Source organism: Paenibacillus marchantiophytorum (genome assembly GCF_014640555.1).
Taxonomy (GTDB): domain Bacteria; phylum Bacillota; class Bacilli; order Paenibacillales; family NBRC-103111; genus Paenibacillus_E; species Paenibacillus_E marchantiophytorum.
In genome coordinates this window covers 1-41,308 of the sequence record NZ_BMHE01000057.1, presented here as the reverse complement: position 1 = coordinate 41,308, position 41,308 = coordinate 1, and the positions used below count along the sequence as shown (strand labels likewise).

The window sequence follows — 41,308 nt, the reverse complement described above, 5'->3', positions numbered from 1 at the left end:
AACATGTCTGTAACTCGACCTTAGGGGTTTTTTTGTGTTTTGTCCAGATAAATACATCATTTAATTACATATTTAGGAATATATTCTAACGAAATATTCATGTTAGGTTTTTTGCAAAGCTTCTGCACTTTTTGCTAGAATAGCGCACTGTAGTTCCCTCTTGCTCGAGGCAGTTGGAGTAAGGCCGGCATGTCTTAGACAAAGCCGCCGTTAATGCGGATCGTTTGGCCTGTTACCCACTGTGATTCCTGACCAGCCAGGAACATAACTACGCTTGCCATATCCTCCGGCTCGCCCAAACGACCGAAAGCGTTCATGCTTTTAATGCCATTGATCTGCTCCTCCGTTTTCCCGACGGTGAACAGTTCTGTGTTCACGGGACCAGGCGCAACCGCGTTGATGGTAATTCCGGAAGGGCCGAACTCTTTGGCCAATTGACGGGTAAATTGTTCAACAGCTCCCTTGGTGCCTGCATAGACGCTATAAGTCGGGAACATCGCTCCGGCAACGGAAGTTGAGAAATTAATAATGCGACCATTTCTATTCATATGCTTGAAAGCCTGCTGGCAAGCGAAGTAGGTGCCTTTGACATTGATGGCAAACTGCTTATCGAAATCTGCTTCCGTCATGGCCGCGATGGGTTTGGTGATCATAATGCCGGCATTATTTACGAGAATATCGATCTGTCCATAAGCCTTCAGTGTTTCTTGGAACAGACGCTCAATCTCTGCGATTTGACTGATATCGGCTTGAACGGCTAAAGCTTCCCCACCGTTCCTCTTGATGCCTGCAACCACTTCTTCGGCAATAGCGGCATTGCTGGCATAATTGATAATAACTTTGGCTCCTTGCCCCGCCAACTTCTCCGCAATTTCGCGGCCGATTCCTCGGGATGCTCCTGTTACTAAGGCAACTTTTCCAATTAAAATATTGTTCATCATTCAGTTCCTCCTACTTGAGGCCAGTAAGGATTAATTGCCAAACATTTTCAAACTCTTGTTCACTCGTTGCTGATGACCATTCCCTAGCATGCGCTGGATGGTGGAATCGAGAAGTTGCAAGGAATACAGCCTTCGCTGTCACGTCAGTTGCCTCAGTATGAAACTCAGCAGCTTTGACTCCCGCTTCGATAATTTGGGCAAGCTGACTAATCAAATAATTCACATGGTGTTGAATAATCTCAACGGATTCTAAGGTTACATTGGCATACATGCTGAACATTTCCGGGTCCTCTTTGCGAAATGTTCGTTTAATGCTTATCAGGGTAACGAACCACAAGTGCAAACGCTCTTGGGCACTACCTTGTGTCTGATCCGCAATCAACTGCAAAGAATCCGATATATGAAGCAACCATCGCTCGGTAACTGCCTCTCGCAAGGCTGCTTTGCTTGGGAAGTGCCGGTACAGGGTACCGTGACTGACTTGAAGAACTTTGGCAACATCAACAACAGACGTCTTCTCTGGGCCATAGCGTCTTAACACTTGTGCTGCGGCGTCTAAAATCGCTTCTTTCGTTAAGGGTTGATCATTAGCCATGGTGGTTGAGGAACATGGACAGCTTCCTCATCTTTCCCCCCTCTCTAGTAGTTTTACTATATCATACCACTCATTGTGACAATAAACAAAAAATATTTTTTGTCATTCGTATAGCGCTCAAATCCCCGCTAACCCTCATAATATTCCTTGACAGGAATATTCCTAATAAAGTATATTCAAATCAAGAAGAATAGCTGCACCCCAATTGGAGGAATAATGCAATGACTGAAAACCGATCAACCAACCATACGTTCACTGCAATCGAAGGTCGAGAGCTCACTGTCAAACGTGTGTTATCCGCGCCACGCGAACTGGTTTTTCAAACTTGGATCGATCCGCAGCATTTGTCGAATTGGTGGGGGCCGCAAGGCTTTACCATCACGATACAAGCCATTGATGTGAAGCCAGGCGGGGTGTGGCGCTATATCATGCATGGGCCTGACGGAATCGACTACGACAACAAAATAACTTACATCGAAGTAATCAGCTCGGAGCGTCTCGTTTATTCGCATGGCGACTTTGAGGAAGACGAACAATTCCGAGTGACGGTTACCTTTGCGGAGCAAGGAAATACAACGGAGCTGACTATGAGTTCGCTCTTCAAATCCGCTGAGGAACTGGAGATGGTTGTGAAGCAATACGGCGCAGTTGAGGGTGCTAAACAAACGCTTGATCGTCTGGAAGAAGAATTGGCCAAGTTGTCGCATTAAATGAATTTAAACCAACCAAACTAATTGAAGAGGTGCTTATTATGGGATTCCAAGCTAAACAAATGTTCGTTAATTTACCGGTCAAAGATTTGAAGCAAACCATCGCTTTTTTCACCAAAATCGGATTCGAATTCAATAAGCAATTCACGGACGATAACGCAACCTGCATGATTATTGGCGAAAATATTTATGCCATGCTGCTTGTCGAGCCATACTTCCAAACATTCATCACCAAAGAAATCGTCGATACGAGCAAGCAAGCTGAAGCTATTATAGCCCTTTCCGTAGCTAGCAAAGCTGAAGTTGATGAGGTCGTGAATGCCGCCCTCGCAGCTGGCGGATTCCCTTCCAAGGAACCGCAAGACCACGGCTTCATGTACTCCAGGAGTTTCCAGGACATTGATGGACATCTATGGGAAGTTTTCTATATGGACGAAAGCGCCATTCAACAGGGCTAATCAGCTCAAATCTAAGCATTTTGATCAAATAAGGGGTTATGAAGTTCATAAGGGCTTCCCTCAAGGTCTCTTGACCTTGGGGGAAGCCCTTATGAACTTTCATCCAAGCTCCGCTGTCCTCCAGCCACTAGCAAACCGATGAGATAGGGACCGATAATCCCGCCATTATTTTCAAATATATGTAACAAAAACTAAATTAAAGCTGTCTAATATAAAGGCTATCCTGACGAGAGAATAAGCAAAAGATATTCGGAGAATAATGGAGGAGCGAAATAATTGAGGTATCTGATTTTCATTTTATTATCCATCACTCTTCTAACAAGTTGTTCGAATGATGAAGAATATCCCTTCGCAATTGCATCGCATGATGTCATATTCGCTCGAACTAATGAAATAGTGCCATCCCAACAAATTGGAAAAGAGATCGGAAAAATAAAGAAACCGCGGCAGTCTAGAACTTTAAATTCAAGTCCTTAAAGCCAGCTGCAAAAATAGGACCCTGTACAGACATCAACCAAGTCTTGTACGGGGTCATTTGTCTTCCCTTCGAAGCTACTACTGCTCCGAACGCCATTCCGATGGAATTAATCGGGACTAACAATCCGCTTGCTGCGCACCCAGTTTCCCCTCAATAATCTCGATATTATTAACTACTATCCCCTGAATGTGCATATCTATAGCTTTCTATCATATTTTATAACGTACTACCTACATCTTATTTGCTGAAAAGGGTGATGGCTTGGAACGTATTCCACAACCAATTAGAAGCGATGGTGCCGGTTGGGTCGATAAAGGCCCCCGCGATGTGATGAGAGACCTTGAGAATCCCAATATGTTTGTTCCTCCGGCTACAGATGCAGGATTAATTCCCAATCTTAAATTCTCTTTCTCAGACTCGCATATGCAATTGAACCAGGGCGGCTGGTCGCGCGAGATCACCGTTCGAGAACTGCCAATCGCCACCACACTTGCTGGTGTGAATATGAGCTTAACCCCTGGCGGTGTGCGTGAATTGCATTGGCATCAGCAAGCAGAATGGGCCTATATGATACTGGGCAGCGCAAGAATTACCTCCGTTGACCAACACGGCCGTAATTTTATTGCAGACATAGGTCCTGGCGATCTATGGTATTTCCCTCCCGGACTGCCCCATTCCATCCAAGGACTCGAAGAAGGCTGTGAATTCCTGCTCGTTTTTGATGATGGCCACTTCTCAGACCTCAATACACTATCGATTTCAGATTGGTTTGCCCATACGCCTCCAGATGTCCTATCCGCTAATTTTGGCGCACCGATAGGCGCCTTTGACCATATCCCTTCGGATCAGGTTTATATTTATCAAGATGTCGTCCCAGGTCCCATAGAAAGTCAGCAAGTTTCTTCTCCTTATGGTACCATCCCACAGAGTTTCTCTCATAAACTGCTGGCGCAGCCACCACTCAAAACACCCGGCGGAAGTGTGCGTATTGTGGACTCCACCAATTTCCCTATTTCCCAAACAGTCGCAGCCGCTCTCGTCGAAATCGAACCTGGCGCTATGCGTGAGCTGCACTGGCATCCCAACCAAGATGAATGGCAATATTACCTTACCGGGCAAGGGCGCATGACGGTTTTTGGCGGGAACGGGGCAGCCCGAACATTCGACTACAGAGCCGGAGATGTCGGTTATGTGCCATTTGCCTTTGGTCATTACATCCAAAATACCGGGACGGGGTCGCTATGGTTTCTGGAGATGTTCAAAAGCAATCGTTTTGAAGATGTCTCGCTGAATCAATGGATGGCCCTCACACCCGCCAGCTTGGTAAAAAGCAACTTGCATGTCGGCCCTGAACTACTTGATACGCTGCGCAAAACAGAATGGCCTGTTGTGAAATACCCCGGATTTTCGTATTACCCCAACCCTATTTCCCCTTCCAAATATTGATACATTTAGGTTCGTATTAGGTTTTGGAAAGAAGATGTCCAACTAGACACTCCTAAACTGTACGACAACAGTTTTGATATCATGTTCCTTCGCGTCTTAAAAGAAATTAGCATGGTGTTGTACACCGTCAATATGAATATGTCCTACCGCTCGGAATTGATGGATATCTACGAGGGACTAAACGTGGTTAGGTAAAAAACGTACCGAAGCCTCGGTTTGCCCAGCTACATCAAGGGTTTGTTCAAAGATCTAAGCTGCGAAAGTTGAGTTAATAATCCGTCCATTTAATTGAATGAGTAAAGTAAGTTGAATTTAAAAAGTCTCTTATTAATTAAATTCTTTAATATCTAATAATGAAACTTTTGATGGAACTGTCCGTATACTTCACCATGCTAAAAAATTTATGAGGTGAGATAGATGGACATTCAACAAGAAAGAATTTGTATAAAATGTGGTAACCAAATGATTAAATGTTATGTTGCTGATGGATTTAAGGGTTTATTGGTTAAAAATCCTGAAGGAGATGGTTTGTTTAGTAACAAAAAAAACACAAATATAAATCCTTTTATATGCACAAATTGTGGCTTTGCAGAATGGTATGCAGAAGATCCAGAAAAATTAAAGTAAGCATATCCTTGAACTTAACAGGGAACGATAGCTTGATCCGTAATCCAGCCAAAAGCAGACCGAGGATCCTAAGGTTCCAAATGTCTGCTTTGGGGGAACAAGTACCGTGCGTAGAAAGCATTCAACCTATCGTTCCTCCCCCTGGTCCCGATCCTTCTGTTGGTTAGCAGCGGATGAGGATCGACTTCATCATCAGACGGTCAGTGGTTCCGGGTTGGCGGCACAGGCCAAGCCGCTGATGTCTTGTAGAGCATTCTGAACGCTTTTAAAAGCAGCCTTTATCTCTTTGGCCAACTGTCTTTGCGATATTTGAATAGAGCCCCTCTGCTCCTTCACATAGTGCAAGATGAGTACGCTTTGAGTATTTCTTTTTACCCTGATATTCAGCTGCTTTTTAAAGGAACCTGAACAATAAAGCTAGAGAAAATGTCGTTTTGTTTCGAACCCCTAAACCATATGGAACACCTTTAAGAAGTCTTTTTATTGCTGGATTATCCATCACCCCGAAAAAGACGATTTTACTCCCAGTTCCACTTGCAGCTGATTCTTGTTTCATCACTTTATCTAAAGTATTTGGTTCCGTCTCAAAGGTCTCGTTAACCCATTCTTTCAATTCGGCTATTGTGAATCTATAAACATTTTGATAAATAACATTATACGCTGTCGGCATTCTCCAGCAACGTTCCGGACTAGTAGCAGCTGCATTGAGGGATCTAAATACTTGTTTAAATGCACGGCTTATAAGTCCGTAGTCATCCAATTGTTTCGGTGTAGCTTTCACTCTTTCTATCATCCAGTGCAAATGCGAACCTTTAGGTGACTTTATTACTAGAGTTGGGTATGGCAGATGAAATATCCGACAAAGTTGATGGATATCAACTAGCGTTGCATCGGGATTATCAATCTCTATGCTTACAGCATTTAGCCAGCGCAAATACTGATGCGAAGGATATTTATTTTTACACGCACGAAGGTATTAAAATCATGATTAAAAATGGTTGGCTGGAAGAACCTCCACAAATGGAAGATAGACATCAACTCATTCATCACTAGTTGAGAGGAGAGGGTGAGGACGAAAAAGGAAAAAACAAGAGGCTGCTCGTAAGGTAATAACCTTGCGAATAGCCTCTTCATTAAAGCTTCTAGCCTTCAATCAAGCGAGACGATCTTTCACCTTGGGCTTCATAGCCTGTTATCTGCTCTCTAACTATGGTGACTGTGCCTCCTTTGTTCGTCAGGGTCGTTTTCACGTCCCCGATTTTGCAATCTTCACAGATCCAATTGTTAGCTGACTTCCTAAACCCATCTGCCTTCCCACACTGCTCGCAAGTGATCATTCATCCTCAGCTCTCTTTCTGATAAGCTGCTTTAACTATAGTCCTTCTAGCTGTTGCCTTCTGTGAGAAATATCACAGTACTGCGAAGCGTAATTATGTCATCGGTATCGTCAAAGTCACAGTCGTTCCTTCTCCCACTCTGGTGTCAATTGTTATGTGACCGCCTGCACTCATAGCTCTCTCTTCCATGCTAAACAAGCCTACCCCTTTGGCCAGGCTGTTTCTGGTGAAGCCCTTGCCTCTGTCAGCTATTCGAACGACAACATAAGCGTCAACTTCATGAACGGAAACATGGGCCTCTGAGACATCCGCATATTTGGCAATATTGGTAAGCGCCTCTTGAATCACCCGATAGATCGTGGTTTCCTCAAGCGCGCCCAGTCGTCTTCGCAAGCTGCTGTCCAGCTTTACTTTGATTCCATAGTGATCCGCGTAATTTTCAATATACGTACGAATGGCCGGTACAACACCTAGATCATCCAAGACCGAAGGTCGGATCTGCCAAGCTAAACTCCGCACTTCTTCAATAATACCGGAGACATTGTGCCTAAGGAGCGTTATTTCCGGGTTCGCTGTCTCCCCTTCTCCGATTAACCGATCCATCTGGATCAGCAAAGAGTAGAGGCTCTGACCGATGCCATCATGCAGTTCACGGGAGAACTTGCGACGTTCTTCCTCCTGAATTTGCATAACCTGCGACATCATCTTCTTGAGCTCTTCTTCCACTCTTTTTAACTCCGTAACCTCATTGCGAATGGCGAGATATTGATAAGATTTCCCTTGCTCATCCACGAATGGAACGATGGTTGTATCTACCCAATAATAGCTTCCGTCCTTCGCTTTATTTTTGATCTCGCCGTGCCATACTTGCCCGGAGGAAATCGTTTGCCACAGATGAGACATAAAGGCTTGCGGGTGATAGCCCGAATTAATAATCCGATGATCCTGCCCCATCAGTTCACTGCGGGGATACTTGGAAATTTCACAAAATTTATCATTCACATAGAGAATGATTCCTTTAGGGTCAGTAACCGCTACAATGGACGATTCGTCGAGCGCAAATTTAACATTGGACAATTGTTTAAGCGACTGTCTTAGATCCTGTTGAAAGACGGCGTCAGCGATATGTTCGTCAAGACGATTCAATAATTCGACGACATGTTCGCCAATAACATCCGGAAACTCCTTATCCAACGTCTCACTCAAAGTTCAACAGTCCTTTCTTCACAGCGAATTTCACCAATTCCGGTCTCGTCTTGAGCCCCAGCTTCTCCATCACATTGCTTTTATGCGACTCCACGGTTTTGACGCTGATGATCAATTGTTCGCCAATCTCTTTATTTGAGAAGCCTTTGGCAATTAGGCCCAATACTTCCTTTTCACGCTCCGAAAGGGATTCAAACGTATCTTTATTCTCACCGTGCTTCAATCGTTCTATATATTCATTCATGAGTCTCTTCGTTGCTGTTGGATATAAATAGGCGTTGCCCGCTGCAACAGAACGGATTGCTGTTAACAGTTCCTCATGCGGGGCGCTTTTCAGAATGTATCCGGAGGCGCCGACATGAATGGCTCTGAATAAGTATTCGTCATCATCATGCATGGTCAAGATCAGAATGGCTAAATCAGGCATCAAACGCCTTAGCTCCGTTGTCGCGGTAAGCCCATCCATGCCAGCGGGCATATTAAGATCCATTAAAACGACATCCGGTTTCAGCAGCAGCGCTGCCTGAATTCCTTCTGCGCCATCAGCAGCTTCCCCGACGACTTCGATATTGTGCTTGCCATGGAGCAGCATCATTAAACCTGATCTCACTACGGCATGATCATCCACGACCAGAATCTTCAACGTCCCATCCTCCTTGTAACCGGCTTATAAGACCAGCCTTACTCTATGCTCTAATCATAACAAATATAGAGAACTCCCGTCAGGAATTTCATGTGGCCGTTTCATTGAGGATGTCCTCTATGTAAGAAGCCACGGTGTGAATCCTCCCTTGGACTGCTTGTATTTCACCAGGTTCAAATCTGCTTTGTTCCCGTTTCCCTATATAGAGCAAACCCAACATCCGATGACTTGAACTGGTCACTACCGGGAAGGCTGCAGCAGACAGCAGGCGTTCAGCAAGCATAACGGGACATTGAAGTCTTTCTTGATGAAGGCGAGGATTCGCATCATCCAGCTTAACCCATCGACCCAAGCGCAGAACAGCAGCGGCTAGTCCAAGGCCTACTTTTTTGATCACCATTTGTTGATACCGATCATTCCTGTTGCCCACTGCATACTTCCAGTAGCTGCGCCCTGTGTCATCAGGAAGAGGCGCCAACGCGATGAAATCGCTTGACGTCAAGCTTCGCAAAAGCTCTAGTTCTACTCCTATATTTACCTCTCTAATCGCCACACAGGGCACCTCCGTTTCAACGAAGCCAATCGAAATTTCCTTACCTACCATTGTAAACGTATTGCTGCTTCTTGTAAGTCAGGGAAAACCCTGATTCCCGCATCAGGAAATGAAGCAGCTATCCCTTGGCTTTCGCTAGGGTACTACCAGGAAAGCAAGGGTTAGCTGTGATTTTCCTCACAACCACAATAAGGAGTTTCCCCCCCAAAAGATCAGTAAAACTCCCGATAACCAAACAGCAGTAAAATCGGTATGATGGAGATAACAAGAAACGTTGAGGAGTTGGTCCCCATGGCCTTGAATAAAGGGATTATGAATTTTTTCTCAGAAGAAAATTTCGAGAGACTGCAAAGCATTATGTATGTCAAACGTGCTGCTAAAGGGGATTTTCTATTCTGGGAAGGCGACACAGCCGATAAATTATATTACATCATCCAGGGCGGAGTTCGTATCACCAAACTGTCTGAAACAGGCAAAAGCTTCATTCTTTACCTGCATCAGTCAGGTGATTTATTCGGCCAGATCGATCCCTTTCAGAACTCGTTGCAGAGTTTTGGCGCAGAAGTGACGGAGGATAGTGAAATTGGCGTCATACAGCGCAAAGACCTTGAGGTCCTGTTATGGCAGCACGGCGACCTTGCGATTGAATTTATGAAATGGATGGGGCTCATGCACCGCATGACAGAAACGAAGTTTCGCGATTTAATGATGTATGGCAAACCAGGCGCGCTCTGTTCTTTACTCATTCGATTAAGCAATTCGTACGGTGTGCCTCAAGGCGACGGCATCCTGATTGACTACAAAATGAACAATTCCGAAATGGCAGATATGATTGGATCAACCCGGGAAAGCGTCAATCGCATGTTAAGTGATATGAAGAAGGAAGATGCCCTCGAATTCAACAATGGTCACATTGTCATTAAGGACGTGACTTACCTCCGCGATATCTGCCACTGCGAGAACTGCCCTTTGGAGATTTGCCGCATGTAGGCAGTTGCCTTACGACTGGGTATGGATGCTGCTGAGCAATTGGTTCGCAATCGGGAAAACCATCTCTTCTTCGGATACCAGGTGCTCAGATAATACCGAGCACGCCACACTAAGCAATGAGATCGCCTTTTTCAATTTAATACGATCTGCGCACTTGCAGATATCCACATATTCCAGAAATGAGCGGACGAATCGTTCCGCCTGTTTGTGATCTTCCTCCATCACCCACGTAGAGGTCAAGAAGGTAGGCTCGACACCCATCTGCGCATATTCGGCAAGTACAGGGAGTACCTCCGCTTCCTCCCAATGCTCATGTGCCTCAAGCTGCTGCATGAAAGTTAGCATGTGCTTGCGAATCTCTTGAAGCAACTGCTTGGATTCTTCAGAGCCGAGTATGGCAACCATGTGACTTGTCATTTCCTGAACATGATTAAGCTCTTTCTTTAAGGCGACATGTTCCTCCATGAATCGTTCCAGTACCTTTTGAAGATCAATAACCATACACTTATTCCTCCTTTGATCGCTGTACTTACATTGTATGCCTTTCCTTCAACAATCTCTGTGAGGTGAATCACAGTGTTCTAATTACGTCTTCGTGACTTACATCACTGCAGCGTCGCGAAGGCAGGTTTACATTAGATGAGAAGAAATTCCGACCCTCATGGAGGTAATGGTTGTGGATAAAGTAGATCATACAGCTTCGAATACATTCATGCTCAACGCTAAGTTTCTCCTCATTTTGTTTGTGGTCATCGCAAATTGCATCGAGCCGCTCATTCAACAGAGCCCAGCTTTCCATTCCTTGTATCTGGCTATTTATACCTTTCATATTCCCATGTTTGTTATGGCAACCGGCTATTTCTCCAAAAGTTTCAAGCTCGACGTCCCGGGTATCCAAAGTCTGCAAATGATTTTCTACCATTACCTGATTTTCCAAAGCCTCTACTCCCTGCTGGATGCACTGGCTTTCCATGCGCCAGGTGTACGCTATTCTTTCTTTATTCCCTATTCCTTATTATGGTTTTTGTTCAGCCATTTTTGTTGGCGGTTGCTCCTGCTGCTCTTTACCAAATTGAAGCACCCTCTCGCAATCTCTATCGTTCTCGGGATCCTTATCGGCTATGCCCCGTTTACCGGGACGATGCTCAGCTTCTCAAGGACACTCGTCTTCTTCCCCTTCTTCTTGGCTGGTTACTATTTTCAATTGGACAGGGTCCCTAAGCTGATTGTTCGTCTGAATAAATGGTTCAGCGCCATCGGATTGCTGGGTATTCTGGTCCTTCTGAACGTCACAACGCTTGACCCCAAGTGGTTATACAGCAGTTTTACTTATACGGAGCTAGGTTCCTTGCATTGGTATACGGGCGGGTACCGCTTGGGAATTTATTTACTGGAAATTGTCGCATCATTTTGCTTTCTGAGTTTCGTTCCACGCACGCCGTCCATTCTGACCGAATGGGGCAAATACACGGTATATGTGTTTTTACTACATGCCTTTATTACGAAAACAGCGATTTCTCTGGGACTCTTCTCCCATGTTCATACGGCTGCTCAGATGGCTCTTGTCTTACTGCTTGCCGCTGCGATGACTTGGCTGCTGTTGCAAGGTTGGGTTCGCCGTTTCAGTCAACCGCTGATTGAACCCCATTTATCTTTCTGGAAACGAGGAGCCATTCGAACAAATAAGCGACCTCAGTTGCCTGATTCACCAGACTCGCCAATCAAGTAAAAATAAGGCTACGAATAATCAAAATAAAGATAAGGAAAGATAGCCATTTTCACTATACTTATGGAAGGTTCATTAAGCCTAGGAATGATAGGGGTACGACATGGATTTGGGATTGGCAGGAAAAGTAGCACTGATTACCGGCGGAAGCAAGGGGATCGGATTGGTGACCGCGATAACGCTAGCGTCTGAAGGCGCCCATATCGCCATTTGCGCTCGCAATGAGGATGACCTGCGAGGCGCAGCAGCGAAGATCGTAGAGAAGACCGGCGCGAAGGTTCACTATATTCAAGCCAACGTTTCATCCGAGGAAGATTGCCAAAGGGCTGTTGCGGAAACCGTGGAGCGCTTCGGGCGATTGGATATTTTGATCAATAATGCCGGCACCTTCGCCGCCAGCCCTTTCGAGCAAGCTACGCATGAGGTGTGGACACAGGATCTGGATTTGAAATTGTTCGGTGCTATTCATTGTTCCAAAGCTGCGCTGCCTTACTTAATAGAGTCAGGCAAAGGAGCGATTGTGAACATGTCCACATCCTCCGCCAAAACCCCGGCCGCATCAATCGAGAGAAGCTGGAGAAACCAGCATCCCGAGCTGACCTGGGAGCAGTTCTCGCAGCTTCCCCACCATCAAATCCCATTGGGACGCATCGGCTACACGCAAGAGGCCGCCAACGTCATCGCGTTTCTCGTATCCGATGCCGCTTCCTATGTGACCGGAACTTCGGTAAATGTCGACGGGAGAAAAGGTGCAACGCTGTAAACTTTTGAAAGCCCTCCACCCTGTCGTCTGGTCAAGACCCCATTTCGGCGTCTGTTCGTTCATCCATCTGTCCATCCATCTGACTGCCCTCCGTGCGTCCGCTCGCCCATCCATCTGTCCATCCATCTGACTCCGTGCGTCCGCTAGTTCATCCATACGCTAGCCAGCTTATCAAACCTAACGAACGCTATGATGCTTATCGACGAGAAAAAGGCTACTTTAACGAACTAACGAACTCAATAGGCGTTATGAAAGAGCATTTAGGAGGAAGTGTGATCATTATCTTTCTATAGCGCATCTGGAATTCTACGCCTGAGAGATGAGCCGCTTCCAAGCGACAAATCCTAGTAGGGGAACTACAGTACGCTATTTAGGCAAATAGCAGGGATGCTGGGACAATAGCGGAACTACAGGGTCTTATATCCACGAAAAGCACTATTTTTCCCAAAAAACAACAAAATAGCGTATTGTAGTTCCCTCAACCTCGCGATAATGGCACTTTTTGCTAGAATAGCGCACTGTAGTTCCCTTACCGCGCGAGGCAGCAGAACTAGCTCCTCGATCACGCCTGTGTGCACAATGATGAGCACAGGGATGAATAGGCAAGCTAAAAATGTGCTTATTCCCGCTAGCTTCAAGGTATTTCCTGAAACATGCTTATCTGCTGAAATTCCGTCCTTCTTTCCTCGAAAGGCGAACCATAAGCACTCTTACCTTGCTTATGTCTCCAAAACAGCAGCCATTCAAACAAATAAGCACGTTCAGCTACCTTATTCTCCGCGCACCGAGCCCCAAAGGGGAGGCCCAAGGCTTCGCTCACCCTAAACCCAAAAAAAGAAGCAAGGCTTTACTCACCCCAAACCAAAAGAAAGAGGCAAGGGGTCAACTCACCCCTGCCTCTTTCTCTTGCTCTTGCTCTCGCTCTTGCTCTTGCTCTTGCTCTTGCTCTTGCTCTTGCTCTTGCTCTTGCTCTTGCTCTTGCTCTTGCTCTTGCTCTTGCTCTTGCTCTTGCTCTTGCTCTTGCTCTTGCTCTTGCTCTTGCTCTTGCTCTGCCTCAAGCTTTGCCTCTTGCCCTGCCTCTTACCCTATGCCGTTGTAATAAGTCCGAATGTGCCATCGTGGCGACGATACACCAGTTCGGTTTTGTTGGTATCCCGATTATAAAACATGTGGAAACTGTGATCCAACAGCATCATTTGGAGAATGGCTTCATCGATATCTTCCGGCTTATTCGGAACGATCTTCACACGGGCTACTTCAAAGAGGGCCTCGTCCTCTCTGTCCGCCCCTACCGGCCGGCCAGACATCTCTCTTAATCCGCCTTGTTGGCGTATGCGATGCTTGATTTTGTCCTTTAACTTTCGCGTCTGTCTCTCTAATTTATCGGCGACGCCATCGATTGATGCGTACATATCCTCGCTTTTTTCTTCTGCGCGAAGCACAACGCCTTGGCAGGTGATCGTGACTTCTACCGCATGAACTTGTTTGTGGCCTTGCACAGACAGCGTAACATGCATGTCGCAATCTTCTTCATACCAGGATTCCAATCGTCCTAATTTGCGCTCCGCATATTCGTGCAAGGAAGGAGTCACTGTTACATCTTTGCCATGTATAATCAATCTCATTTCGCTCATCTCCTTGGTATTCATCATCGGTCCTATATCAACAAAAAAATGACTCCAAATCTGTCATCACTTGCTCCGTTATTGGAAAAACAAGCTGTTCCTCCATGGTAAAGTGGTCGTTTAATATCAAGCACGCCTGAACGAGATGCGATGTGATCTCCGCTAATTGCTTCTTAGGAACAAGAGGTGATACCTTGCTAACAGCTTCCTGGAAAGATTCGATAAACGACAGGCCGAGTTGATGATCTTTTTCCAATACCCAGAAAGAAGGCAGGATAGAAGGTCCCGAGTGACGATCAAAATAGGTCAGCAGAAACGGAAACAATTCCTTCTCTTCCCAATCCGAATGCCGTTTCAGCACTTCAACGAATCGCTGGGTGCGATCTCTGAGTTCATGGACAAGCTGTATGCCCTTCACCAAATCATCCGACAGAATCACTCCCTTGGCGCTCGTTTCGAGCAGCCTTAGCTGATCTCTCAATTCCTCATGCTCTGCCCTTAATCGATCGGTCGCATATGCAAGCTCGTCTGGGTTTGAAGAAGCAATCCCTGAAGCATAGCCAGTGGCATGTATTGCCATACTGCGTCCCTCCCAAAGTCATCATTTCCTTCACTATCTTCAGTATAACGGCAGAATTGGCTTCTCGCTGTGCGCTAAATCACACACAGCATGTGAAATTTGTCACATACATGCGCTCAAACAAGTTATATAATTAAATCATCAAAGAAGAGGAGTGATTTCTATGACAACCCTGCATAATGAAGAGTTAGAAGCCTTGCGCGATGATTTCTGCTGTGAGTATGGCAAAGTATTTGCGGAAAAAGCGGCTGGGTTACACGATCAGGAAGAACCGAACGATCTGCAGCACGTTGGCCTTCAAGAGGAATACTTCCTATGAGTCATCCGAAAAAATAACCAGTAGTGCTGGAATTCATCCTGCGCTGCTGGTTATTTTTAATCTACCTTGTTCAATTAGATCCCTCGCCCGGGCAACTTCTTGATCTGTCGGCGTAGGGCATTGTTCGAGCGGATATTCTTTCCCCATTTGCTGCCACTTATGAACGCCCATTCTGTGATAGGGCAGCAGTTCTAATTTACTTACGTTTTGCAAAGAGCCGATAAACTTGCCAAGCTCAAGCAGATCCTTGGCCTCGTCCGTCCAACCAGGTACAAGTACGTGGCGAATCCAGACAGGTTTGCCTATCTCGCTCAAATATTGACCAAAGCGCTTGATCCGATCATTAGGCTGCGCCGTCAGCGCGATGTGCGTCTCTGGATTGATTTGTTTCAGATCAAGCAGCACTAAATCAGTTACATTCAGCAGCTCCTGCGCATGACTCGGCTCACAAAACCCGTTGGTATCCAGGGTGGTATGCAGGCCCCAGCGCTTGCGGCATTCGGCAAACAAACGGGCCAGGAAGGGAGCCTGCAAAGTCGGCTCCCCTCCTGTTACCGTAATGCCGCCTCCCGAGCGGTGGTAGTACTCGACGTAGGGTTCGATCTCCCGGAGAATCTCCTCTACCTCCATCGGTCTGCCCGCATTCATTTCCCATGAATCCGGATTATGGCAGTACTGGCACTGCAGCGCACAGCCCTGCATGAAAAGCACAAAACGGATACCCGGACCGTCAACGGTGCCGAAGGTGTCGAAGGAATGTATGCGTCCTTTCATTGGTCTGCCCCCTCTCTAACCTTACATCGTGCCGTGGAAGGTGCGATGTATTACGTCAAGCTGCTGTTCCTTGGTCAGCTTGATGAAGTTCACCGCATACCCGGAGACACGAATCGTCAATTGCGGATACAGTTCCGGATGCTCCATAGCATCTAACAGCTTCGCTCGATCAAACACATTAATATTCAAGTGATGCCCTTGATTGGCCATATAGCCGTCAAGCATAGCAACTAGATTCGAGATGCGCGTCTCCTCTTCCCGGCCAAGTGCCTTCGGCACGATGGAGAACGTATTGGATATGCCATCGAGGCAATGTTCATAAGGCAGCTTGGCAACGGAAGCGAGTGAAGCCAACGCTCCCTTCCGGTCGCGACCATGCATAGGATTGGCGCCTGGCGCAAAGGGCTCTCCGGCTTTGCGGCCATCTGGAGTGCTTCCTGTCTTTTTGCCATATACGACATTCGAGGTGATGGTCAGAACGGACATCGTTGGCACCGCGCCCCGATACGTGGTATGCTTCCTAATCTTATTCATGAACGTTTCCGTCAATTGCACAGCAATGGCATCTACCCGCTCATCATTATTGCCGTACTGCGGGTACTCGCCCTCAATCTCAAAATCAACGGCTATGCCTTGTTCATTGCGAACCGGGCGCACCTTCGCATGCTTAATCGCGCTGAGCGAGTCGGCTACAACTGATAATCCGGCGATGCCTGTTGCCATCGTGCGTACAATTTCACGATCGTGCAGAGCCATCTCCAAGCGCTCATAGCAGTATTTGTCATGCATATAGTGAATAACATTGAGAGTGTTCACATACAGCTTCGCCAGCCACTCCATGACAGTATCGAAGTTCTCCACGACTTGCTCGTAGTTCAAAACATCCGTAGTTATAGGCGCTATCCGAGGGCCTACCTGAATCCCAAGCTTCTCATCTATCCCACCGTTAATGGCATACAGCAAAGCTTTGGCTAAATTGGCGCGAGCGCCGAAGAATTGCATCTGCTTGCCGATACGCATGGCGGAAACACAGCAAGCAATGCCGTAGTCATCCCCGTAATAAGGACGCATGAGGTCATCATTCTCGTATTGAATCGAGCTGGTCTCGGCAGATACTTTGGCACAGTAAGCCTTGAAGCCATCCGGCAGCTGCGTGGACCAGAGCACAGTTAGATTCGGTTCAGGCGCCGGCCCCAGATTGTATAAGGTATGAAGGAACCGGAAGGAATTTTTGGTCACTCGCGCTCGGCCATCCAGTCCCATGCCGCCAATGGATTCGGTCACCCACGTAGGGTCCCCACTGAATAACTCGTTATAATCAGGGGTTCGTAGAAACTTCACAATCCGCAGTTTCATTACAAAATGGTCAACAAGCTCCTGCGCCTCCTCTTCTGTTAGCGTCCCCTCGGAGAGATCCCGCTCGATATAAATATCAAGGAAGCTGGATACTCGTCCAAGGCTCATCGCCGCGCCATTCTGCTCTTTAATTGCGGCCAAATAGGCAAAGTACAGCCATTGCACAGCTTCCTTGGCAGTCGCTGCCGGCTTCGCAATATCGAAGCCATACGTCTTAGCCATCCTCTTTAATTCGCCCAAACTGCGAATCTGCTCGGAGAGCTCCTCGCGCAGCCGAATCACATCCTCCGTGATGGCGTCGACTTCCATCTGCAGAAGATCTTTCTGCTTTTCTGCGATTAATCGGTCCACGCCATACAGCGCAACACGCCGGTAATCGCCGATGATCCGACCGCGGCCGTAAGCATCCGGCAGCCCAGTAATAATGGCTGCCTTGCGCGCTGTTTTCATCTCCGACGTGTAAGCATCGAACACACCTTGGTTATGCGTTTTGCGAATATCTGTGAACACTTGGATGATTTCTTCCGGCAGCTTGAATCCGTAGGCCTCGCAAGCATCGATCACCATGCGGATACCGCCGAAAGGCTGCACGGAGCGCTTCAGAGGAGCGTCGGTTTGCAGACCGACGATTTTCTCCTCGTTCTTGGCGATATAACCGGGCGCATGTGAGGTAATCGTGGACACCGTGTTGACATCGATATCCAATACGCCCCCGTTCTCCCGCTCTTGGCGGGTCAGCACGCTGACCACCTGCCATAGCTCATTCGTTGCTTCTGTAGGACCAGCCAGGAAGGCGTGATCACCTGTATAAACCGTCATATTTTTATCGATAAAATCTTTCACATCAATGGCCGTTTGCCATTTCCCCTGCACAAATCCGTGCCAGTGGCGGCCTGCTGCCAACTCTTCTTCTCTGATCGCCATGATGGTGCCTCCTTCGAAATCGCGATTAAAACTTTCCGTAAAAAGCATTGCGATAAACGTCAGCCAACTCTGTTACCAGCGGCATCCGCGGATTGGCTGTTGTACATTGATCTTCAAATGCCCGATCCGCTAAATAATCTACCCGCTTCTCGAATTGTTCCGCAGGGAATCCCAAATCCTGAAATTTCTCAGGAATGCCTAGAATTTGGTTCAGCTTGCGGATAGCTTCGATCAGGCTGTTCACGCCTTCTTCGGTCGTTTTGGCCGGAAGGCCCAACATACGGGCAATTTCGGCATAGCGCTGATCTGCGATGAAATGATCATATTTCGGGAATGAAGTGAACTTGGTCGGTTTTTGCGCGTTATAGCGAATGACATGCGGCATCAAAATCGCATTGGTACGGCCATGCGCGGTGTGGTATTCGCCGCCCCATTTATGCGCCAAGCTGTGATTAATACCGAGGAAGGCATTCGCAAAAGCCATGCCCGCGATCGTTGAAGCGTTATGCATCTTCTCCCGAGCAATCGGATCTGCTGTCGCAAACGATTTCTCCAAGTTCTGGAACACGAGTTGAATGGCTTTCATGGCCAACCCATCGGAATAATCGTTCGCCATAACCGATACATAGGCTTCAATGGCATGAGTCAGGACATCCATTCCCGTGTCGGCTACTGCCGTCTTAGGCAAGCTGTACACATAATCAGGATCGATGATGGCAACGTCCGGCGTAAGCTCATAATCGGCTAGCGGATACTTCGTATTGCCTTTTTCCTTGTCTGTAATGACGGCGAATGACGTCACTTCCGAGCCTGTGCCCGAAGTCGTGGGAATCGCGACGAATTTGGCTTTGCGCCCCAGACGCGGATATTTGTACACCCGTTTGCGAATATCCATGAACTTTTGCTTCAAAGCATCAAAGCTAGTATCCGGGTATTCATAGAACAACCACATCGCCTTGGCCGCATCCATCGGTGATCCGCCGCCTAGGGCAATAATGCAGTCCGGCTGGAAGCTAGCCATTTGGGCCCGGCCGCGTTCCACGGTTTCGACGGATGGATCTGGTTCCACGTCCGAGAACACTTCGATGTAAACCGGCAGTTGTCTTTTGCGAAGATAATATTCAACCCGTTCGACATAGCCAAGCTTCACCATCATTGGGTCCGTGACGATCATGACCCGTGTAATGTCAGGCATCTTCTCCAAATACTGTGTAGCGCCTTTTTCGAAATAAATCTTTGGAGGTATCTTGAACCACTGCATATTGACCGTGCGATAAGCAACCCGCTTCACATTGATCAGATTTACAGCGCTCACGTTGGAAGTTGTGGAGTTATGTCCATAGGAACCACAGCCAAGTGTCAAAGATGGCAAGTTGGTATTATAAATGTCGCCAATGGCCCCGTGAGTGGAAGGTGAGTTGACGATGACGCGTCCCGTTTGCAGTTTATTCGAGAAAGCCTCGATCACCTCTGCGTTCTGGGAATGAATGACAGAGGAATGACCCATTCCGCCAAATTTGACCACTTCTACAGCACGAGCAATGCCTTGTTCCGCATTCTTCACTTTGTAGCAAGCGAGCACAGGGCTTAATTTCTCAGCGGATAAAGGGAAAGCCTCTCCGACGCCGGTTAGCTCCGCAACCAGTATTTTCGTAGCCGCAGGCACTTTAATGTCTGCCATCTCGGCGATTTTCACGGCAGATTGACCTACAATAACGGCATTCACCGCGCACTTTTCCGGATTAATAACTAGTTTGGAGACGGCTTCCGTCTCCTCTTTATTCAGAAAGTAGCAGCCCTGATCGGCCATCAGCTTCCTTGTTTCTGCGTACACCGCTTCCTCAATAATGACAGCCTGCTCTGAGGCGCAAATCATCCCATTATCAAAGGTTTTGGATAAAATCAAGTCATTCACAGCCTGCTGCAAATTGGCTGTCTTCTCAATAAAACAAGGGACATTCCCTGGCCCAACGCCCAAGGCTGGCTTCCCGGTGCTATACGCTGCCTTCACCATGGAAGACCCTCCAGTTGCCAGGACGAGCGCTACATCGGGATGATTCATCAGCAGTTGCGTTGCTTCCACAGAGGGATGCTTCACCCACTGAATACAATGTTCGGGAGCACCCGCTTTCACTGCTGCTTCCAGCAAGGTCGCTGCCGCTGCGGCACTTGATTGCTGGGCGGAAGGGTGGAACGCGAAGATGATGGGGTTGCGCGTTTTGGTCGCAATCAATGACTTGAACATCGTCGTCGAAGTCGGATTGGTAACCGGCGTCACCCCGGCAATGATGCCGACAGGTTCGGCTACCATGCGGTAGTTCTCATACTTGTTTTCCTCGATTACGCCAACCGTTTTGTTATTTTTGATACTATGGTAAATGTACTCTGTAGCAAATAAATTTTTCGTGATCTTGTCTTCATACACACCGCGACCGGTTTCCTCCACAGCAAATTTGGCGAGAACCATGTGCCTATCGATGCCCGCTAAGGCCATTTGCTGAATCATGCGGTCAACCTGCTCCTGATCCAACTTCAGAAATTGCTGCTGCGCTTCCTTCGCTCTAGCCACCAGTTGGTTCACTTCATCTTGCGCGGAAATCCGTTCATTCGTTTTCGCTTCTTTGGTTGTCATGATGCTTTCACTCCTTTATTTGCTAGTTGCTGTAGAGCCATTGATTTGTTTGGTATACCCCTAGATTAAACTTAATCCGGCGCCCCAACTATGATAAAAATCACTACCAAGTAACAAATCCTTTGGAACCGGGAGCCGGGTTCACAATCATGTCCATGAGCGGTATGGAATAGGCAAATAAAATCAAGAGAATCGATACCGTAATCCAGATCCGCCAGCGATCCAGATAGGCCGGAGTTGCCTCCGCAGATTCCATGGCTACGCCGATGGGATACTCGGTTTCGCCTTTGGGCGCACGCAGCAGAGCGAAAAAGTTATAAACCATAAGCAGCACCCCGAGGAATAGTACGGTTCCGCCGATTGCCATGAAAACGTAATACGGCATCCAGGTCGCCGCATCCGCATTGCCTTCATACGTCGTGAACGCTGTTCGTCTCGGTGCGCCGAACAAGCCGACCAGATGCATCGCACCCGACATGAAGAACATGCCCACACACCAAATGATCGTTTGGATAATCCCTAATTTATTCATTCTGGCTGTTAGTACACGTCCGGTAACCGCAGGGATTAGCCAATACGTAATCCCAAAGAACGTCAATGCTACACTGGTTGCAACGGTTAAGTGAAAATGTCCCGTCACCCATAATGTGTTATGGACAACGGCATTCATTTGGTTACTGGCGTTGATTAATCCGCCTGCGCCAGCAGGTATGAAAATCAGCATCCCCATGAACGGCGCGAAGAATCTAACATCCTTCCATGGCAGCATTTTCACCCATCCAAAAAGCCCTTTGGCCCCTAAAGCACGACCCTGCAATTCAAAGGTTGCAAATAGGGAGAAAGCCGTCATCAAAGACGGAACAACGACCATAAACGTTAATACAACCTGCAAGTATTTCCAAAAAGAGCTAATGCCAGGCTCCATCAACTGATGGTGAAAACCGACAGGAATCGAGAACAACAACAAGAGGATGAAAGAAAGTCTGGCAAGCGCATCGCTGTAAATTTTGCCTCCGATAATTTTTGGAATGATGACATACCAGCACATATAAGCGGGCATTAGCCAGAAATAGACGAGAGGATGCCCGAAGTACCAGAATAACGTGCGGCTAAGCATGACATTAATCGTTTCCACCCAGCCAAAGGACCAGGGAATCAATTGAATCAACACCTCAGCGGCAACCCCAATTGTGGCGATTTGCCACATTAGGAAGGTCACAACAGACATAAAGGCGAACAGTGGGGACAACTTGTCTGGATGTGTCCTTTTCCAATATTTATATTGATAGAAAATACCCCAGCCACTGATCCAGCTTCCTACCACGAGCATAGCCAAGCCAATATAGAAGTAAGGAGATGCCTTTAGTGGCGCATAGAAGGTATACAGTACGCTGGCCTTCCCCGTTAAGACCATCGCAACTCCAAGTGCCGTACCTGCTGTCATGAAACCGAAGCCTGCCCAACCCATTCTATGGACAATCGGGAGGAGTTTGCCCCCTAACGTGTAAGAAATGCCCGAATACAGAAAACCAATAATAAAATATGTCGTAAACACAATCGCCATCAGAACCCCATGTGCGGTCAATAGCTCGTAGTAGCCAATGCCATAAGGCAATTGAATCGTGCCGCTCTTCACCATCGTTTGCAGCAGTCCTGCCACACCGCCGATCAGCAGCGCTATGAACGCCACCAGAATATGGGCGACTACCAGTCTGCCATCCTTGAGATCAAATGTATGAGTTAATGTCCTATCTCCCATTTTCATGCTGTCTTCCACCTTCCTTCGCTTCTACCCGCTACTTAACAATAATCGTTGTTTTCATATATTCATGAGCACCGCCGCAATATTCATTGCAGAGGATCAAATACTCGCCTGGCTGTGTAAATGTATGGCTGACATGGCTGATTTCACCTGGGACAATCATCATGTTGACGTTCGTGCCCGGAATGGCAAAGCCGTGAACCACGTCTTGGCTTGTCACGACGAAGTTGATCGTCGCTCCCACAGGGACCTCCATCTTGTCGGGCGCATAGCCAAAAGTAAAAGCTGTCATAACTGCTTCATACGTATGGTCATCCATTTGGCGGAGCCCGGGCTTATCAAAGGGTGCTGTCTCTTGAACCTTCGCGGGGTCAATCTGATGATGGTGCTCACTTGGCGGCTTGACGCCCATTGCGAATGCGGAAACCCCCAACACAGCTAGAAATACAAATAGCATAACGATCCCAATTGTTAACCAAATTTTTTCGAGTTTATGGATATGCATGGTCTAACCACCTTTATAGAACATAATGTGCCTTGCTGCTTTATTGCCTGGATATAAATAGAACAAATATGATGACCCAACTGACTAGCAAGAAGAGTCCTAAGAGCAAAACCGAGGCGAACGTTCCCCTCAAGATGGGCTCCTGTTCTGTATGTTTCCTTTCCTTATCTATCACGTCGTTATTGCGGCTATCCATCCTCTTCACCTCCTGTCTTATTTATCTAAGTGCTGTATGGCCTCATAGTCGGCAATCGTCTTGATATTGGCTACAAAGTTCAAGTCAATGCCGTTATCCAGCAAGTATCGCTCCCCTAATTCGCTCCAAATAACATGGTTTAGCATCGCCGAAACTCTAATCTTCCCTTGATTAAATAGCGGCGCAATCCGGGCCGCACAGGCTCGGTCATAAATCCCGTGCAAGGGATAGGGCTCGCCCGCCACGATGGGGATAACCGCTTCGAAGCCATCTTGCTTTTTGGCCATGAGCAGTTGAGCGGCTTTATTGGATATTAAGGGCATATCGCACCCTACGATCCAAACGGACGCATACTTCGCCAAAGATAATGCGGCATGCATTCCCCCAAGAGGACCCTGACCTGCGAAAAAATCAGTAATAATGCGCACAGAACGATCGACCTTGTTCAAATAGGGCTTGGGATCATTCGTGACAATAATGATTTCATCACAGATCTCTCGCATACGATCAATTTGCCGGACAATCAGAGCTTTCCCGTCAAACGGAAGCAATGCCGTCAATTCTCCGTTCATGGTATGGTTTGCTCCACCAGCCAGAATAACGCCTGAAAGCATACCCATCACTTCTCCTTTCAACCTGTCTTGATACCTCCACTTTAGTCAAAAAGCAAACACCTGTAAGTGAAAAATGTCACACATCCGCAACCATTCCGCCACAAAAAAAACCTGTTCTTTCCTCCGAATTGCCGAAGTAGAAAGAACAGGTTTTGGACGATTGAATTGCGGGCGCAGATTGGCTCTTATCTCAATTTTGCTTTGAGATGGAAGCGTTCCAAGAGCTTATCGAACCATTTGTGCAGGTAAGGCAATATCAGATGATCCACACCAAATTTCCCTGCATTTGCGCCTGCTGCTATGATGAAGAAACCGAGAAGCACTAACCATGGATTCGAGCTAACCGTACCAGCGAACATATACATGAAATTCATCAGTAAGCCGAAGAATACGGCTGCTGTAGTCAGCGCTCCGATCAGTAAACCGATACCGACCAAAAGCTCACCCCAAGGAACTAAGACATTAAACCACCCGATATGGGGCAGCGCGAAGTTTTTCAAGAAAGCCACATAGTTCGCATAAACCAGATCTGTCGTTCCACTTTCAAGAACAGGTTTGGCAATTGCGCCCTTCAAGTAGCCTGTTGCGTCGAAAGCTTTATCCCCCGTAATTTTGTGCCATCCCGCGACCGCCCATTCCCAACCCACATATAATCGAATGATCGTCAACAGGATCGCCGCGTAATTGTTTCCTCTTAACCATTTCATCATTTGAACCATCTCCTTCGTATCTTATGCCTTTATTATAGGACGGAGAAAATGAGTTGTATGTGAATTAAATCACAGTCTCGCGGATTCTTCTTATTTATAATGAAGGATATATAGATCCAGTACGCAACCAAGGAGATGATTCTATTCATGAGAAAAGAAATCACCGTTCATTTCAAAGTCATCCATCACGATCGCAGTTCTCTGTTAAGGGGGATTATTTTCTTAGAGGAGAATCACCAGCCCACGATATCTGATTATGAACAATGCCTTCGCGCTTGTGGGCATGACGTCGTTCTGGAAGATCGAGAACACATCATATTCAGAGCTTCTACACCAAAAGAAAACTATATCATTCACATTCTAGAGGAAGAACAAGCTTCGATTAGAGATGTCATTGTCGAGAGTTTAGTTAGCAACCTCATTCGTTTGAAATAGTTCTTCCACTTGAAAAGGAGGCTGTCTCAACAGGTCGAACACCTGGCGAGCAGCCTCCTCTTTGTTGTCAACCAGCTAACGACGGTACACCAAACCATACATGACCGCAACGAACAGCGCGCCTCCTATTGAATTTCCTATATATACAGGGACAAAATTGTACAAGTAGTCCGTCCAGGTAGCCTGACCAGCAAAAATAGCGGCTGGAATGACGAACATATTGGCAACGACATGCTGAAATCCTATTGCGACAAAAGCCATGGTAGGAAACCAGATGCCCCATATTTTGCCCCCGCTATCCTCTGCGCCATACGAAAGCCACACAGCAAGGCCAACTAGCCAATTGCAACCGATACCGGATAGCAAAGCGACTAAGAAGGGCTCTTCGATCTTGGCATGGGCAATTTTCACTAATTTGGCTAAATAAATACCATGCTCGGTTAACCCAGCTAGATGTCCAAAAGCATACGCAATGAACAAAGCCCCAAGCAGATTGCCAACCGTAATAACCACCCAGTTGCGGGCGATGTCAACCAGCTTGACTCGCCTTGAGAGGAACGCCACAGGCACCGCCATCATATTCCCGGTTAGCAGTTCCCCACCTGCCAGCAGGGTAAGAATTAGTCCAAGCGGAAATACGCATGCCCCGATAAGATGGCCAAAGTCACTCCATGGCGCAGGAACTGCAGCGCTAACTCTGATGTACAACAGAAATCCCAGAGCGATATAAGCACCGCCCATAAATCCTAATACCAGTTGTCCGCGCAGAGGCAAATGCACCTTCTTCTCTCCCGCTTCCACCGCTCGCTCCCAAATCTGTTCTGGCTTAACGAACCCCATATCCACACCTCCAGGCAAACTCCTTTTCCCTAGTGTAGAGGAAATGATTCGAAATTCATGTGAAAAATATCACATAAGTAGACAAAAAGTAATAGCGAGCAGAACTGCACCTTTCCCAGCTCCCATCTTGGTATTATGGGAAACCAGCACATATTTCACACCGCCCAACGTATTGACATAAATGCAAGAGCCATGTACAGTTAACTGATAAATGTTCGCGACCAACTACATATTGCTGCAATTCGGAGGAGCCTGTCACCAAGGGCTCCTTTTATTCTTTTTTTGACATAGGAGCCCTTGGTAGGGCTTTTTTTTATGCAGAGAAAGGGGGATACAACCAAATTGCATTTATAGGGAATAGTACTAACAAATGAAGAACATATAGGAGGAATTATGGAACAACAAGCAATCTTGGCAATTGGTATCTTTCTTCTCACATACAGCATGATCATCGCCGAAAAAATCCATCGCACGATCGTGGCTATGATTGGCGGTGTCCTCATGGTCGTTCTCGGCGTTGTAGATCAAGACTCGGCTTTGCACCACATTGACTTTAATACCCTGGGACTCTTAATCGGTATGATGATCATTGTCAGCATAACAGCTGAAACGGGATTATTTAAATATATCGCGCTGTTAGCAGCAAAAAAGGCAAAAGGCGACCCTGTCCGAATCCTAGTATCACTCGCGCTGATTACAGCGATTGGTTCGGCCTTCCTAGATAACGTGACGACCGTCCTACTCATGGTGCCCGTTACATTCAGCATTACGCGGCAGCTGCGCGTGAATCCGATCCCCTTTCTCATCACGCAAATTCTTGCATCCAATATTGGGGGCACAGCTACATTAATTGGCGATCCTCCGAACATCATGATCGGAAGTGCCGTCAAAGAATTGACCTTCATGGCTTTTATCAATAATCTTGCACCGATCGTCTTCGTCATTATGGCCATCATGATACCGATTTTCGTCTTCTTGTTCCGTAAGCAGATTCAGACCACGCCTGAGTTGAAGCAAAGCATTATGCTCATGGATGAGAAAGAAGTCATTACCGATCGCAAACTGCTAATCAAGAGCCTTTCCGTCCTAAGCCTTACCATTGTCGGATTCTTTCTCCACCAGCTGCTTCACCTCGAGTCCGCAACAGTCGCCTTGGCAGGGGCCTTCTTATTGCTGCTGCTGACTGGCGAGCATGCTATGGAAGCCGCATTCACCAAGGTCGAATGGACCACCATCTTCTTCTTCGTCGGGCTGTTCGTCTTAGTCTCCGGCCTGGTAGAGACCGGCATCATCTCCAAGCTAGCCGCGGCGGCGATTGAGCTGACGGGAGGAGATCCCCTGGCCACATCCATGTTGATCCTCTGGCTCAGTGCGATCGCGTCTGCGTTTCTGGATAACATTCCATTCGTCGCAACCATGATTCCTATGATTCAGGAAATGGGCAATATGGGCGTCGAGAATCTTGAACCGCTCTGGTGGAGCCTTGCCTTAGGGGCTTGTCTTGGCGGTAACGGCACCTTAATTGGGGCGAGCGCCAACTTGATTGTAGCCGGCATGTCAGGCAAAGAAGGACACCCGATCAAATTTGTTGCCTATATGAAGTACGGCTTTCCACTTATGCTGCTGTCTGTTGCATTGGCTAACATTTATATTTATTGGCGGTATTTCATGTAAAGGCAGGGGTGATGAACGGTTAGCTAATAAACAACTATAAGGACAATCTGCGAAAATAATCAGGGGAGCCGTTTATCCCTGCACATAAGGCATAGTGAGGCTATGAAGGGTTGCCGAAGGCAAACTCGGCTTTGATTATTCGCCCTGCTGCGCTTTGCGGTTGGAAAGCGCAGCAATGCGTTTTTTTTGCACTATTGGCGAAGCGGTAGCACATAAGAAAAACGGCTTCGCCGCCCTGAGAGATTAGCCTCTTAGTAGCGACAAAACCTGTTAAGGGAACTAGAGGACGCTATTTTGGCAAATAGCAGGGTTGTTAGGGCAATAGCGGAACTACAGGGTCTTATTTCCACCAAAAGAGCTTAATTTCCCAAAAAACAGCAAAATAGCGTACTGTAGTTCCCTCAACCTCGCAATAATGACGCTTTTTGCTAGAATAGCGCACTGTAGTTCCCTTATCTCCGCGCAAGCAGCCCGGGCAACTCCTTGTTCACTCCAGAACATATAAATTCTTATATTGTGAAATAAGGTTCCTGACATTCATCGATGTCAAGAACCCTTATCCCAGTCAATCAACTTTTTGTTATTGGACACTGATGTATATAATTACATTCTTGGTTATGTGTGTGAGCATTTGTTAGTGTGTCCGTTTAATGTACGGAGTGAATCAAGATAATTATCTATTGAGCATTTCGATAAAATAAAGCATTATAATCGTAAATCTGCCGACTCGAACGTCCATAACGCGATTATTTATTCAAGATTTATCAACGTAGTTATTCATCACTAACATGGCTGCGCCTATAACGATCGATTTGCTCTTCAATTCGGAAGTCAGGATTTTAAACGTGTCACGAAAAGGTTCCCACACCACCTGCCCACACTGTTCTTTAATTAAAGGCACAATCTCACTGTAATTTTCCACCAAATCGCCACACAAAATAACGGCATCAGGATTGTACATACAGACGATATTATTAATGGTTATGCCAATGTACAGCGAAGTTCTGGAAACAATATCTTGAGCCCATTTTTCTTCGTTTTGTGCCGCTGCAAACAGTTGCTGGATATTGGCGGTCTCCTTGACTCGGTTTGCTTCATACAGAATAGCCGACTCGTCGATATACGTTTGCAGACAGCCTCTTTTGCCACATTCGCACATGTTGCCATTCGGATCCAGCGTTGTATGTCCTAACTCCCCGGCACTGTTTGACCCCCCACGAAAAATGTCGCCATCAATGATCAAAGAGGAGCCGACTCCGGTGCCCAACTCAATCAATGCTGTCTTTCTCGATCCGAGGGCGGAGCCTAGTAAATACTCGGCAAGGATTTTCACCTTCAAGTCATTATCAATGACCGTAAGAATATGCAGCTTGTCCTGGATGAACTGGGCGAAAGGGGTATTTCTCCAACCCAATGTCGACGAATATTGGACGATTCCCCGTTCATGGTCAATCACACCAGGCACGCCGATGCCAATGCCAATGATTTTTGACTTGTCGAGATTTTTATGATCAATCATTACGTTGATCGTTTCGGAGATCATAGCTGCCGTAGCTTCAGGGGTTGTTTGCAGAGCAATATGATCAACTCGCTCCTCGTGGAGCAGTTCGCCGCTGAACTCCATGACGCCAAACTTAATCGCCTTTTTACCGATGTCCACCCCAATTGTATAAACCGCCTGGGGATCGATATCTAACATAATCGCCTTACGTCCAACACCTACCGAGGTTAACGCGGTTTCCCTCACCAATCCTTGTTCACATAACTCACCTACGATACGCCCAACGGATGTAGGACTCAATTTGGTGATTTTGGTTATTTCCGCACGGGAGATGGGCCGACTCTTTTTAATGATTTCCAGTATCATCTGCTTATTGTGCAGTCTGATAACATCTTGATCATGCTTCTCAATTTTTTTCATTTACTTGGATTCCTCTTCTTTATTCCACCCATGTTAATAAATCTAATGTTAACCATCCTATACACCGCAGTCAACCATTAGCAACATGATCCCTACCTATATTTTTTAATATCTTTAATTTTTTCCGTATCGATCTCATTTATCGGATTATTATCCACTCGTACCCCTCTGCCGAAATGAATCTCTTTAACACCAGTCGATTGAAGGAAGGAGGGGATTGCACTTACCGTCAATCCACTTCCAGCTAAAATTTGCAGGTGAGAATGTTCCGCTCTCTTAACAAGCTGTCTTAATTCTTCTTGTGCATCAAGCACGTTTGGCTTTCCGCCAGATGTAAGCACCCGATCAATTTGGCTATAGGTTAAAAGTTCCTCCAGAGCCTTCTCCAGATTGCTTACTTCGTCAAATGCACGGTGAAAAGTCACAGATAATCCTTCTGCCTCATCTAATAATCGTCGCAGCGTCTCGTGATCAATCCTACGGTCTGAGGTTAGCGCCCCAAGTACAATGCCATGAGCGCCAATCTGTTTCACTGTCTGTATATCTTTCAACATCACGCCCAGATCTCTCTGGTCATAGCAAAAAGATTGGCTATGCGGGCGAATCATCACTTGAACAGGGATATTCGTGCTATGCACAACCTCATCAATTAAGCCGTAACTAGGCGTTAACCCACCCTCTAGAATCCCTGTTATGAGTTCGATACGATCCGCGCCGCTCTGCTCGGCCAATAAAGCATCCTTCACTGTAGTTGCAATCACTTCCAACAGCATAATTCTCCCCATTTCACCAAGTGAAGTCGTTATCCTTTGACTGCGCCCTCTGTAAGCCCTGATACAATGTATTTTTGGGCAAAAGCGAACATAATCACAACAGGAATCAAGGATAAAATACCCGCAGCGCTCATTTGACCCCAGTTAATATCAAATTTTTGCACAAAGCTACTTAGTCCAACAGGGACTGTTTTGGTGCTTTCGCTATTCGTAAACATAACCCCGAAAAACAAATCATTCCACGCGCCTGTAAATGCGAATACAAGGGTAGCAACAATTCCCGGCCGCATAATGGGCAGAATAATTTTGGTCATCGTTTGAAATTTATTACAACCATCAATAAGAGCTGCTTCCTCAAGAGATACGGGAATTCTCTGAAAGAAACTGGACATCGTCAGTAAACAAAAAGGAATGTTCATGGCCGTATAAGTAATAATCAACGAAGGCAGTTTATTCAACAAGTGTAAATGGCTGAATGAAATGAAGAGCGGAACTAGAATGACCATCACAGGAATCATTTGAGTAGCCAAAAAGGAAATAAGAAAGAGCTTCTTGCCTCGAAATGAATATCTGGCCATACTATAGCCACCTAGAATGGATACAAACAACACCAAGATTGAACTACTTATACTTACAATAAAGCTGTTCATAAAATATTGCGGAAAGTTAGAATTCTGGAAAGTGTCTATATAGTTCGAAAAAGTTAAATTTTGGGGCCAAAGAGTTAGCTTCCCGCTATAAATTTCCTGTCTATCCTTTAGAGAAGTGACTAACATCCAATAAAAAGGAAACAAAGCACCAATTAGGAACAATGTTAACGCAATGACTCGAGAAACTGTCGGGGTTGCATTCCGAACATAGGAGACCATTAGAAATCACCTGCATCATCATATTTAGTCGTTTTCAAGAAAATTAACGTATAAAGTATAAGAATCGCTAGCATCATAATTCCCAAAGCGGAGGCTTGCCCATAGTCGGTCGTATAGAAGATTTTATTAAATATATAGGAAGGCAAGTTATGAGAAGTATTCGCTGGCCCCCCATTGGTCATGATGTAGATCAAATCGGCTGAATTGAATACCCAAATCACTCGGAGCAGCAAGGTAATAATAATCGTCGGTTTGATATAAGGAATCGTAACCTTAAACAGCTTGGTCATTCGGCCTGCCCCATCAATATCAGCAGATTCATAGATGTCTTTAGGTACGTTTTGTAGAGCAGCAAGAATCATAATCCCGAAAAAAGGCACTCCATACCAAACCATAGCAGCGATGACTGGGAAAATAGAGACATGAGGAATAGCCAAAAAGGGGATGCCTTTTTCCAGAATTCCGAGTTTCACCAATAAGTAATTAATAAGCCCATTCTGTTCATTAAACAACCATTTAAAAATCATCCCGATTAAAAAAGCAGACACAGCCCAAGGCAGAAAAACAATAGATTGGTAGATGTTTTTTCCCTTAAACTGTTTATTTAGCGCTAGTGCCAAAATAAATCCAAGAACGAATTGCAAACCTACCGTTAAGATGACCCAAAGTACAGAATTACCTAAGATTTGAGGGAGATTCTTATCGGCCAGCAAAGATCTAAAATTTTCAAAACCTGAAAAGTGGATATTACCCGGTTCAAATAAGACATAATGCATAAAAGCAAGCTTAAGTCCTGATAGTAAAGGATAAGCAAAAAAGGCTAGAATAATTAGAACAGCAGGAGTAATTAATAAATAGGGCTCGAATGATTTCCATCGAATTGCTTTTAGCATGCTTTCTCTCCCCGCCTTTTCAATACTTCAGAATAGATAACCGGGGATTCATTCGTGTCCCCGATTATCTGCCTTCTTTATTATGGATTTTCCTTCATATAGGCTTGTTGTTCTTTGGTTAGAAAATCTGCAAGATGCTTAACAGTATCCTCGAGCGATTGCGCTTTTGTCAAATATTTCTGCGTCTCTTCCACTGCGAACGTTCCCGTGAATTGACCAAGCTTCGTTAAATGGCTCGGAGGGCCTGCAAACACAATGTTGGAATCCGCCATGGAACCCGCATACCCAGCAATAGCACCTTTGCTGAAGAACGGATCTTTCAGGTTGTCTTTGTAAATCGGAATCGTAGAGTTTTTAATGCTGTATGCTAGGTTATTCTCAGGAGAGCTTAAAAATTCGATTAGCTTCCAAGAAGCCTCTTTATTTTGTGATTTGGAAGACATAGCGTAAGCGGCTGTGTAACCCCAGAAAATGTAACGTTTTCCGTCATCGGCTTTAGGCATTGGAACTACATTCCAGGTGCCTTCTTTCATATTTTTCTGAGCTGTAATAATAACTTCAGGCGTTTGATTTAAAATAGCCGTCTGACCGTTTAAGAATCCTTGAACCATTTCGTTGAAGCCCCAATTGACAGACTCTTTAGGAGCATTTCCGTTTAAGTAAACATCATAAAATTTCTTAAAGGCCGCAGCGCCTTCAGGCTTATACAAAATCGATTTGCCATCCTTATCAAACCAACTGTCGGAGTGGACCGCCGCCATTACATATTCCATTGCTCGAATAACGCCGTTAGCCCCTCCCCTAAAGGAAATACCGTATCTGTTTTTCGCAGAGTCTGTGAATTTTTGCGCTAGATTAAAGTAATCATCCCATGTCGCGATGGTCTCGGGCATATTCAGTTCTTTAAACCAATCGCTTCTGATAAACAAGCCCTGCAGCAAGAATCCATCTGGAATCGCATAGACATTACCTTTGTATTTATTTCTCGCTTGTTTGGTTGCTTCCGTCAAATTATTTAATTGATCCCATTTGTCATAAAAGGGCTGCAAGTTCTCGATATAACCAGCTGAAGCCATGGCTACTAAGGAAGTATCATCAATACTCAATACGTCGGGAAGAATGCCAGCTGCACCCATGGTCATCCATTTCTTATTCGCATCATCCCAAGGGACAGACGTATATTCAACTTCGATATTCGGGTTTTTCTCTTGAAATTTCTTCAAAAGCCCCTGCATAAGCGCTGTTCTTTCCGGGCTTGGAAGCGGATCGAGATACGAGATTTTTGCTTTCTTGCCTGTGGCTTCTTTGGCTCCTGCAGCTCCAGTGGCTTTTGCCGCTTCACTCTGTCCGCCATTTGTAGAGCAGCCTGCTAAGGCAAAAGTAAGTACAAGACTGGTGCATAAGGCTAGAATCGTAGCTTTTTTCTTCATTTTATAACCCCTCCTGTAATATGATCTATGTTATAAAATCTTGCTGAAGATATTTTCCTCAACATCATTTAGTAACTAAGCCTGGGTTTCTATATGGATTCTAAGGTAAACACGGCTTTGTTCGTTCCGATAATTTCCTTATTATCGTTCGTAATGTCAGTTGGCGTGAGTTGATACATACGATCAATCGTCTCTTGGTTGCTATAACCAATCTGCTCAAGGATGGATGCCGTAATGATAGGCCACTCGTCCTCAGAACCATCCATCACTTTAAGCGCGAAACCTAGCTTTTCTTTTTTCAATCCAAAGCAGTACACGCCTTTAGCTCCGCCCTTAGCAACAATATTGGGATCCATAAGTAGGCTTGAGCAAATTCGATCTGAACCGGCAATCATCTCATAATGCTCGTTCATAAGAGCGGTTATTCGAATCACAGCGGATCGAATTTCAAGATCTTCAATCACCTCTGGACAGGCTAGCTTCAGGAAGGCAGTCGCTAAATGCTTAAGAGGAATAGCGAACACCGGAAAACCGCAACCGTCTGTACCTATGTGGATGTGTTCTCTTGGACACTCAGATAAGTAAGCGAGCGTGTCTACGATCTCGATTTGAGCCGGATGGTCAGGTTCAAAGTAGCCTTCGGTCGGATATCCCATTGTTTTGCACAAAGCAAGAATGCCAAGATGCTTTCCAGAACAATTATGATAAATTGAACGTTTAGGCTTCTGCGCTCTAAGCATGGCTTCTGAAGCAGGTACACTTAAGGGGTAAGTGGGGTGACAAACAAGTGCTTCCTCTCCCACTCCAATCTTAGTAAGCATGGATTCCAATGCCTCAACATGGAAGGTCTCCGCACGATGGGACCCGATCATAATAGCCGTTTCTTTATCAGAAAGGCCAAACTTTCTATCCGCGCCTTGCCTAATAACAGGAATAGCTTGAAATGGTTTTCCGGATGACCTTAAGTAGGTTAATGATTCTACATCCCCCACTGCGTACTTAACAGAACCCGAGATGGAAACTCCGCATATATGCCCGCTATGCACGCATTCTAATGTACATCCACGATACTCTTCAACTAATGTTTTATTCATTTCTTCTTCCCCTCTTTGCACTTAATTTCAAGATCTAATGTTGTTGTGGGGATAATTATTCCACAGAAGTTACCAAATTCCATAAAAAATCAATGAAACAAGAATAAAATCAAGATAATCCGACTAAAAATGCTGTAATCCTCATGTAATTATTCCATTGATGTTAATAATTAAATATTAACAAGGTTCCTAGTCGTTGTCAATCGTTTTTCGTTTTTTGTGTTATGTATTCTATCAGGTAGCGTTTTCATATTGTATATTCACAGAGTATCGGACAATCACAAAATTAGTTCATGTCAATTTAGTTAACTCAACTATTATTCTTGTCCATCAATTGTTCTCCCCTTCTCTTTTCTCGCAATAAAAAAACAAGCCCCTAAAGGAAACCCGGCTATCGTCCCATGAGGAAATAAAAAAACCTCCTTCCATAAATCAAGGAGGTTTTCATGCTCATCATGAAATAGCTTTGCCTGCTTCAGGCTCTTCCATTTTCCGAGGAATAACCAGGATATGATCGAAGATAAATTTCTTTTCTGCCGCTGTTAAATTGGATTGAAGAATAAGCTGATTCACCTCATCTTCCAGTTCATCCATCCGTTGCAAAAAATCATCTAAATTCTCATACATATGAATACCTCCTCTAAATCAGCGCTTCCATCCGTTGATTACTCCATTTAAGCAGCATGTCATTGACGATATGGGCAGCTGCATGGCTTCGCTGTAATGTTTGCATACGTTCCCTAATTACTTCATGTAGGCTTGGGTGGTTGATGAGATACGCCATACTCTCCGATAATTCATCTATACTTTTGGAAATAGCAGCCATCCCGCGGCTTGCCAAATATAGCGCATTTTCTTTCTCTTGACCGCCATAGGGTTTATAAATAAAAATAGGTACTCGTAAGACGATCGCCTCTGTCAACGTTAAGCCGCCAGCTTTCGTTACTAGACAGGTAGCTTGAGACATCCACTCATGAACATTATCAACAAACCCAAGAATGGTTATACTCCTATTCGTGGCAAACTCTGCTTCAAGTCGATGTTTTAATTTCTCATTCCGGCCACAGATCACAACGATCCGGCAGTTCTCTAACTGGATCAGCTTATGCAGCATCTCCTCCATATAAGAGGCCATGCCGCTGTCAGAAGCCATAATCAGAATACTCTTCTGTTCTGGGTTGCGTTGACGAATGCTCGCATTCGTGAATTCTTGTCGCAACGGGATTCCGCTCACCTCAACGCTGTCTTTGCTAAATCCTTTAAAAATAATTTGCTGCTTCAATTCTTCTGTTGCCACATAATAATGATCCACGTTCGGGTGCAGCCAACTCGCATGCAACGCGTAGTCCGTCAAAACTGTATAGTTTGGGATCCCCATTGAACTGCATACTTGCGGCGATGCGCCGAATGGAAAGGTGTTGACAACGAAATCCGGCCGCTCTTGGAGAATAATCTCTTTGAGCTTCTTTTGCCCTAGAAAGGTCATTGATTTCTGAAATAATGCCGTTTGCTTAGTCTCGCGTGTCAAGTAATAGCTCCAGCCATAATAGTCGATTCCTATGCGTGAACTCTTTGTACTTTTGCTAATTAACGAGGTTGTAATCGAATGAATAACAGGATGGCCTTCCTTCATCAGGTTAACAATTTTCACCTGCTCTATCCCTTGGCGATAGAACTGCTGTTGCAAAGCTCTAGAAGCCTGCAGATGTCCATTCCCATAGCTAGCCGTAAGAATTAACACACGTGGATTAACCGTCATCTGATAAATACCACCTTTCAACATTCCCTTTTTAAACTCGAAACCGATAACCTGCTCCCCATACTGTTTCTATATATTGAGAGTTGGAGGGATCTATCTCCATTTTTTCTCTTAATTTACGAATATGAACCGTAACAGTCTGGGCATCTCCCATCGCATCGAATCCCCAGATCCGTTCAAAGATATGATCCTTGCTAAACACGCGGTTCGGATTCGTCGCCAGAAAGATGAGCAGCTCGAATTCTTTCGTTGTCAGATTGATTTCTTGCTCATGTACGAACACGCGGCGTGAAGCATTATCAATGAAGAGACCTTGAATACGAATTTCATCTTTCTGCTCTTTGGTTCCTATTAAACGCTCATAACGTGCTAAGTGAGCTTTAACCCTTGCTACCAGCTCACCGGGTTTGAACGGCTTCGTAATGTAGTCATCAGCACCTAACCCAAGCCCACGAATAACATCAATATCCTCTTTTTTCGCTGTGACCATCAAGATCGGAATCTGATGATGCTCGCGAATTTGCTTGCATACTTCAAATCCGTTTAATAAGGGAAGCATGACGTCCAGTAGAATCAGATCATACACGCCACGCAGAGCGAGTTTCAGACCTTGTTCGCCGTCCATCGCAATATCAACCTTGTAGCCGCTAACTTCCAAGTAATCTCGTTCAAGTTCTGCAATCAATTGTTCATCTTCCACAATGAGTATTTGTTTCATTCTTTCCCACCATCTTTGTCCCGCTTCTGCGGCAAATTTATGGTAATACAAGTCCACTCTTCCTTCTTGCTGCTTGCACGGATTGTCCCTCCATGCCCTTCTATCATTTGTTTGGAGATTGCTAAACCTAGACCGCTTCCCCCACTATTGCTGTTCCTGGACGGGTCTGCGCGGTAAAAACGATCAAAGATATGAGGAAGCGCGTCGGCATCCATGCCTGCTCCATTATCCGTAATAGCAATCACGACGCTCGCTCCGGTTATCTTGGCCTGCAGCGTGATGTATTTCTCGGTTTTGTTCATATATTTCAAGCAATTATCCATAATGTTAGAAAAAACACGCCTCATTTTATCCCGATCAATGGACACTAAGGTCATCTCGTGAATGGTGACATCAGATTTAAAATGGACGCCTTTCTTACTGAGTTCAAAATCAAGTTCATCCGACCAATCGGCTAAAAAGGAAGCGAAGTTCACAATTTCAAAGTTGAAGGGAATTCGTTTCAAATCCAACTTGGAGTACAAAAATAATTCATCGATCAAATGATCCATCTCTTCCGCTTTGGACGAAATAATTTCGATATACTTTTGGCGTTTATCCGCGGTATCAGCAATACCGTCGCCTAATCCGTCTACATAGCCTCTAATGGCTGTCAGCGGAGTCCGGATATCATGAGAGATGTTGGAAATGAGCTCTTTGCGATTGTCTTCATACTGAACTTGAGTTTGTATGGATTCTTGCAATTGTTTGCGCATTTGTTCAAAGGCGATGCTTAGCTGTCCGATTTCATCTGTACTTGTGATCTGGACTGGGAAATCAAGATCCCCGGCTTGCATTCTTTTCATCGCGTTTTTCAATTTTTTAAGCGGTGAAATGATACTTTTCGAAACAAAATAAGTTAATAAGGTGTGCGTTAGAATCAAAATAATAAGCAACGTAACGAACAAGATAGGAAAAAACTTTTGTATAAAGTTAACTAACGGATTCACCGTTGTAATAATAAACACACTGCCAGGTTGTTGGTCCGCAAAATAAAAATCAAACGAATTGATTTCAAGCAATTCTTTCCCAAAGCGCTTGGCACTTCCGCGTTCCGGGTGGTCATGCTGCTTGAATACTGGCAGCTGCTGCAGCACTTCCGAATCAATTAAAGTGGGCGAAGTATATATGAGCGTATTGTCTCTACGTATAACAAGCTTTGAGTTACTCGCTTGAAGTTCTTGATCTATATCGGCTATATAAGTCAAATCGGCTAGAATGCTCGGATTTTTCTGTGAGGTTCTTACCATTTCCTTGAACGTATGTTCCACATTCTGATTCTCAAACATTCCGACACCCGAGCTCAATTGATCACGAATGCTCTGGAAATCGCCCCGAAATACAACAAGGAGCAGCATCGCCGTGATGATCATCATAACAAGTGGAATGATCAACATTGCCGCGTACGATAACAATAACTTTAGACGAATAGACATGTGAAGACCCCGTTTTATACTTCTTTTCTATCAAATTTATAGTAACCCAGCGCCATGAACAACATACAACTAGATACCAGAAAAAGAGATGTCGTCAATAATTTACCAGCCGATACTGTCTGACTTAACCATAACATATGCCAGTCTGTATAGGATATAGGGGAAAATGATGCAATCGAGCTCAGCAAGAACGGCGCAACTTTGGCAGCAGCATAGAAAACGAGTGAAAACACCATAAAACTGCTGGCACTTTTGAAGAACTGCGAGACGAATACGAATAAAGCTGACAAAGCGATCATGGAAACAAAGGCTGCCAGATAAGCTTTCATCATAGCCGCCGTCTCTGAGAAATTAGCGGATGTACCGGTAAATAGATTACAAATGAACGTAACGATGCCCAGTACGATGAGTATGCCAGCTATCCCCGTGCCAAGTGCGGCCACTTTCGTTCCAAATACTTGAAACCGGGAATTCGGGCGAAGCAGCGCAAGTTTCCGTGTTTTGGAAGCCAGTTCATTGGGAAACAAATCACTGATAATGGTTAAAATAAAAAGCGGAATCCAAATACTTGTGTAGATCGACAGCATCTCAATTGGAAACGACTGGCTAACCGCAATGAGTCCAAAAACAGGCTGTAAAGCATGAAGTGAAATAACGAGCAAGATAGGTAATATAGCTGAAAAAATAGCAAACATTACGACTTTCTTCCGATACAACAATAAATAAAGTTCATTTAAGTAACCAGGTCGCCATCTACGCACTTTCCCTGTCCTCCTTTGAGAGCTCAAGCTCATCGATATAGAATTGTTCTAAGGATTGATTGTTTTTCAATAATTCAGTTACGTACCCTTCCTTTTTCAATTGCCCATCTGCCACAATCCCCACTCGATTACAGAGCTGTTCCAGTTCATGGATCATATGACTTGAAATTAAGAAGGACGTCCCTTTCTCCGTAGACAACTGCTTAATCAGTTTCCGGAACATCACCGTTCCTTCAATATCAAGCCCATTCGTAGGCTCATCCAGAATGACCAATTTCGGTTCTGGCAATATTGCCGCGGCAAGCGCTAATTTCTGTTTCATCCCTGTCGAGAAGCCTTTGATCTTTTCCTTGCGTACTTTGATTAAGCCTACAAGTTCCAAAACTTCTTCCATACGCTTCTTCGTGACGGTCGGATAGAAACGAGCAACAAGCTCCAAATACTGCCACGCGCCAAGAAACTCGTGGAAATCAGCAGATTCAATCATGCTGCCGACATGCTGCATACCCGCTTCGAATTGTTCGGGAAGCTGATAATTAAACAAGGAGATCGCACCTTGATCCGGGCGAATTAAGCCCGTAATTAATTTAAGAAACGTTGTCTTCCCTGCGCCGTTAGGCCCCAACAAACCATATACATCGCCGGCATGCAACTGGATGTTCATATCCCGGATGCCGCGTTTATTCCCATATTCCTTACTCAAATGAGATGTTTCCAAGATAATCGTCATATCGATTCCCCCCGTTCATAAACAGCAGACAGGCTTGAATTGAGAAGCCTGTCTGCTTGCATACTAGTAACTGCGTTAAGCTTTATTTATTCGTTCTCGTCGTGATTTCCATGACGATCATGCTTCAAGTTTTGTACGGTTTTACCAGTTAGATCAACGGTGTCCGGTGTTGTCTGGTTATAACCGGACAAATCTGCTTGAAGGTGAAGCGTCACTTGATGCGCTGCGCCGCTATCGTCTTTACCGGATACGGTTAAGTCCGCTTCTTGATGAGAAATGTAATTATCAGCATTAATCGACGCCTTAATCGAAACCTTTTCAATTTTGATATCTTGTGTCAGCTGTGGCGCTGCATTTTTCAAGAAATCTTCATTAAAAGGGGTCGCCACAGCTTGCCCAGCTGCATTTTTCTGCTTGCCGTCATGTTCGTCCTTGGAAGCTTCTTTAATGGCGATTGGAGCAAGAGCATTCACCACAGTAGGAATTTGAGCATTATCGAGTTGAATGGAAATTTCTTTGGTGCCATCCGTTTTCGTATCAACCGCTACATAATCCTTCAAATTCCCGACTAAAGCGTCAATCACCGTTTCCACTTGCTGCGGAATTTCAGTTTCATTCAGCTTTTTCTCGGTTTTGTGCTTCTTGTCGCCCTCCTGTTTGACGAAGTACACATCGCTGGCGTTGGATTTAAGTACGGTTTGATTATCTTGCTTATAGAAGCTTAACGATTGCTGAGTCCCATTGGCCAACACATCTGCGTTGCCGCTTGCTGTTTTCGAATCCAGACTCACTTTAAAACTCCCGTTTGCACTTGCCAGCACATTCCCGTTATCTTGCAAAGCTGCTGCTGCCTGCACGGCTACGTTTTGGACAGTTTTCGTGTTCTTGAGCGCAGATTTGTAAGCATCATAACCCGAAGTACTCGCCAATGCACTAAACCCAGTCGTCACCATAACAATACTGCTAATCCCAACAGCGCCGCCTAACATCAACCATTTCTTTTTCATGATTTCCTCCTAATATAGGGATCTTTGAGTGTAGCTCTAAGTCTCTCCGCTTTGGGATCTTTGAGTGTAGCTCAAAGTCTCCTTTGAATAATGGGCTTACAACTACATCTTAGTCAGCAAAAATGAAACGCTTGTGAACCAATTCTTAAATCTTTATTAACTCTGAGGGGACAATAAGAAAAGCAACTTTGCGGCCCTGATTTTCCCATCGCGCGCAATTCCAGGGCACGCGGTGTCGCCGACACTTAGCGGCAAAACCTAATAAGGGAACTAGAGGACGCTAATTAGGCAAAAAGTAGGGATGCGAGGGGGATAGCGGAACTACAGGGTCTTATTTCCAGAAGCTTTGCAAAAAACCTAACATGAATATTTCGTTAGAATATATTCCTAAATATGTAATTAAATGATGTATTTTTCTGGACAAAACACAAAAAAACCCCTAAGGTCGAGTTACAGACA

General features: G+C 45.5%; 42 protein-coding genes and 1 pseudogene. 11 read left to right on the top strand and 32 right to left on the bottom strand.

The window, feature by feature from the left end; genetic code table 11:
- Window positions 1–194: 194 nt before the first annotated feature.
- A complete protein-coding gene (locus IEY34_RS31495) occupies window positions 195–938 on the bottom strand; it encodes an SDR family oxidoreductase (protein ID WP_189019531.1) in 744 nt (247 codons plus the stop codon).
- Between the two features lie 13 nt (window positions 939–951).
- Window positions 952–1,536 (bottom strand): TetR/AcrR family transcriptional regulator, encoded by a 585-nt coding sequence (locus tag IEY34_RS31490; RefSeq protein WP_189019521.1) that lies wholly within the window; start codon window positions 1,534–1,536, stop codon window positions 952–954.
- A 221-nt stretch (window positions 1,537–1,757) separates the two neighbouring features.
- On the opposite strand from IEY34_RS31490, the gene IEY34_RS31485 reads away from it, so the two are divergent.
- The 4 genes from IEY34_RS31485 (at window position 1,758) to IEY34_RS31470 (ending at window position 5,255) form a co-directional block, all read left to right on the top strand.
- Window positions 1,758–2,246, top strand: coding sequence for an SRPBCC family protein (locus tag IEY34_RS31485; RefSeq protein ID WP_189019520.1), 489 nt, complete (start codon window positions 1,758–1,760; stop codon window positions 2,244–2,246).
- Between the two features lie 41 nt (window positions 2,247–2,287).
- Window positions 2,288–2,704, top strand: a complete 417-nt coding sequence (locus IEY34_RS31480; protein WP_189019518.1) for a VOC family protein — start codon at window positions 2,288–2,290, stop codon at window positions 2,702–2,704.
- Between the two features lie 712 nt (window positions 2,705–3,416).
- Window positions 3,417–4,628: an oxalate decarboxylase family bicupin gene (locus IEY34_RS31475; RefSeq protein WP_189019529.1), complete on the top strand. Its 1,212-nt coding sequence runs from the start codon at window positions 3,417–3,419 to the stop codon at window positions 4,626–4,628.
- Between the two features lie 417 nt (window positions 4,629–5,045).
- A complete protein-coding gene (locus tag IEY34_RS31470; RefSeq protein WP_189019516.1) occupies window positions 5,046–5,255 on the top strand; it encodes a hypothetical protein in 210 nt (69 codons plus the stop codon).
- A 394-nt stretch (window positions 5,256–5,649) separates the two neighbouring features.
- Here the strand turns inward: IEY34_RS31470 and IEY34_RS31465 are convergent, their stop codons facing one another.
- Window positions 5,650–6,036 (bottom strand): hypothetical protein, encoded by a 387-nt coding sequence (locus IEY34_RS31465; protein ID WP_189019514.1) that lies wholly within the window; start codon window positions 6,034–6,036, stop codon window positions 5,650–5,652.
- Window positions 6,037–6,197: 161 nt separating this feature from the next.
- Between IEY34_RS31465 and IEY34_RS37060 the strand changes: the two are divergent.
- Window positions 6,198–6,308, top strand: a pseudogene (locus tag IEY34_RS37060) (DUF3231 family protein); the annotation flags it as partial.
- Window positions 6,309–6,685: 377 nt separating this feature from the next.
- On the opposite strand, the gene IEY34_RS31455 reads toward IEY34_RS37060, so the two are convergent.
- From IEY34_RS31455 to IEY34_RS31445, 3 genes are all read right to left on the bottom strand, one after another.
- Window positions 6,686–7,798 carry a PAS domain-containing sensor histidine kinase gene (locus tag IEY34_RS31455; RefSeq protein ID WP_189019511.1) on the bottom strand — a complete coding sequence of 371 codons (1,113 nt, stop codon included), beginning with the start codon at window positions 7,796–7,798 and terminating at the stop codon, window positions 6,686–6,688.
- Complete coding sequence (locus IEY34_RS31450; protein WP_229757930.1) at window positions 7,791–8,441, bottom strand: response regulator; 651 nt, start codon at window positions 8,439–8,441, stop codon at window positions 7,791–7,793. Before IEY34_RS31450 ends, IEY34_RS31455 begins: the two co-directional genes overlap by 8 nt.
- An 88-nt stretch (window positions 8,442–8,529) precedes the next feature.
- Window positions 8,530–8,994, bottom strand: coding sequence for a GAF domain-containing protein (locus IEY34_RS31445; protein WP_189019509.1), 465 nt, complete (start codon window positions 8,992–8,994; stop codon window positions 8,530–8,532).
- Between the two features lie 291 nt (window positions 8,995–9,285).
- Between IEY34_RS31445 and IEY34_RS31440 the strand changes: the two genes are divergently transcribed.
- Window positions 9,286–9,984: a Crp/Fnr family transcriptional regulator gene (locus IEY34_RS31440; RefSeq protein WP_189019507.1), complete on the top strand. Its 699-nt coding sequence runs from the start codon at window positions 9,286–9,288 to the stop codon at window positions 9,982–9,984.
- A 9-nt stretch (window positions 9,985–9,993) separates the two neighbouring features.
- Here the strand turns inward: IEY34_RS31440 and IEY34_RS31435 are convergent, their stop codons facing one another.
- Entirely contained in the window at window positions 9,994–10,485 is a 492-nt protein-coding gene (locus tag IEY34_RS31435; RefSeq protein WP_189019505.1) for a hemerythrin domain-containing protein, read from the bottom strand.
- A gap of 175 nt (window positions 10,486–10,660) precedes the next feature.
- Here IEY34_RS31435 and IEY34_RS31430 point away from each other — a divergent pair, with 175 nt between their 5' ends.
- The gene (locus IEY34_RS31430; protein WP_189019503.1) at window positions 10,661–11,713 is read left to right on the top strand and encodes an acyltransferase family protein; all 1,053 of its coding nucleotides are present in this window, start codon (window positions 10,661–10,663) and stop codon (window positions 11,711–11,713) included.
- Window positions 11,714–11,813: 100 nt separating this feature from the next.
- A complete protein-coding gene (locus IEY34_RS31425; protein WP_189019501.1) occupies window positions 11,814–12,473 on the top strand; it encodes an SDR family NAD(P)-dependent oxidoreductase in 660 nt (219 codons plus the stop codon).
- Window positions 12,474–13,360: 887 nt separating this feature from the next.
- Here IEY34_RS31425 and IEY34_RS31420 read toward each other — a convergent pair.
- From IEY34_RS31420 to IEY34_RS31410, 3 genes are read right to left on the bottom strand one after another with little or no spacing between them, the layout of a single operon-like run.
- On the bottom strand, window positions 13,361–13,531 hold the full coding sequence (locus IEY34_RS31420) for a hypothetical protein (protein WP_189019499.1): 171 nt from the start codon (window positions 13,529–13,531) through the stop codon (window positions 13,361–13,363).
- A 27-nt stretch (window positions 13,532–13,558) separates the two neighbouring features.
- Window positions 13,559–14,098 carry a ribosome hibernation-promoting factor, HPF/YfiA family gene (hpf, locus tag IEY34_RS31415; RefSeq protein ID WP_189019498.1) on the bottom strand — a complete coding sequence of 180 codons (540 nt, stop codon included), beginning with the start codon at window positions 14,096–14,098 and terminating at the stop codon, window positions 13,559–13,561.
- Between the two features lie 37 nt (window positions 14,099–14,135).
- Entirely contained in the window at window positions 14,136–14,678 is a 543-nt protein-coding gene (locus IEY34_RS31410) for a hemerythrin domain-containing protein (RefSeq protein ID WP_189019496.1), read from the bottom strand.
- Between the two features lie 163 nt (window positions 14,679–14,841).
- On the opposite strand from IEY34_RS31410, the gene IEY34_RS31405 reads away from it, so the two are divergent.
- Window positions 14,842–14,997 (top strand): hypothetical protein, encoded by a 156-nt coding sequence (locus IEY34_RS31405; protein WP_189019494.1) that lies wholly within the window; start codon window positions 14,842–14,844, stop codon window positions 14,995–14,997.
- A 33-nt stretch (window positions 14,998–15,030) separates the two neighbouring features.
- Here IEY34_RS31405 and pflA read toward each other — a convergent pair whose 3' ends face one another.
- The 8 genes from pflA to IEY34_RS31365 all read right to left on the bottom strand — a co-directional run bounded on the left by pflA (window position 15,031) and on the right by IEY34_RS31365 (window position 24,470).
- On the bottom strand, window positions 15,031–15,771 hold the full coding sequence (gene pflA, locus IEY34_RS31400; protein ID WP_189019492.1) for a pyruvate formate-lyase-activating protein: 741 nt from the start codon (window positions 15,769–15,771) through the stop codon (window positions 15,031–15,033).
- 21 nt (window positions 15,772–15,792) lie between these two features.
- Window positions 15,793–18,051, bottom strand: coding sequence for a formate C-acetyltransferase (gene pflB, locus IEY34_RS31395; RefSeq protein WP_189019490.1), 2,259 nt, complete (start codon window positions 18,049–18,051; stop codon window positions 15,793–15,795).
- A gap of 25 nt (window positions 18,052–18,076) precedes the next feature.
- Complete coding sequence (gene adhE / locus IEY34_RS31390) at window positions 18,077–20,683, bottom strand: bifunctional acetaldehyde-CoA/alcohol dehydrogenase (protein ID WP_189019488.1); 2,607 nt, start codon at window positions 20,681–20,683, stop codon at window positions 18,077–18,079.
- 103 nt (window positions 20,684–20,786) lie between these two features.
- Window positions 20,787–22,448 carry a cbb3-type cytochrome c oxidase subunit I gene (locus tag IEY34_RS31385; protein WP_229757929.1) on the bottom strand — a complete coding sequence of 554 codons (1,662 nt, stop codon included), beginning with the start codon at window positions 22,446–22,448 and terminating at the stop codon, window positions 20,787–20,789.
- 31 nt (window positions 22,449–22,479) lie between these two features.
- Window positions 22,480–22,950, bottom strand: a complete 471-nt coding sequence (locus IEY34_RS31380) for a cytochrome c oxidase subunit II (protein WP_189019486.1) — start codon at window positions 22,948–22,950, stop codon at window positions 22,480–22,482.
- A gap of 40 nt (window positions 22,951–22,990) precedes the next feature.
- Entirely contained in the window at window positions 22,991–23,146 is a 156-nt protein-coding gene (locus tag IEY34_RS31375; protein ID WP_189019484.1) for a cytochrome c oxidase subunit 2A, read from the bottom strand.
- 17 nt (window positions 23,147–23,163) lie between these two features.
- Window positions 23,164–23,766, bottom strand: coding sequence for a molybdenum cofactor guanylyltransferase (gene mobA, locus IEY34_RS31370; RefSeq protein WP_229757928.1), 603 nt, complete (start codon window positions 23,764–23,766; stop codon window positions 23,164–23,166).
- A gap of 179 nt (window positions 23,767–23,945) precedes the next feature.
- Complete coding sequence (locus IEY34_RS31365; protein ID WP_189019482.1) at window positions 23,946–24,470, bottom strand: DoxX family protein; 525 nt, start codon at window positions 24,468–24,470, stop codon at window positions 23,946–23,948.
- Window positions 24,471–24,617: 147 nt separating this feature from the next.
- On the opposite strand from IEY34_RS31365, the gene IEY34_RS31360 reads away from it, so the two are divergent.
- A complete protein-coding gene (locus IEY34_RS31360; RefSeq protein WP_189019481.1) occupies window positions 24,618–24,905 on the top strand; it encodes a hypothetical protein in 288 nt (95 codons plus the stop codon).
- 75 nt (window positions 24,906–24,980) lie between these two features.
- Here the strand turns inward: IEY34_RS31360 and IEY34_RS31355 are convergent, their stop codons facing one another.
- Entirely contained in the window at window positions 24,981–25,745 is a 765-nt protein-coding gene (locus tag IEY34_RS31355; protein ID WP_189019479.1) for a formate/nitrite transporter family protein, read from the bottom strand.
- Window positions 25,746–26,138: 393 nt separating this feature from the next.
- Here IEY34_RS31355 and IEY34_RS31350 point away from each other — a divergent pair, with 393 nt between their 5' ends.
- The gene (locus tag IEY34_RS31350; protein ID WP_189019477.1) at window positions 26,139–27,419 is read left to right on the top strand and encodes an ArsB/NhaD family transporter; all 1,281 of its coding nucleotides are present in this window, start codon (window positions 26,139–26,141) and stop codon (window positions 27,417–27,419) included.
- 754 nt (window positions 27,420–28,173) lie between these two features.
- On the opposite strand, the gene IEY34_RS31345 is transcribed toward IEY34_RS31350, so the two are convergent.
- The 13 genes from IEY34_RS31345 to IEY34_RS31285 all read right to left on the bottom strand — a co-directional run bounded on the left by IEY34_RS31345 (window position 28,174) and on the right by IEY34_RS31285 (window position 40,849).
- Window positions 28,174–29,340 (bottom strand): ROK family transcriptional regulator, encoded by a 1,167-nt coding sequence (locus IEY34_RS31345; RefSeq protein WP_189019475.1) that lies wholly within the window; start codon window positions 29,338–29,340, stop codon window positions 28,174–28,176.
- A gap of 92 nt (window positions 29,341–29,432) precedes the next feature.
- On the bottom strand, window positions 29,433–30,113 hold the full coding sequence (locus IEY34_RS31340; protein WP_189019474.1) for a copper homeostasis protein CutC: 681 nt from the start codon (window positions 30,111–30,113) through the stop codon (window positions 29,433–29,435).
- A gap of 29 nt (window positions 30,114–30,142) precedes the next feature.
- Window positions 30,143–30,763, bottom strand: coding sequence for a carbohydrate ABC transporter permease (locus IEY34_RS31335; RefSeq protein WP_268240205.1), 621 nt, complete (start codon window positions 30,761–30,763; stop codon window positions 30,143–30,145).
- 218 nt (window positions 30,764–30,981) lie between these two features.
- Window positions 30,982–31,875, bottom strand: coding sequence for a carbohydrate ABC transporter permease (locus IEY34_RS31330; protein WP_189019470.1), 894 nt, complete (start codon window positions 31,873–31,875; stop codon window positions 30,982–30,984).
- An 80-nt stretch (window positions 31,876–31,955) separates the two neighbouring features.
- Window positions 31,956–33,305 (bottom strand): ABC transporter substrate-binding protein, encoded by a 1,350-nt coding sequence (locus tag IEY34_RS31325; RefSeq protein WP_189019468.1) that lies wholly within the window; start codon window positions 33,303–33,305, stop codon window positions 31,956–31,958.
- A gap of 89 nt (window positions 33,306–33,394) precedes the next feature.
- The gene (locus tag IEY34_RS31320; RefSeq protein WP_189019466.1) at window positions 33,395–34,399 is read right to left on the bottom strand and encodes an asparaginase; all 1,005 of its coding nucleotides are present in this window, start codon (window positions 34,397–34,399) and stop codon (window positions 33,395–33,397) included.
- A gap of 453 nt (window positions 34,400–34,852) precedes the next feature.
- Entirely contained in the window at window positions 34,853–35,026 is a 174-nt protein-coding gene (locus tag IEY34_RS31315; RefSeq protein ID WP_189019464.1) for a hypothetical protein, read from the bottom strand.
- A gap of 13 nt (window positions 35,027–35,039) precedes the next feature.
- On the bottom strand, window positions 35,040–36,158 hold the full coding sequence (locus IEY34_RS31310; protein ID WP_189019463.1) for an MGDG synthase family glycosyltransferase: 1,119 nt from the start codon (window positions 36,156–36,158) through the stop codon (window positions 35,040–35,042).
- A gap of 31 nt (window positions 36,159–36,189) precedes the next feature.
- Window positions 36,190–36,876 (bottom strand): response regulator transcription factor, encoded by a 687-nt coding sequence (locus tag IEY34_RS31305; protein ID WP_189019461.1) that lies wholly within the window; start codon window positions 36,874–36,876, stop codon window positions 36,190–36,192.
- The gene (locus IEY34_RS31300) at window positions 36,873–38,351 is read right to left on the bottom strand and encodes a sensor histidine kinase (RefSeq protein WP_189019459.1); all 1,479 of its coding nucleotides are present in this window, start codon (window positions 38,349–38,351) and stop codon (window positions 36,873–36,875) included. Before IEY34_RS31300 ends, IEY34_RS31305 begins: the two co-directional genes overlap by 4 nt.
- 14 nt (window positions 38,352–38,365) lie before the next feature.
- Window positions 38,366–39,112: a DUF2705 family protein gene (locus IEY34_RS31295; RefSeq protein ID WP_189019457.1), complete on the bottom strand. Its 747-nt coding sequence runs from the start codon at window positions 39,110–39,112 to the stop codon at window positions 38,366–38,368.
- Complete coding sequence (locus tag IEY34_RS31290; RefSeq protein ID WP_189019455.1) at window positions 39,105–39,842, bottom strand: ABC transporter ATP-binding protein; 738 nt, start codon at window positions 39,840–39,842, stop codon at window positions 39,105–39,107. Before IEY34_RS31290 ends, IEY34_RS31295 begins: the two co-directional genes overlap by 8 nt.
- Window positions 39,843–39,928: 86 nt before the next feature.
- A complete protein-coding gene (locus IEY34_RS31285) occupies window positions 39,929–40,849 on the bottom strand; it encodes a hypothetical protein (protein ID WP_189019453.1) in 921 nt (306 codons plus the stop codon).
- Between the last annotated feature and the right edge of the window lie 459 nt (window positions 40,850–41,308).

Excerpts from the sequence above, each read along its gene's own strand:
- IEY34_RS31485 (WP_189019520.1), top strand. The coding sequence starts at position 1,758 with ATGACTGAAAACCGATCAACCAACCATACGTTCACTGCAATCGAAGGT.
- IEY34_RS31315 (WP_189019464.1), bottom strand. The coding sequence starts at position 35,026 with ATGTATGAGAATTTAGATGATTTTTTGCAACGGATGGATGAACTGGAA.
- IEY34_RS31345 (WP_189019475.1), bottom strand. The coding sequence starts at position 29,340 with ATGAAAAAAATTGAGAAGCATGATCAAGATGTTATCAGACTGCACAAT.
- IEY34_RS31490 (WP_189019521.1), bottom strand. The coding sequence starts at position 1,536 with ATGGCTAATGATCAACCCTTAACGAAAGAAGCGATTTTAGACGCCGCA.
- IEY34_RS31350 (WP_189019477.1), top strand. The coding sequence starts at position 26,139 with ATGGAACAACAAGCAATCTTGGCAATTGGTATCTTTCTTCTCACATAC.
- IEY34_RS31405 (WP_189019494.1), top strand. The coding sequence starts at position 14,842 with ATGACAACCCTGCATAATGAAGAGTTAGAAGCCTTGCGCGATGATTTC.
- IEY34_RS31360 (WP_189019481.1), top strand. The coding sequence starts at position 24,618 with ATGAGAAAAGAAATCACCGTTCATTTCAAAGTCATCCATCACGATCGC.
- IEY34_RS31310 (WP_189019463.1), bottom strand. The coding sequence starts at position 36,158 with ATGACGGTTAATCCACGTGTGTTAATTCTTACGGCTAGCTATGGGAAT.
- IEY34_RS31290 (WP_189019455.1), bottom strand. The coding sequence starts at position 39,842 with ATGACGATTATCTTGGAAACATCTCATTTGAGTAAGGAATATGGGAAT.
- IEY34_RS31375 (WP_189019484.1), bottom strand. The coding sequence starts at position 23,146 with ATGGATAGCCGCAATAACGACGTGATAGATAAGGAAAGGAAACATACA.
- IEY34_RS31320 (WP_189019466.1), bottom strand. The coding sequence starts at position 34,399 with ATGAATAAAACATTAGTTGAAGAGTATCGTGGATGTACATTAGAATGC.
- IEY34_RS31495 (WP_189019531.1), bottom strand. The coding sequence starts at position 938 with ATGAACAATATTTTAATTGGAAAAGTTGCCTTAGTAACAGGAGCATCC.
- IEY34_RS31340 (WP_189019474.1), bottom strand. The coding sequence starts at position 30,113 with ATGCTGTTGGAAGTGATTGCAACTACAGTGAAGGATGCTTTATTGGCC.
- IEY34_RS31410 (WP_189019496.1), bottom strand. The coding sequence starts at position 14,678 with ATGGCAATACATGCCACTGGCTATGCTTCAGGGATTGCTTCTTCAAAC.
- hpf (WP_189019498.1), bottom strand. The coding sequence starts at position 14,098 with ATGAGATTGATTATACATGGCAAAGATGTAACAGTGACTCCTTCCTTG.
- pflA (WP_189019492.1), bottom strand. The coding sequence starts at position 15,771 with ATGAAAGGACGCATACATTCCTTCGACACCTTCGGCACCGTTGACGGT.
- IEY34_RS31355 (WP_189019479.1), bottom strand. The coding sequence starts at position 25,745 with ATGGGGTTCGTTAAGCCAGAACAGATTTGGGAGCGAGCGGTGGAAGCG.
- IEY34_RS31300 (WP_189019459.1), bottom strand. The coding sequence starts at position 38,351 with ATGTCTATTCGTCTAAAGTTATTGTTATCGTACGCGGCAATGTTGATC.
- IEY34_RS31335 (WP_268240205.1), bottom strand. The coding sequence starts at position 30,763 with ATGAACAGCTTTATTGTAAGTATAAGTAGTTCAATCTTGGTGTTGTTT.
- IEY34_RS31425 (WP_189019501.1), top strand. The coding sequence starts at position 11,814 with ATGGATTTGGGATTGGCAGGAAAAGTAGCACTGATTACCGGCGGAAGC.
- IEY34_RS31325 (WP_189019468.1), bottom strand. The coding sequence starts at position 33,305 with ATGAAGAAAAAAGCTACGATTCTAGCCTTATGCACCAGTCTTGTACTT.
- IEY34_RS31330 (WP_189019470.1), bottom strand. The coding sequence starts at position 31,875 with ATGCTAAAAGCAATTCGATGGAAATCATTCGAGCCCTATTTATTAATT.
- IEY34_RS31440 (WP_189019507.1), top strand. The coding sequence starts at position 9,286 with ATGGCCTTGAATAAAGGGATTATGAATTTTTTCTCAGAAGAAAATTTC.
- IEY34_RS31305 (WP_189019461.1), bottom strand. The coding sequence starts at position 36,876 with ATGAAACAAATACTCATTGTGGAAGATGAACAATTGATTGCAGAACTT.
- mobA (WP_229757928.1), bottom strand. The coding sequence starts at position 23,766 with ATGGGTATGCTTTCAGGCGTTATTCTGGCTGGTGGAGCAAACCATACC.
- IEY34_RS31365 (WP_189019482.1), bottom strand. The coding sequence starts at position 24,470 with ATGATGAAATGGTTAAGAGGAAACAATTACGCGGCGATCCTGTTGACG.
- IEY34_RS31470 (WP_189019516.1), top strand. The coding sequence starts at position 5,046 with ATGGACATTCAACAAGAAAGAATTTGTATAAAATGTGGTAACCAAATG.
- IEY34_RS31385 (WP_229757929.1), bottom strand. The coding sequence starts at position 22,448 with ATGAAAATGGGAGATAGGACATTAACTCATACATTTGATCTCAAGGAT.
- IEY34_RS31435 (WP_189019505.1), bottom strand. The coding sequence starts at position 10,485 with ATGGTTATTGATCTTCAAAAGGTACTGGAACGATTCATGGAGGAACAT.
- IEY34_RS31380 (WP_189019486.1), bottom strand. The coding sequence starts at position 22,950 with ATGCATATCCATAAACTCGAAAAAATTTGGTTAACAATTGGGATCGTT.
- IEY34_RS31285 (WP_189019453.1), bottom strand. The coding sequence starts at position 40,849 with ATGAAAAAGAAATGGTTGATGTTAGGCGGCGCTGTTGGGATTAGCAGT.
- IEY34_RS31480 (WP_189019518.1), top strand. The coding sequence starts at position 2,288 with ATGGGATTCCAAGCTAAACAAATGTTCGTTAATTTACCGGTCAAAGAT.
- adhE (WP_189019488.1), bottom strand. The coding sequence starts at position 20,683 with ATGACAACCAAAGAAGCGAAAACGAATGAACGGATTTCCGCGCAAGAT.
- pflB (WP_189019490.1), bottom strand. The coding sequence starts at position 18,051 with ATGGCGATCAGAGAAGAAGAGTTGGCAGCAGGCCGCCACTGGCACGGA.